Origin of the sequence: Haloarchaeobius baliensis, from assembly GCF_052060055.1 — an archaeon.
Classification (GTDB): domain Archaea; phylum Halobacteriota; class Halobacteria; order Halobacteriales; family Natrialbaceae; genus Haloarchaeobius; species Haloarchaeobius baliensis.
The window spans coordinates 994857-1050561 of the sequence record NZ_JBPPFR010000002.1 but is presented as its reverse complement, the minus strand read 5'-3'; the positions used below and the strand labels follow the sequence as shown (position 1 = coordinate 1050561).

The window sequence follows — 55705 nt, the reverse complement described above, 5'->3', positions numbered from 1 at the left end:
CTGGATGGAGCTCGCGAACATCAGGATGACAGCTGCGAGCAGGATTCCCTTGAACCCGACCATCGTCGCGTCCGTCCCGTCCTTCAGCGAGGGTACGTTGCCCTGGACCCGGTACATGAGGAACGCGACGACGAGCGCCGAGATGGAGGCGATGCCGAGGCGGACGCCACCGATGTTGAGCGACCAGGGGCCCGACGGTGGAACGATGAGCTGCCAACCACCGATTGCGAGCAGTTCGGTACCGCTCTTGCCGGCCACGTAGACCACCGGACTCGCCCGCCAGAACATCGCCCCGAGACCGACGACCATCATCGTCAGGATGGGGACGGCGAAGTTCACCCAGTTCGGGGTCGCACCCTCGTACATCTCGTACCGGTCCATCTCCTCGGAGATCATCGGGTCGTCGTCCTCCCCGATGACGCCGTCGCCGGCCCGGGCGCGTGACTCCTCGTGACCCATGTCCCGGAAGTTGGGGACGACCTGCCAGGCGACCAGTGCCGCGAGGCCGAGGGCGATCCACGAGTAGAACCCCGTGAACAGCGTGTTGAAGAACAGCGGCCAGATCGCCCCGGTCACGGCCTCGCCGTTCACGACGAAGTCGCTCATGCCGGACGGCAGCGAGTCACGCGCTGCGGCGTTCTCCAGGCCGCCGCCGATGAATCCGACCATCGCCGCACCCCAGGTCGAGTAGAACGCGAGCCGGGCCGCCGGCGAGCCCGCGGAGTCGACGTAGTAGGCAAGCTTCGCCCGCGAGACGTTGAACCGGTCGGTCAGCGGGCGCATCATCGAGCCGACCACCAGGCAGTTGAAGTAGTCGTCGATGTGGATGGCGATCCCTGCCAGGAACGCCGCCTTCTCGGCGTCGGCCGAGTCGTCGACGCGCTTGCTCAGTGCCTCCAGCACGCCCCGGATGGCCCCCGCGCGGATCATCAGACCGATGAGCCCGCCGATGGCGAAGATGGCGAGCAGGACGTTCTCGACGTACCAGGGCCCGAACAGCGGCGCCGTGGCGATTATCTCGGGGACGACCTTCAGCCCGAAGAGGAGCCCGAGCACCGCCCCGCCGAGGCTGAGCGTCCACGGCTCGCCATCCTCGGCCTGGGGGTGTATCTCGGCGAGCTCGGGGCCCGCGGCGAGCAGGTCCGCCGGGACGCCGACGGCGCTGGGGTTCAACGCACCGTACACCATACCGGCGACCACCACGCCGACGAAGAGCCCGATCTGTGCGTCGCGAGTGTTCCAGGCCAGGCTGATGGCCACGATCGCCGGGACGACCGACCAGATTCCGGCCTCGATACCAGATACCATAGGCCATAAACTATATCTCCGGTTTAAAAAGTTTCTCCGTCCGATGATCGGTGAGGCGCCAGCACTCACCAGTGAGCACGCGCGACACCGACCAATTAAAGCCAGATTGTGCTAGATACGACGGAGTGATGCTCAGGCCGAGATCGATGCCCACCACAGCACGGGACCGTCACCGACGGAGGGGAGCGACGTGAGGCTCGTCGTCGTCGCGGGCTCGACGCGGACCGCCGCCATCGACGGCATCAGCGCCGCCGGTGCCGACGCCGACGCGCTCCGTCACACGCCGAGTGCCGACCTGGAGATACTGCACTACGGAGGCCCCGTCGAGTCGCCGGTCGTCCCGGTCAGCCCGACCGGCTGTCCAACCCCCGCGGTCGTCACCCGTGCGGTCCGCGACCACGTCGGCTTCGACGTGACCGCGGTCGACGCGGGGCTGGCCCGGCCGACGGGCGCACCGACGATCGACCTCGGTGCGGAGCCGGGGGGTGACATCCGAGACCCGGACCCGGTTCCGGACGCCCCGCGGCTGTTCGAGCGCGCCCGCTCGCTCGCCGCCGGGCTCCCGGACGCCGAAATCGCCGTCGCGGAGACCGTCCCCGGCGGGACGACCACGGCGCTCGGCGTGCTGACAGCGCTCGGCGAGCGTCCCGCGGTCTCCTCCTCGCTGCCGGAGAACCCGCTGGCCCGCAAACGACGCGTCGTCGAAGCGGCCCTCCAGTCGAGCGAGCTCGAGCCGGGCGGCGCGGCCGGCGAGCCGCTCGCGGCGGTCGGTCAGGTCGGGGACCCGGTGCTCGCGGTCGTCGCCGGCCTCGTCGTCGGCGCGACCGAGACGGGGACGAGAGTCCGGCTCGCGGGCGGGACCCAGCTCGCGGCCGCCGCAGCGCTCGCACGCCACGCCGGCGTCGACGCGACACTGTCGCTCGAGACCACGTCGTTCGTCGCCGACGACGACAGCGCGGCGGTCCACGACCTCGCCGACGACCTCGACCTGACGCTGCGGGCGACCGACCCCAGCTTCGAGCAGCGGGACCACCCGGCGACCAACGCCTACGTCGCCGGCGAGGCGAAGGAGGGCGTCGGGATGGGCGGCGCGCTCGCGATGGCGGCCCGCGACGGCGTCTCGATGTCGGCGGTGCGTGAGACAGTGGTCGAGCTCGTCGACGACCTGCTCGCGGCCCGAGCGGCCGGAGAACCACAGCCGTGAAGGGCGTCGTGCTCGCCGGCACCAGTTCGGGTGTCGGCAAGACCGTCGCGACGCTCGCCACCATCCGCGCGCTCCAGCAGGCGGGTCACGAGGTGCAGCCAGCGAAGGCGGGCCCGGACTTCATCGACCCGAGCCACCACGCGCAGGTGGCCGGGACCCCGTCGCGCACGCTCGACACCTGGCTGTCGGGCACAGACGGCTGTCGCCGGAACTACCACCGGGGCGAGGGCGACGTCTGCGTCGTCGAGGGCGTCATGGGGCTGTACGACGGCGACGTCTCGAGCACGGCCGCCGTCGCGGCGGCGCTCGACCTCCCGGTCGTCCTCGTCGTCGACGCCAGCGCGGGGATGGAGAGCGTCGCCGCCACCGCGCTCGGCTTCAGGGCTTACGTGGACGAGGTGGACGTCGACGTCGACGTCGCCGGCGTGCTCGCCCAGCGCGCCCACGGCGGGCGGCACGAACGGGGCATCCGCGACGCGCTCCCCGACGGGCTGGCCTACATCGGCCGAGTCCCACCTCGGGAGGGTCTCGAGATCCCCGACCGCCACCTCGGCCTCCACATGGGTGACGAGGCGCCGGTGGACGAGGACGCGCTCGATTCGGCCGCCGAACACGTCCGGGTTGACCGCCTCCTCGAACTCGCGCGGCCGGCCCGCCGCCCGACGGCGGGGAGCACCGCCGACCCATCGGCCACCGAGGACGACGGTCGCCCGACGGTCGCCGTCGCCCACGACGACGCATTCCGGTTCGTCTATCCCGCGACGCTGGAGCGGCTCCGCGCGCTCGCCGACGTGACGACGTTCGCGCCGGTCGCCGGCGACAGCCTGCCGGACTGCGACGCGGTCTACCTGCCCGGGGGCTACCCGGAGCGCCACGCCGCCACACTCTCGTCCGCCCCCGCGCTCGCGTCGCTCGCGGACCGCGCCGCCGACGGACTGCCGGTACTCGGCGAGTGCGGTGGCCTGATGGCTCTCTCGCGGTCGATCAGGACCGTCGATGGCGACGAGTACCCGATGGCCGGTGTTCTCCCCGCCGACGTCCGACTGCACGACCGCTACCAGGCCCTCGACCACGTCGAGCTCCGGGCGACGGCGGACGGGCCGACCGCGACCACTGACACCAGTCTCCGCGGCCACGAGTTCCACTACTCGTCGGCGACGCCCGACGCCGACGCCCGCTTCGCGTTCGAGCTGCTGCGTGGCGACGGCATCACCGACGGGATGGACGGGCTGACCGAGTACCGGACCGTCGGCACGTACTGCCACTGCCACGCGGCGAGCGGTGCGTTCGACCGGCTGGTCGGCGTCGCTGCCGCCACCGACTGAGGCTGGTCACGCGTCCTCGCCGACGACCTCGTCGAACCGGGCTCCCGCCGTCGAGCGGGGGAGCACCTCGACCCCGCCGAACTCGAACCGGACGCCTCCTCCCGGTGGTTCGACGAGGGTGACGGTCCACCCGTGTGCCGACGCGACCGTGTCGACGATGGCCAGCCCGAACCCGGTGTTGTCCTCGGCGGTCGTGAACCCCGCGTCGAACACACGGCCGGCGATCTCCGGGTCGATGCCACGTCCATCGTCCTCGACGTAGAACCCGTCACCCGTCGGGAGAACCCCGACGCGGACCGTGAGCTGTCCGTCCGCCGTCCCGTGCTCGACGCTGTTTCGGACGAGGTTCTCGAGGAGGTTCCCGAGCAGGCTCTCGTCGGCGACGAACCGCAGGTCGTCCGTGACCTCCAGCGAGGCGCTCCCGACCTCGACGAACGCCCAGGACTCGGTCGCCGTACGTTCGAGCGACACCGTCTCCAGCTCGTCGGTATCGATACCACGGGCCAGGACGAGCGCGTCCGCGATGATGGACGACATCCGTCCGTGTGCCGCCCGGATGTCGTCGAGGTTCGTCAGGTCCCCCGACTCCGCGAGCAGGTCGACGTAGGCGCTCGCCACGTTCAGCGGGTTCCGGAGGTCGTGCGAGAGCACCCGCGCGACGGTCTGGAGCCGTTCGTTCCGGTCGGCGACAGACAGCTCCGCGAGCTTCCGCTCGGTGATGTCGAGGTGCCCGAGGTGAGCGTAGCGGTCCCCGTCCTCGTCGACCACCCCGGTGACGTACATCACGAACCAGCGGGGCGCCTCGGGCGAGTGACAGGGGTACTCGAACTGGTGGACGGTGTCGTCGCCATCGAGAACCGCCACGATGGCGTCACGGACGTCCCCGGTCGCTTCTTCGTCGTCCCCGAGCACGTCGAGGTAGTTCTCGCCGAGACTGTTCGGGTCGCCGGCGAGCCCGTTCTCGAGACCGAACCGCCGCCAGCGCTCGTTCGTGTAGACGACCGTCCCCGACCGGTCCAGAATCGCGACCTCCATCGGCACCGTCTCGACGACGTTCCGCAGTAGTCTGTCGGAGACGTTCATGGTGACTGTAGGCGGTCATCGAGGTTAAACTGACTGCCCGATTTCAGCAGCCAGAAGGCCTGAATTTCGTACTTTTCCGAACAGACGCGTCGAAGGAACCGGGTGTCACGGATGTGGCTCCGTCTCTCGGAGGATTTAACCGTCGCTCCAACGTAATCAGGGTGTGAGTGAACACGAAGAGCGGCGAAACCTGCGGATGCCCAACGACGACGAGCTGTTCGCGACAGTGACAGAGCACCTCGGTGGGAACCACGTGCGCGTCCACTGTCAGGACGGCGAGACACGACTCGGTCGGATCCCGGGCCGGATGAAGTACCGGAACTGGATCGAAGTGGACGACGTCGTCCTCGTCGAGCCGTGGTCCTGGCAGGACGAGAAGGCGAACATCGAGTGGCGCTACACCAGTCAGGACGCCGACCAGCTCCGCGCCGAAGGGCACATCCAGTAGGCTCCGCCGCAGTCCGAGGAAGCGTTTTTCGACCATCTCCCGAGTCCGTGAGTGCCGACGCCGTCCAGTGCGCCGTTCGAGTGTCCGGACGCTGCGTCGGCAGGTCGTCGCCATCCCGGAATCACGTCGCCACGAACGGCCCCTTCGTGACGAACATCCCGTAACTTATGTCAGTAATTATATTTATTATCGCGCGACACCTACTTCTCACGACAATGTTCGAAGAGCTACGACGAGCGAACCGCGACACACGGGTCCAGTACGCACTCATGTTCCTCTTCGGAGCGCTCTGCATCCTCGCCGCGTTCGCACCGCTCGAAGAGATCATCAGACTCACGACGGTCGGGACGCTGTTCGGGTTCACGGCCGGACTCTGGGTGTCACACCTCGTGCAGGTACTCCGGCGTGCCGCCGACGCCAGACGGGTCGGACTGGACCGGGTGGAGCGCTCATGAGCGTGACCGGACCAGCGGACGGACGGTCCGATGCCGCCGACGGGACAGAGTCGACCTTCCTCGACCGGATCGAGTTCCTCACGGGCCGTGACCCGGACCTCGGGTCGTTCCTGCTCGTCGTCGGTATCGTGACCTGTGTGTTCATCGCGCTGTTCCAGCTGGCGCTCCCGGCACCGGTCTCCTATCTGCTCACCGCCGGTGTCGTCTTCGTGACCGTCCTCAGCGCCATCATCGGCGTGGTGCTCGACAGTCTCGGCTACTTCGAGCGGCGGACCGCGCCCGCGGTCGAGGCCGAACCACGGGAGACCACGCGACGACCGTGGGTCCCGGTCGGGAAACCCGCCGCACCGCTGCCGCCGCTGCTCAACTTCGACGCCGAGCTGCGTGCGTACGCAGACCTGTTCGACGGCGAGCTGCCGTCCGCGTTCGACCCGTTCATCAGCGACTACCGCCGGCTGAAGACGAACACCCGGAACCGGGCGACCATCGCGAGCGACCTGCGGGCCGACCTCAACCCCATCGGCGCGCTCTTCGCGATCGGCACCGAGGGCGACCGTATCTACGAGGACATCTCGGAACGGCTCTTCCGGTACATCAGCGAGCGGGGCGACGCCGTCACCGTCGAACGGCTCGTCTTCCACGATGGAGACGGCACCGAGACCGATCTCGCGAGCCTGGCGAACCAGCTCGCCCACGTGGAGCTCACCATCGCCAACGAGGGCGAGGCAGCGGCGGTGGAGGTCGTCGTGGAGTTCTACGACGAGCAGGACGAGCCCGTCTCCAGCAGTGCCTGGAACGTGGGTCTGCTCAGACCCGGCGCGACGAAGGTGTTCGACACCGACGTCTTCGTCCCGGCGGCTGCACGTCGGGCGAGCACGCGTCTCGGCATCTCCGACCCGCGACGGGCAGTGGCGAGCGCCTGATCGCGACGCGGCGTCGTTCGCGGCCGCCGGGCGTTCGAGACCGCCGACCACTCCGCCGACCACTCCACCGTCGCCATCGAACCGGTCCGTCGTCGGGAAGGAGAGAGGCCGTCACAGCGGGACGCTCCGGTCCCCGAGATGCGCGCATTCGTCGAGGCCCCGGCTCCAGAACGGCGACGACGCACCCGCCTGGACGCACCCGCCTGCCTCGACACACCCGCCTGCCTGATATACCCGAGCGAATCTTCTTGCAGTCGGGCCGCCTCTACGGGCGGCATGCAGGTCGGAATCATCGGCACCGGACACGTCGGCCAGGCGCTCGCGACAGGGCTCTCGACCGCCGGCCACGACGTGCTGCTCGGATCACGCACCCCGGAGACGACCGTCTTCGACGGCGCGACGGTCGTCACACAGCGGGCGGCAGCCGAGCAAGGCGATGTCGTCGTGCTCGCGGTCCCCGCCGGCTCCGTCGTCGACGTGGCCGGGGAGCTCGCGGACGCACTCGCCGGCAAGCCGCTCGTCGACGCGACCAACGAGTATCCTAGCAGTCGTTCGGACCGCTCGCTCGGAGAACGGGTGGCCGACGCCGCGCCGGCCGCCCACGTCGTGAAGGCGTTCAACACCATCGGTGCGAACCTGATGACCGATCCGGTGCTCGACGGCGAGGCCGCGACGATGTTCCTCGCGGGCGACGACGACGCGGCCGTCGAGACCGTCGGGTCCGTCGTCGCCGACCTCGGCTTCGAACCGGTCGTCGCCGGCGACCTCGCCGCAGCCGGCCATCTGGAGAACCTCGGTCGCCTCTGGATACATCTCAGCCAGCTCCACGGCCGTGACATCGCGTTCCGATTCCTGCAGGACTGAGCGAGTCCACCGCCTGCTTGCGGTTCGGGACGCGACACACACTTGAACCCCGGTTGACTAGGGGGTGTGTGTTCGACTGTCACGGCCGTCAGGCCGACGCGTCGAACGCGAACACGAGATGAGCGAAGACACGCGGATACAGCAGCTGTACAGACAGGTGATCCCGTCGGTCGTCTCGGTGTACGTCACCTCCGAGCGGGACCGCTCCCGCCAGGGCGGTGCCGGCTCCGGTTTCGTCTACGACGACGACGGCTACGTCATCACCAACCAGCACGTCGTCGGCGAGAGCGACTTCGTCGAACTCCGCTTCCACGACGGGCAGTGGCGTACCGGCGCGGTCGTCGGCACCGACCCCTACACCGACCTTGCGGTCGTCCACGTGACCGACCTCCCGGCCGACGCGGCCCCGCTCCCGATCGCCGGGTCGAACCCCACCCCCGGCGAACACGTCGCCGCCATCGGCAACCCGATGGGTCTCGACGGGACCATCACGGTCGGCTACGTCAGCGGGACGAACCGCTCGAACCCGACGGGATCGGGCTTCGCCCTGCCGGAGACCATCCAGACTGATGCCGCCATCAACCCCGGCAACAGCGGCGGCCCGCTGCTCAGACTCGACGGCACGGTCGTCGGTGTCAACCGCGCCAAGGCAGGCGAGAACATCGGCTTCGCCATCGGCCCGGCCATCGTCCGTCGTGTCGTCCCCGCACTCGTCGCCGACGGCCGGTTCCGCCCGGCCTACCTCAACGTCCGCACGATCGACGTCTCCCCGACGGTCGCCGAGGCCAACGGGCTCGACGCCCCCTCGGGTGTCCTCGTGGTCGACGCGGGTGACACGTCGCCGGACGCTGCCGACGACGAGTTCCGACTCCGTGGCTGCGACGGGTCCGTCCACGTCCGCGGCCGGGAGATACCCACCGGCGGCGACGTCATCGTGGGCATCGACGGCCGACCGGTACGCTCCACGGAGGAACTGACGAGCTACCTCCTCACGCGAGCCGCCCCCGACGAGACGGCCGAACTGACCGTTCGGCGCGAGGGCACAGAACTGACCGCGAGCGTGACCCTCGGCGAGCGGCCCGAACCAGCGTCTCGCGGCTCCTCCCGTGGACGGCGACGGTTCCGCCGCCGCCCCTCGAACGATGGGCACGGCGGCTTCGACATCCCCGTCGGGTAACGGGTCCCGGTCCGGCGTCCAGCCCGCCGCTTCCAGTACACGGGTGGGTCAGGCTGCAGGACGAGCCGACGGACCACTCGAGCCGCTGGTGAGACGGCGGTGAGCGTCGTCGCTCCCCGGACGGTCATCCGGGACGGACATACCTGTCCAAACCGTCACTTCGAGACAGGTCCGACTCGATTATACATGTGCTTTCCCCGAGTATTCGGAGTTATTGAACCTGTTTCACCCCCGTACAACCGACCGTCACGGGTTATTTTCTGCCGGAGGTATCGTCGTTCGTGACCTACAATCCGAATGCAGCCGGGTTACGTATCTTGGTAATTGATTCTGATACTATCTTCACCACTCTCTTCCAAGATTACCATATGATTAATTATGGTTACCACAAAGCATTTCTTTTGGTGATTCGAAAATCGGGTCGCGATGAGCGACAACAGATTCGGACGACGACGCTTCCTCCGATCGACTGCGGCCGCTGCGATCGGTGTCACCGGCATCGCCGCGAGTGGGACCGCAGCAGCAGCACCAGACGCGAGTAACACGGACGAGATCCGGGTGTACTCTTCTGGCAACTACTGGGAGTACCAGATCCACACCGAGGTCGGACGCGACGACCTCGAGAAGGGGAACCGCGCGAACGACCACGACAAGATCCGAGGCTGGGGCGACTACGCCGACGGGAAGATCTACGACGGCGGCGTCGACAACTACTGGATGGACTCCGACGACTGGATCACCCAGATCAACGTCACCTACAAGGACTACGGCTGGCTGCAGATCGACGTCGACTCGACGTCAGCCGGGTACGCGGCGCTCGGGATACGGAGAGACGGGAACCCGGCCTTCCCCGGCTACGACTACACCATCGACATCGAAGGCCAGATCCAACCGCATCACGACTACTTCGACCACGGTCAGGACGAGATCCGGAACGGCGATGCCGGTCCGTTCGTCGGTACCGTCGACCCCGACGATATCGACGGCGTCATCAGAACCGGGCCGCCGACGCACGTGTTCATCGAGGACCCCGACGCCCCCGGCACCGGGTTGACGATGGACCTCCCGCTGTAGGTCTGTCCGTACCTGCATCGACCTGTTCCCGACGCCCGGCCGTCTGATACGCCGAGGACAGGACCCGCCTCCGAGTGACCCGCCGTCCCCGGACACTGCACCCGGAGCATCGGAACTCGCGCGAGATGGTGGCCTTCGGCTTCGAGTTCTCCCGGTCGCGAAGCTCGTCGGCGGTGATACCGAGCTGGTCGGTGCGCACGCAGACCTCCCCCGGATTTGCGCGACGAATCGACAGACTGCGAGGTGGTGCGTTACCAAAGCTATTGAGAACCGATTTGAGGGGTATTCCGAAAACTCGAAATCTTCAGACTTCGACCGCGTAGACGCCTCTACCGAACTTTTTGAGTTGGCTGCAGAACGGGTTACTTTCGAATGGGCGCTGCAGGATTTGAACCCGCGGCAGCTTGGTCCGAAGCCAAGTACTCTGTCCAGGCTGAGCTAAGCGCCCGTATCTACTGGTAAGACGACAGTCCCTTTTAACTCCCGCGATTCGAGAGCGGGGGAAGGTTACTGCGGGGCAGGGATCTCGACGTCGATGACCGTCACGCGGACGACGACGGTGTCGGCCGAGCACCCGTACTCGCCGCTTCCCAGATCGGACCAGCCGTTGTCGACGAGGTAGCGTCCCCAGGCATCCCCGAACGCACTGTCCGAGAACGAGAGGTTGACGCTCTCGGCTGCCGAGCTACTCCCCTGCGCGCTGTAGAGCACCTCCGTCCGTGTCTCCCGCGCCTTGACTAACACGTTGCCGTCCCCGCTCTGCGTGGTCGCATTGTTCGGCGAGAGGACGACGAGGGAGACGACGGCGCGGTCGCCCTGACAGAGGAACGACGGCTCGTCGAACATCGCCGACGCGTCGCCGTCCCGACGGAAGGCGGCACCGTTCTCGTAGCCGATGGTGGTGCCGTCGACGGTGTACAGGAGCGAGCCCGTGGTGGCGGTATCGCTCCAGAGGGTGCCCCCACCCGAATCCTGTGCTTCGAGCGTGAACTCGCTCTCCTGGCTCAGCTGGATGGTGCCGCCGTTGAGACGGAACTCGCCGTTCCGGGCGACCGCTCGCCCCTCCTGTACGTCGTCGAACACCGTCGAGAACGCGTCGAAGGCGCGGGCGGCGTTCGTCTTCTGCTCGGACTCCTGGAAGTCGCTCAGGCTGCTGAAGCCGACACTGTACACCAGCCCGACCGAGGTGATGATGATAGAGAAGACGAGGACGAACGCGAGGACGTCGCTCACGGAGCGGTCGTCACGGAGGTTCATGCGGTCACCTCCGCGACCCGCGGAGCCGACGGCGGTGCCAGCGCGGGTGGCCGCTCGCCACCGATACTGAGCGTCGAGCCGTCGTAGACGATGAAGAAATCACCGCCGCTGGCGCTGCTCTCCGTGATCGGCGTCGTGGCCCTGAACGGCACGATTATCTGCACGTCGGCCTGTGGCGAATCCAGCACGAGGCAGGCCACGTCGGCGTTGCTCTGATACGTCCCGCACTCGGCGGCGGACGTGCCGTACAGCGACACCGCATACCCCGAGCCCGACACCTGTTCGGGGTGGTTGGTCTCCAAGACGATCTGGCCGCTCGCACCGTCGGCCTCGTGGTCGACGTTCGCGATGTCCTCGGCCATCCGGTTCCCGAGCGTCCGCAGCTCCGTCTGGGCGGCACCGGTCTTGCGGTCCTCTAGCAGGCCGCTCGCACCGAGGAGCAGCCCCGCGACGAGGACGGTCGTGATGCCGATGGTCAGGACGTGGGTCAGTGCGATGGAGACACCACGGTCGTCGGTGGGTTGTCGTATCATCGTGTGCTGTTGTAGACGGGGTCGGTCGCTGTTCGTGTGTACGATGCCGACGGCGAGTCGTACTGGACGATGGCCGTGGTCTTCCAGAGGATGTAGCTGTAGTACGGCCCATCGCCCGAGTTCCCGACGCGCGTCCCGAAGCTGTTCGTTTCGAACGCGGTGTCGCTCAGGTACACCTGGTACTGCCCTTCGGCGTTGCCGCCGTCGACGAACCGCACCTGATAGCCGTCCTCCCCGGGCACGGACGCGATGTCGTCGGTGAACTCGAACGTGCACGAGGTCCCTTCGACGGAGCCGTTCACCATGTCGACCTCGATCGTCGGTCCGACGGTGATGTCGTTGCAGGTCGGGCTCGCCTCGGTCTCGTTCGCCCAGTTCGCGGGTGCCGACCCGGACCCCGACCCGACGTAGACGTCGAGAGCGTCGGAATCGTTGACGAACCAGATGACCCGCCAGGCTTCGTTGCCACTGCCGTCGCCGCCACGGGCGCCGATGTGGAACGCGTCCGACGGACTGGTCTCGAGGGTATCCCGCTCCAGCGTCAGGTCGAATCGACCGACGTCTGCGTACGAGCCACCGGTGGGCGTCACGTTCCAGTTCTCCAGATTGCCGCCGTCGTGTGCCCGGAAGTCGTCGTTCGTGGGCTGGAACACCCGCACGCCGTACTCCGAGCTCGATTCGTCGAGCGAGACGTTCACGACGGTCGGCTGCGACCGTGCGTACAGGGACTGCCAGACGGCACTGAGGTTGCTGGCGTTCCCGTTCATGGTCGTCGCGAGGTCCGACTCGCTGCTGTAGTTCCCCTCGTTCATCCGGTAGGCCAGTCCGGCGACGCTCCGGCCACCGGCGTCCCTGACCTGTTCGGCCTGGTTCACGGCGGAGACGGTGCCGGTCGAGTCGACGTTCTCCGCGTACAGGCTCGTGTTGAACACGACGACGATGCCGAGGACGATGAACGCGATCGCGAGTGCGCCCACGAGCACGATCTGTGCACGCGACGGGTCCTCGTCGATGCCTACCATATGATCACCCGGATGACGACCACGTTGTAGATCGGACTGTCCTCGAACTCGTCGGCCTCCGGGATCGGGAAGTAGCCGCTGGCGTAGGCGTCGCCGAGCGTCTCACAGCCAGGGTGGCACCCCGGCCCGAGGAGCCGCTGGTCGTCGTACAGCGTGACGGTGTACGTCGTCGACACGGCCGGCGCGTTCTCCGACCCTCGACTGACCATCGCCACCTGCTCGGTGGCGCTCCCGTTCCGGTAGGAGACGGTGATGCTGTACTCCTGCTCCTGCTCGCCGAAGGTCTCGTTCAGCATCGCGCCGAACTGCGTCCCGTCGGCGTCACACGTGGTGACGTTCGGTGGTGGGTCCACCCCGTAGCCCTGGTCGGCTGACTGCCCCTTCGCGAAGGTCGATTCCGTCGTCGACTCGTTCCAGTACCGGACGTGACAGGAGAGGCTCCCGTCGTCCGCACTGATTATCATGATGTCGTTGGCGGACGTCCGGAGCTGCTCCTGGATGTCGAGGCTCACCGAGCCCGACGTCGTCGGGAGGATGACGACCGACTGGAACGCGAAGAGGATGGCCGTCAGTAGCAGTATCGACCCGATGAACCCCTCGAGCGTGTAGGCCTGTGACCTGTCGTCGTTCATCGTATCACCACACCCGGATCACCAGCAGGCACTGGACGTCGCACTGGCCACCCGAGACGAGGACGACCCTCGTCGTCGATGCGGCCGGCGTCTGTGACCGGTAGTCGTCGCCCGCTACCATCGGGCTCCCACCCAGTTGCAGTACGTCCCTCCCGCCTCCATCGTGAACGTCGATGACCGTGACGTTGAGGTCCGCCGAGGCGCGCAAGCCGAAGTACTCCCGGAGGCTCGCCTCGGACTGGTTGTTCGAGATGAACGCCTGCAGTTGTGTCGCGTTCAACGTCCGCGGCTCGCCGTCGACCGCGAGGTCGCTGATCATCGTCCCGGCGACGCGGTCGGACTTGGCCGTGATGTCGTCGCCGACCGGCGACCCGAACGGGCTCAGTAGCGTCGGCAGGAAGCCGAACGTGAACCCGACCGTCAGCAGGAAGACGCTGATGCCGACAGCGAAGTCCTGTGTCGTCTGTCCCCGGTCAGAGCCGCTCTGAATGGTGGTTCCCGTCGTCTTCATCGTTCTCATGCCACCGCCGCCCACACGACGAGTGCGATCGTCATCAGCACGAGGACGAACTTCAGCCCGCTCATGATGTCGGCATCGCGGATGTACCCCGCGATGAGCCCGGACAGCAGGGCCTGCATCGTCACTGCGTGGAAGAACAGCAGCGAGAGCCGGCCGGTGTTGACGGCGCCGCCAAGGCTGGGACCACCGCTCGAACTGCCCCCGCCGCTGGCGTCGTTCAGTCCGGTCAGCACGTCGAGGAACTGCGTCTTCAGGATGGCCATGACCGCGAGCAGGGTGAGGTAGGTCATCAGGATGATGACGACCTGCATCCGCGTGCGGGACTTGCGCTCGCGCTCGATGTCGTCCTGGTTCTCCGACGCCTGCACGGCCGTCGTCAGCACGTCCGTGATCTGGCTGGAGGCCTCCTGTGCCTTCGAGATGAGCTTCACCGTCCGCGCCATCCGTGGGATGTGGTACTTGTTGTTGAACTCGACGAGCGCGTGCTTCAGACTCATCCCGTAGTTGACCTTCGCGTGCATCGTCTCGAACTCCGTCGCCATCTTCCCGCTCGTGGTCTCGGAGACCGTCCGGAGCGACTCGAGCAGCGTCTGACCGGTGTCGTTCGCGCTGGACAGCTTCCGCAGGTTGTCGGAGATGCTGTTCGTGATGACGCTGCGCGAGCGCACGTTCCACTCCCGGAACACCGCGAGTGGGAGGACGACGACGTACGTCGGCAGGTAGATGTAGACGAAGGTGCCCCAGACGGGGTCCTCGATCATGCCGTCCCACGAGGTCGGCACCGCACCGGCGACCATCGCGACGACGAGGATGACGAGCACCAGTGGCACCGTCAGTGCCATCGTGTAGAGCGGGTTGTCCCGGAAGAAGAGGTGCGGGGCCTTGAGCACCTGCATCGTCTCGTAGGTGCCCTCCTTGTTCTTGATGCGGTCGAACATCGAGTACTCGCCTGTGTACTCCTCGACGAGGCCGAGGTTCAGCAGACCGGCACCCTGCTGGACCGAGAGCCGGTCGTCGGCGTCGGCAGGGCTGAGGAACCCGTCACCGGGCTCGTCCTGCTTGACCGTGGACACGAGCACGAGGAAGCCAGCACCGGTCATCGGGATGAGCCCGTAGACGGTCGCGTAAAGCATCATCGGGTCCGCCTCGCCCAGCATCCGCATGATGACCAGGATGATGATGAGCAGCAGCGGGAACAGCGACAGCGTCATGTACATCTCGCCGAACAGCTCCAGCGTCTCCAGGGTCATCTCCTGTTGCTGTTTGGCGGTCCGCATGTGCTTGTCCTTCTTGTCCTTCAGGAAGTTCTCCATGTCACCGCCGGAGTTGACGATGGAGAGCATGTCCGTGAGGAACTGCGCGACCTCGTCGCTCGGCGTCTCCATCGCCTGGTTCCGGATGGCCGTCCGGTAGTCAGTGTCGAAGTACTCCGTCTCCTGGACGATGGACTGGAACTCCTTGGCCACCTCGCCGTAGGTGTCCTCGGCCTTCGCCATCGCCTCGAGGATCTCGAGCTGGTTCAGGCCACCCACGGACAGCGCGTACATGAACGACACCGCGTCGGTCAGCAGCATGTTGATCTCGCGCTTGCGTGCAGAGGCCCGTGAGTACGGGACCGCGACGAGCGCTCCGAACCCCATCGCGAAGCCGATCGACCCGAGGAACAGCCCGGTCACGACGACCAGCGCGGGCACCTTCACCGCGTTGATGATGTCGACGAGCGTCGCGTTCGGGATGGTCGCACCGAGGATGTTGTCCGTCGGCACGATGCCGGTCATGAACAGCAGGTAGCCGATGGCCGTCCCGAGCGCCCACAGCGCCGCACCGGAGAGCACGCCGATGCCGAGCGAGCGCGAGAGGTACATCTCGACGGTGTCGGCCATCCGGGCCTGCGCGAGCTTCGTCTCCACGTCGGCGACGAAGTCCGAGTTGTCGTCGAACAGCCGCTCGTACAGCGGGTAGAACATGTCCCCGAGCGAGTCGGTGGAGGTGTCGAACCCGCTGCTCTCACCGGCGTCGGTTCGGGTCTGGAGACTCATTCCGCATCACCGTCGCCGCGCTCCTCGTCCCCGGCGTCGCCGAAGACGCTTTCCTCTCCGTCCGCCGCACCGTCATCGTCGTCGTCGGAGCCACCGAAGATGCTCCCGTCGTCCTCCTCGTCGGTGTCGTCGAACATCCCGCCGTCGTCCTCGTCGACCGCCTCGGCGGCGGCGTCGAACATCCCAGCGTCATCCTCGCCCTCGTCGTCGTCGCTGCCGCTGAAGATGCCACCGCTCTCGTCACCGAAGATGGAGTCGACCTCCTCGTCGTCCTCCTCGAAGAACTGCTCGTCGTCACCGCCGAAGAACGCCTCCTCGTCGTCGATGGGAGCCGGCTCGTCGGCTTCGCTCGTGGCAGGACTGTCTGCATCCGCCGACGCATCTGCGGCCTCGTCACCGACGGCCGCTGCGTCGGCGTCGTCGGACTCCGCTTCGACCGACTCTTCGGTCGACGTGTCGGGCGCGTCCGACTCGGGGAGCTCCGGTTCGGTCGCCGCGTCCTCACGCGCACCGGCGTCGAACATCGACTCGCCACCGGAGTCGTCCGCATCCGAGAAGATGGGCTCGTCCTCGGCCTCGTCGAAGGTGGGCCCGGAGTCGTCCGTCGCCTCCGGTTCGCTCTCGCCGAACGCCGCCTCGTCGTCACCGTCGTCGAGCGCCGGGAACTCCGCGCTCACGTCGCTGGCGCTCTCCTCGAGTTCGGGCGTCCCTGTGTCGGTCTCGTCCCCCGCCGCGTCGGCTGCGGACGCCTCGGCCGACTCCGTCTTCGGCTCGTCGGCGGTCGTGGCCTCGTCCGTGGCGCTCGAACCAGCCTCGAGCTCCGGCGTCCCCTCCGGTGCCGGTTCGGGGCCGCCGGCCGCTGCCGTGTCGGCCTGTGCCTCGGCGGTCTCGTCCGAGCTCGAACCCGCACCGAAGCCCGCGTCCTCGCCGAAGTCGAAGCCGTCGCCCTCGTCGCTCAGCCAGGACGGGCCGTCGTCGACCTCCTCGTCCGTGCCGGAGAAGGAGAAGTCCTCGCTGTCGTCGCCACCGAGCTCGAACGGGTCGTCGTCGGCGCCGACGGAGCCGCCGAAGTCGAAGTCGCCGCCATCGCCGGGCTCGGCCTCGATCTCGGCCTCCTCCTCGTCCATGCCGGAGCCGGAGATGGCCGACTGGATGCCCAGCCCGCTGAGTTCCACGTCGCGGTACTCCTCGAAGAGCGACTCCTCGGCGCGCTCGAGGATGTCCTGTGCGAGGTTGTACGTCTCGTCGTCGGGGTCCGGTCGGGGGACGAGCTCCTCGTCCTCCGGGTCGACGTCGATGTAGACCGACTCCATCTCGCGCAGGTCGTCGAGACTCTCCTCCAGCTGCCCGTTCGCGATGAGCGCGAGGATGGTCTCGGGGTCGTTGACGAACGCCTGCACGGTCGCCGCGACCTCGACGTACTTGCTGAGCCCGTTCTTGATGAGGTAGGCGAGGATGACGCGGCGCTGGAACAGCTCGTTCTCCAGCCGCTCGCGGTTCCAGCCGCGGTCGAACTCGATCTCTTCGAGCGTGTTCGACTCGCCCATCTTGAGGAACTCGTCGGTCTCTGCCTGCCACTGGTAGACGTCCTGAACGTTGATCTCGTCGTTCTCGGCGTCGTAGTGGTTGATCTCCGTGATGTTGCGGTTCCGGCGGACCTTGTCGCCGCTGACCCGTGTCTGGGTCTGGATGGACACCAGGTCGAGCGCCGTGAACATCGTCTTCGAGACGTTGATGGGGTCCGTGGTGAACCGCTTCAGGACCTCGCCCACGGAGTCCGCGTGGAACGTGGTGTAGGTGGTGTGACCGGTCGACATGACCTGGAACAGCGTCCGGCCCTCCTCACCACGGATCTCACCCATGACGATGTAGTCGGGGCGCTGGCGCAGTGCGGCCTCCAGCAGGTCGAACTCGTCGACGTCACCCTGGCTGTCCTCGCTGAACGACGGCCGGGTGACGCTGGCGATCCAGTTCCGCTGGGGCAGCTCGACCTCGCGCGTGTCCTCGATGGAGACGATCTTCGAGTTCGAGGGGATGAACAGCGAGATGGCGTTCAGGCTCGTCGTCTTCCCTGACGCAGTACCGCCGGCGAAGATGAGGGACTTGTGGTTCTCGATGCAGAGCCAGAGGAACGCCATCTCGTCGAGCGAGAACGTGTTCCAGTTGATGAGGTCGATGGGGGTGAAGGGGACGTCGTTGAACTGACGGATGGTGTAGTTCGTCCCGTGGTCGGACACCTCGCGCCCGAGCGTGAGCTGGGCACGCGACCCGTCCGGCAGCGTCGCGTCGACCTGCGGCCGCCGCTTCGAGATGCCCTTGCCGGAGCGCTGGGCCAGCTTCACCACGAAGTCGTCGAGCTCGTGGTGGCCGTGGAAGATGTTGGAGATGATCTGCTCGTAGCCACTGTGGTAGACGAAGACGGGCGAGTTGTGGCCGTTGCAGGAGATGTCCTCCACGTTGATGTCGTGCTTGATGGGGTCGATGCGCTCGTACCCGATGAAGTTCCGTTTCAGCAGGTAGAGCAGCTTCTCGACCTGGTACTCGTTGAGGGTGTCCGCGTCCTCGGCGACCACCACGGGCTCGGGCCGTGCCTTGATGCCCTCGAGCTCCTCGGCGGTCGGTTCGTCCCCGCCGGCGTCGATGCTCTCACCCTCCTCGGCAGTATCGAACATCTCGCGGATCTGCTGGACGATACCGCCGCCGCCGGAGGAGCCGCGCCCGCGTGTCTTCCCCGAGAACAGGTCGTACCGCTTCAGCAGTCGCTTCGTCTCGCGGTCGATGACCTCCCGCCGGGCGTCCTCGTCGCCCTCGACGGTGACCTCGTCGTCGGAGTACTTGATGGCGGTCCGGAGCTTGCCGGACATGAACTCCTGGAGGTCGTCCTCGATCTCGTTCATGTACGGCTCGATCGCGTAGTACTTCTTCTCGTTCTCCTTCTCGGAGTGGAAGATGATGACGAACGCGTAGGGTTTGTTCACCCAGTAGCGCTCCTCCTCGCGGAAGTGGAGCTTCTTCTCGCGCGGGACGGCCTTCTCGAGGTCGTACCGGTTGACGACGGTCGTGTTGCCGGCATCGGTCGAGAAGAACTCGTCCTCGTCCTCGTGCGTGACGTTGACGGTGTGCTCCTCGACGAAGTCGTCGAGCTCCTGTGCGAAGTCGTCGGCCTGACTGAGCACGCCCTCCGTGTCCTCGGCCTCGAAGCCGAGGTACTCCTCCTCGTCGAACTCGACCTTCTCGCCGGCCGAATCGGTCGGGATCGAGCCGTCGTCCTCGTAGTGGTACTCCCACTTGAAGTGCTCCCAGGTCCACTCGTCCTTGACCACCGGCGTGGTCTCGGGGTCGCAGTACGCGGCGAACTCCTGCCAGAGCCACTTGCCGTTCGCACCCGCGTAGTCGGTTATCCGCTCCGCCAGTTCGTCCGGATGGTAGCCCAGGTACACCTCGGGGTCGAACTCGACCGTGTCCCACGCGGAACCGTGCGGTGCCGTTGCCACTTCGCCCTCGCTGTTGCCCAATCCGAGGCGCTCGGAGTCCTCCGTCGTCTGTCGGTTGACGCCAGCGTACAGCGTCGAGACTTCGTCCTCGTACCCGTAATCCTGCATGAAGTCCCGCCACGTGTACTCGCCCACTCTGGTGTCCGAGCCCTCGACCGGACGTTCAGGGGGGCCGTCACCCGACGTAGAGGCCGATTCATCAGTCCCCTCGAACTGATTCGCCTCGGAACCGTCGGCATCGTTAACAGCCATTGACTACCCCTTTTCCTACGCGAGCAAAAAACCTTCCACCGATTATCAGATTTGAAACCCAGCGGCCGATCCAGTCAACATCGTTAGTTATTCTCGGGTTACCATGGCGCCCACTTGCGATTATCGGTCAGCTTCGGCAGCTACGTATCCACTTAATTTCTGTTTATAGGACATAAGTACAAATATCGTCTCGATGTATTCACGTCCAGATGGACAGAATTAAGTGATGGATCCGGCCCTGACCGGCGCCACCGAATCGTGAGACGCGGCCGTGTCAGACGTCCACATCTCGCGCCTCCACGCCCTCGTGCGACGCGCGTGCTGTGCCGGTCGTTCCGGTCAACCAACACGTTCAGTCTCCGACGGCGGCGATGCGCGTACGAGACAGGTCTGTCGATGAACTGACCAGAGTCCCGGGAGGGCGCGGCGAGACTCCGGCGAGCGAGACCGACGTGGTAGGCCCGATACGCGGTCGGACGTGCTCGCTCCGCCCTCCCCGGGCATGGTGGGGTTCGAACCACGGTCGGACGTGCTCGCTCCGCTGCGCGCGACCTCCCTGATTCGAACCCACCGCCCGCTGCCGTCACTCGCGTTCGCTCGTGACAGGCAGCGGGCGTGGTGGGATTCGAACCCACGATCTGAAGGTTAGGAACCGTCCGCCCTATCCACTAGGCCACACGCCCTCGATATCTCGTCCGCGAAAAAAGCCGGTTACTTCGAGTCGGATTCGGTCTCCGTCTCGGTCTCGGACTCGGTGTCGATCGGGTCCGGCTCGACCGTCGCGTCCGAGCTGGTGGTGCTGGAACTGCTGGAGCTGCTGGAGCTGCTGTCGACCTTGGCTCCATCGCGGATCTCTTCGAGTTCCTGTTCGACCTCTTCTCGCCCCTTCTGGAATTCGCCCATCGCCTCACCGGTGGAACGTGCGATCTTCGGAATCTTGTTGGCTCCGAAGAGGAGCACGACCACGAGGAAGATGAGCACGACTTCGGGAGCGCCCAGTCCGCCGACGAACAGCGGTGTGGTTGCAAGTGCCATCTCTACGCGATGCTTGCCCGCTGGTAATTATAACCTTTTTGCTCGACCCATGTGTGAAACTGACGTGGAGTCGGTAACCGAACGCCCCTTTTCGGTCCGTTCCCAAGCGCCCTCGATGGTAGACGAAGGCGACGAGGCACCCGATTTCACGGCACCGATGGCAAGCGGCGGCGTCGAACAGGTCACGCTCTCCGAACAGACGCCCCCCGTCGTGCTCGCGTTCTTCCCCGGTGCGTTCACGAGCGTCTGCACGGACGAACTGTGTGCGTTCCGGGACCGGCTCGCGAACTTCGAGGACGTCGGCGCGACCGTCCTGGGCGTGTCGGTCGACCTGCCGTTCGCACTCGACGAGTTCCGCGACCAGAACGACCTCTCGTTCGGGCTGGTGAGCGACTCCGACCGCGAGATAATCGACGCGTACGACGTCCGGATGGACTTCGCGAACCTCGGCGTCCCGGGCGTCGCCAAGCGTTTGGTGTTGGTCGTCGACGGCGACGGAACGGTCGCCTACCGCTGGATCAGCGACGACCCCGGCGTCGAACCGGACTACGATGCGGTCCGCGAGGCGGCCGCTGCAGCCGCGTCCGACCCTGTCGAGGCGGCCGACGACTGAGCGCACCCGTCTGCTTTTGTACTCGGGGAGTCGAGTGCAACGGTATGAGTGACACCCAGGACAACCAGTCTGCGGGCCGTATCTACCGCCCCGGCGAGCCCCACGCCTTCCCCGACGACCGGCTGAACGACGTGCTCGACTTCGTGGAGAACGACCCGGAGATCACGACCTACCTCGAGGCACAGAACGTCAACGCCGTCGACCGGAAGGGGTACAACGACCACGGCTCGAAGCACATCTCCATCGTGCGCCACCGCGCACTCTGTCTCTACGACCTGCTGAAGCAGTCGGGCATCGAGTTCAACGGGGCCAGCCAGCAGGGGCTCGAGGAGGCCGACGAGCCGGTCATCATCGCGCTCGCGGCGACGCTGCACGACATCGGCCACGTCGTCCACCGCGACTCGCACTCCTACTACTCCATCCCGCTGGCGTCGGACGAACTCGACCGCATCCTGCCCGAGTTCTACACGAAGCCGGACGCGGTCCGCGTGAAGGGGGAGGTGCTGCACGCGATCCTCTGTCACCACACCGCGGAGAAACCGTTGACCCGGGAGGCAGGGGTCGTCCGCATCGCCGACGCGCTCGACATGGAGCGTGGCCGTTCGCGCATCCCGTACAAGAAGGGCGGGCGCGGCATCGATACGCTCTCGAGCCAGGCGATCCGGAACGTCTCGCTCCAGATCGGTGACGAGTACCCCGTCCTCGTCGAGATCGAGATGACGAGCGCGGCCGGCGTCTACCAGGTCGACAACCTGCTGAAGGCGAAGCTCCGCGACTCCATGCTCGAGGACCAGATCCGCATCGTCGCCGTGCAGGCCGACGAGACCGACGAGCTTGTCGAGCGCATCGAGCTCTGAGGCGGCGCGACGATCAGGTGACCCGAGCTCGGCGAGCGCGACGTTCTTGTACACCCCTCCGTTAGTGCCGGTATGACACGCGACGACGACCGCGAGTGGCCCGACCCGCCGGGCGTCGGCGAGGACCGAAGCCGCGACCGGGGGCGCCTCCGGTTCCGGCTCGCCAGCTCGGCTGTCGTGGCGGCCGTGCTCGTCGTCGTCTTCTGGGGCTACATCACGGGCTTCCTGCTCGAAGCGCTCTGGCCGCCACAGGAACCGCTGACCCGCTGGGCGACGCTCGTCCTGCTGCAGGTCGGCGGCTTCCTGATCCTCCCGCTGCTCGTGGGTGGACTCGTGGGCGACGCGCTCTACGACAGGCTGCACTGATGAACCGAAACTGACCGAAAGGAAAAGCCGAACCCAAGCCCGCTACCGCCTCAGCCGAGGATGTAGCGCAGCGCCGGGTACTTCTCGATGATCGGTTCGCCACCGAGCTCGTACCGCTCGATGTAGGTGTCCAGGCCGAGGATGCGGCCCGCACCGAACGCCGCGATGGCCAGGAACACGAGCATGTAGGCGAAGTCGCCGTTGATGATGCCGTGTTCGATGCTCCAGTTCCCGAAGTAGAACATGAGCATCATGAGCGCGCCGAAGAACGCCGCGAGGCGGACCAGCGCACCGACGATGAGCCCGAGACCGATGAGGAGCTCACCCCACGGGACGGCGATGTTCACGAAGTCCATGAACAACGGCGAGCCAGCCATGGCCGCGAACATCCCCTCGAGCGGGTTGCCGTTCGCCGCCGCGACGTTCTCGAGGTAGCCGTTCGCCGTCCACCCGCCGGCTGCGACCTTGTCCCAGCCGGCGTGGAGGAACGCGTACCCCATCATCAGCCGGAGCGCGAGGACGAACCACGCACTGAGGCTGTGTGCCTTGCCCTTGACGGTGATGCCACCGAGTTTGCTCTCGAACGTGTTCGCTCCGGCCGATAGTTGATTGGTTGCCATTGTTCTTTCCTCCTACACTCATACAGATGTCCGGACAGGACGTATATACAGGCTGTAGTTCCCGATTCACGAGAACGAGAGACGGGGGCGACTTCGACCCGAAATCGTGCGCACATGGTAGCACGACCCTATCGTGGAATGGAACGTCTTTTACCCGCGCACGAGAGACCACTGAGGTTGCCATGAACGTCACGCAGGTCGTCCTCGCCACGCTCACCGGATTCACGGTCGGTGCGCTGTTCAAGTTCGTCGAGATTCCCATCCCCGCCCCGCCGAACCTCGCGGGCGTGATGGGTATCGTGGGTATCTTCCTCGGGTTCCGGGTGATGGGCGAACTCGGGCTGACGGTCGACGATCTGGTCACCGCACTCGGGCTGTGAGGTCGGTACGGAAGAGCCAACGTGTCTGTTCCGGAGTGATTACTTCCCGCCAGGACGTACGCCGACGTATGTCCAACAGCAGACCACTGCCCATGCCCTGGGCGAGGCTCCTCGTGGCCGTCCTCGTCTTCCTGCTGGTCATCTGGGCGATGTTCTTCTTCCCGACTCCAGAGGGGACGGGCGTCATTCCGTAGCCGACGCTCCACGCGTGCGGTCGACAGCAGGGGTACCGGATCGGAGAATCGCCAGTCAGACCGCAGACCGAACGGCCCTCAGTAGGACCGTTCCTTCGGCTCGTACGTCTTGTTCTCGCCCTCCAGGATGGTCGGACGGTAGAAGATTGTCGGGTCGCCGTCGTTCCAGCCGACGAGGGTGTGCTTCAGCCACTCGTCGTCCTTGCGCTCCTGGTGTTCCGCGCGCCAGTGCGCGCCGCGGAACTCCGTGCGGACGAGCGCGCCGAGCGTGATGGTCTCGGCGACGTCGATGAGGTTGCGCGTCTCGATGGTCATCTGGAGGTCCGTGTTGAACGTCCGCGACGGGTCGTCGACGTAGACGTCCTGGTAGGCCTCGCGGATCTCCCGGATGTCGCGCAGGGCCTGCTTCAGGCCCTCCTCCTCGCGGAAGACGTTGACGTTCTTCGTCATCGTCTTCTGGAGGTCCTCGCGGATCTGGGAGTGCTGGACGCCCTCGTCCTTCTCCATCAGCGTGGAGACACGTTCGCGCTGGGCCTCGACCTCCCGCTCGACGACCGCGTCGGCGTCTGCGGTGACCGCGCCGCCGTCGGCCGCCACACCCGAGGACCCGGTGTCCATACCGACCTCGCCGGGCTGGTACGGCAGTTCGGTCTCGTCGTACTCGATGTCGCCGCGCTCGCCCGTCTCGATCTGGGCCTCGCCGAGGTCGCCACCGGCGGCGTGCGTGCCGGCTCGCGCGCCGAAGACGATGAGTTCGGGCAGGGCGTTGCCGCCGAGGCGGTTCGCACCGTGGACCGAGACGCAGGCCGTCTCGCCCGCGGCGTACAGCCCGTCGATGCAGGTCAGCCCGTTCTCGTCGGTCTCGATGCCGCCCATCTCGTAGTGCTGGCCGGGCTTGACCGGCATCGGCTCCTTGAGCCCGTCGACGCCCTCGAAGTCCTCCGCGAGGTGGAGGATGTTCTCCAGGCGGTCGACGATGCGCTCCTCGCCGAGGTGGCGCATGTCGAGCATGACGTACTCGTCCTCGAAGCCGCGGCCCTCGTTGACCTCTGTCAGCTCCGCGCGCGAGACCACGTCACGCGAGGCGAGCTCGCCGTCGTTGTTCGCGTAGCCGTGCTCGAACATGAACCGCTCGCCGTCGGCGTTGTAGAGGATACCACCCTCGCCGCGGACGCCCTCGGAGATGAGGACGCCGGTGCTCGGCAGCGTCGTCGGGTGGAACTGGACGAACTCCATGTCCTCCATCGGGACGCCGGCGCGGTAGGCCATCGCGTAGCCGTCGCCGGTGCAGGCGACCGCGTTCGTCGTGTGGTCGAACGCCTGCCCGGGGCCGCCGGTCGCGAGGATGACCCCGTCGTTCGCCTTGAAGCCGGCTATCTCGCCGGACTGCACGTCGTAGGCGACGATGCCGTGACAGGAGCGCTCCTCGGGCGTCTCCTCGTCGGTGACGGCGAGGTCCATCACGTACCACTCGTCGTACACCTGGATGCCCCGCTTGACGACCTGCTCGTACATCGTGTGCAGCAGGTGGTGCCCCGTCTCCGCGCCGGCGTAGGTGGTGCGCGGGAACGAGAGCCCGCCGAACGGTCGCTGGGAGACGCGGCCGTCCTCCTCGCGGGAGAACGGCATCCCCCAGTGCTCGATCTGGAAGACCTCCTCGGGGGCGTCCTGTGCCAGCGTCTCGATTGCGGGGGCGTCGCCGAGGTAGTCCGACCCCTTCATCGTGTCGTAGGCGTGCAGTTCCCAGTCGTCGCCGTCCCGCAGGGCCGCGTTGATGCCACCCTCTGCAGCGCCTGTGTGGCTGCGAACGGGGTGGAGTTTCGTGACGATAGCCACGTCCGCTCCTTCTTCCTGGGCCGCGATGGCGGCGCGGAGTCCCGCGCCACCGCCACCGACCACGATGACGTCGTGTTCGTACATTGTTGATTACCAGAACTTGAGGTTGTTCTTGACCGCCTCGCGCTTGAGCTCCTGGATGTGCTCGGTGAGCGGGATGTCCTTCGGGCAGACCTCGGTGCAGGAGAACTGGGTCTGACAGCGCCAGACGCCGTGTTCCTGCTCGAGGATGCGGAGTCGGTGCTCCTTCAGCTCCGCCTCGTCCTCTCGCTCGTCCATGTAGAACCGGTAGGCCTTGTTGATGGCCGCCGGCCCGAGGTACTCGTTGTCGCCCGCGGCGATGTTGCACGAGGACATGCAGGCACCGCACCAGATGCAGCGCGTGGACATCTTGATCTTCTCCCTGTTCTCGCGGCTCTGCCGCTGCTCCTCTTTGGGTACGTCCTCCGACTGGAAGTACGGCTCGACCGCGTGCATCTGGTCGTAGAAGTGCTCCATGTCGACGACGAGGTCCTTCACCACGTCCTGGTGCGGGAGCGGCTCGATGCGTACCGGCTCGGACAGCTCCGAGAGCTGCGTCTTGCAGCAGAGGCGCTGGCGGCCGTTGACGAACATCGCGTCGGAGCCACAGACCGCCTGGCGACACGAGTGCCGGAACGTCAGCGACGAGTCGTAGTGGTCACGCGCGTACATCAGCGCGTCGAGGACCGTCATCCCCTTCTTGTACGGGACGTAGAAGTCGTCGAAGCGGGGCTCCTGCTTGTCCTCGACCTCGGGGTCGTACCGGAACACCTTGAGGTGGACCGACTCGTCGGCCGCCCGGAGCTCGTCCTCCGCCTTCTTCTGGGCGTCGCGGTACTCCCGCTTGGCTGCCTTCTCGGCCATCCGGCGGTCCTGCGCGGACTCGCCGGCCGGTTCCGTCTCGGTCTCAGCTTCGGTCTCGGATTCGGGGACTTGCGTACTCATGCTAGAAACCCGTTCATGTACAGCGCGACTCGCGTACCCTGTGCGACGAGCAGCAGGCCGGCGAGCCCCAGGATGGCCTTGACGGCCGTCTTGGGCGTGCCGGAGATGCCCTGGTTGACCAGCGCGTTGTAGACGCCGTTGACGCCGTGGAACGTCGCCGTCACGAGGAACAGCCACATCGTCGCGAAGTAGCCGACGTCCTGCATCCGCGTCTGCGTGCCCATGAGCGTGATCTCGAACACGTGGTGGTAGAAGTGGAGCAGGAAGAAGTGGAACGCCAGCACGACGACGAGGAACGCCGCCGTCACGCGCTGGAGCAGCCACATGCGTCCGCCGCGTTCGAAGGAGGTGGGTGCGCCTGCCGACATCTCAGGCACCCCCGATTCCCGCCATGAACGTCGGGACGCTCGCGACGACGATTGCGCCGGTCAGCACGAGCGACGCGTAGAACGTCTTGTCCTGCGACTCGAGCCCGATGCCCAGGTCGACCAGCAGCAGGCGGATGCCGTTCAGGATGTGGAAGACGGCGACCGCGAGCAGTCCGACCTCGAGCAGTCGGACGACGAACGTGCTCTCGAGCAGTGTCAGCGTGCTCGAGTAGACGTCGGTGCCTGCGCTGAGTTCGCTGGCCGATGCGTTCTGACTCGCCGAGATGGCGGTGCTCAGGACGGCGATGTGGGTGAACAGGTACCCGATGAGAACCCATCCCGTGAACTTGTGGAATATCCACGCCCACATACCGGCCGAGAACTCCTTCCACCGACTGAAGTCCTCGACGAGCCCGCGATTGTAAGACTGGCTCATACTCTCTGTCGGGTGGTTGGACCGTGGGGGTATAGAAGTTACTTCTTTCGCGGCCGCCTGCCGGTAGTTGCGTCGGTTCCGGGCTGTACTGGGATATCAGGAACGGCCCGCCGGCGGTGACTGCTCGCGCTCGACCGCACGCAGAGTCTTCTGGTCGAGCTCGACGAGGTGACACAGGGGGTTGCCGGGGTAGACAACCGGGTTCTCCAGGACGCCGACGAGGACGCCGGTGAACGGCGCCTCGATGACCGTGTGGTCGGTCTTGAACGGGCTGGTGATGGTGCAGATGCGGTCGCCCTCGTGGACGAGCGAGCCGCAGCCGTAGTGCATGTCGACCATCCCACCCGCGTCGGCGCGGAGCCAGGTCTTCTCGTCGCTCTCCTCGATGACGGTGCGCCAGCCGGGCCAGTGGACCGCCTCGGTGTCGAGCATCCCGTACTCCGCGAGGACGCTCAACACGCCGCCGAGCGCGTCGTCGATGAACTCGCGCTGGAACCGGTGTGCCTCGCCCATCTCGACGGTGATGGTGGGGACGCCGGCCTCGGTGGCCTCGCGTCGGAGCGAGCCGCTCGGGCCCTCGCTGCCGATGATGACGTTCGACGCGAACGCGTGGGCGACGCGGTTCGCGCCCTTGTGACCGGTGTCTGCGCGCACGTGGAGCATGTTCGTCCGGCCCCGCGTCGAGGTGTGGAGGTCGATGCCGAAGTCGCAGGGTTCGACGAAGTTCGTGAAGATGCGATGCGCCATCCGCTTCGCGCTCGTCGACTCCTCGTGCCCCGGGAACGACCGGTTCAGGTCGCGGTCGTAGATGGGAAGGTAGCGCTGCTGCGCGAGGAATCCAGGAACGTTGAGCACCGGCATGCAGACGAGACAGCCGTGGAGGTCGTCGAGCGGCCACTCGTGGGCGACCTCCCGGACCACCTCGATGCCGTTGAGCTCGTCGCCGTGGGCCGCCGCGGAGAGGAAGCCCGTCGGGCCGGAGTGCTCGCCGTTGATGATGGTGACCGGGATGCGGACCGGGTCGCCGAGATACGTCTCGCTGATGCCGTACCTGATGTTCGCGGTCTCACCGGGGTCGACGCGCCCCCCGTTGTAGGTGAAGGGCTCGTTATCCCCCGTCGGGACCGTCTCCGATGCCATACCTCACCTGGGACGCTCACGGGTAAAGAGTGTGTGCGTCCGTCCTCGTCACCGTCACGCCGGGAGAATCGTCGGGTGTGGGACTGCTACGTCGAAAACTATGGGGGAGGGAGTTCGTGTCGCCGCGAAAGTGGACGAACGACCACTCGGTCTGCTCACTGGCGGAGTATTATGTCAGTTCCCGCCCAAGGGGCAGGTATGCAGATCCGGGACGCAACCGCCGACGACTTCGAGGCGCTCAGAGCGGTCGCCGCGGCGTCGCTCCACGACTCCTACCACCACATGCTCGACCCGAAGACCATCGACGTGGCGCTGGAGGAGTGGTACGCGGCCGACCTGCTCGCCCAGCAGCTCGAGGACGACGAGGCCGTCCTCCTCGTCGCCGAGGACGACGCCGGTATCGTCGCCTTCTCCCAGAGCGAGATCGTGGGGAGGACGCCGGCAGACGGTCGCATCCTCTGGCTCCACGTCCACCCGGACCACCGGGGCCACGGCTACGGGTCGCGGCTGCTGACCAAGACGAAGGAGGCACTGGTCGAGCACGGCGCACAGCAGATATCGGGGGCGGTACTGGACGGGAACCGTCACGGCAACGAGTTCTACGAGGCTCACGGCTTCGACCGGGCCGGCGACCGGACCGTCACCGTCGCCGACGAGACGCTGACCGAGAACATCTTCGTCGGGACCGAGGAGGAGCACGTCGAGTGGGAGGCGCTCGACGAGGTCACCATCGGGAACGAGACTGCCTACGTGAACTACGCGGAGGCCCACCGCGGCACGGAGGGGCAGTTCTACGAGGCGTACGTCGACCCGGACCGCGAGCGCCGGTACGGCCTGTTCTGTGGCGCCTGCAACTCCTTCGACACGGCGATGGGGCCGATGGAGGAGGTCGTCTGCAACAGCTGCGGGAACCGCCGGAAGGCGACCCGCTGGGACGCGGCCTACCTCTGACGCCCGTATCCTCCGTGTGTGACCGGCACAGGGCTGCTCGGAACTGGCAACGTTTTTGATGTGGGGTCGAGTGAATCCGCTATGGGTACATCTTCTCCTGTGACCGTGGGGGTTCTCAGTCTCCACAGCAGCAAGGAATCGAAGGCGATCTGCAACGCGATCGAGGAACTCGGACACGACCCCGAGTGGCTCCGTTCGGAGAACACCTCGGTACGAGTCGGACCGGCTGGCGCCACCCTCGAGCCCGACGTCGACGTGGTCGCGAACCGGATGCTCCTCTCGAACACCGAACAGCCGTGCGAGGAGCTCGGCCTGGCGAACACGCTCGCGACGCTGCGACCGATGCTGAACGAGCCGTCGGCGACGCTCCGGGCGACACACAAGATCGCGAGCGCCGCGGCACTCGCGGACAACGATATACAGGTCCCCGAGGCGCTGATGGCGCTCGATACGGACGAGCTGAACGCCCATCGCGACGAGTTCGGCGAGGAGGCGGTGTACAAGACCGCCATCGGGACCCACGGGGGCGGGACCTGGAAGGTCGGGCAGGGCGACCCGGTCAACGCGAAGGTCGGGAACCGCTACGCGTTCCTCCAGAAGCTCATCGAGCGCGACGGCGAGCGCCACCGCGACATCCGCGTCTACGTCGTCGGCGACAAGGTCGTCGGCGCGATGTACCGCTACGCACCCGATAACGACTGGCGGACGAACGTCGCCCTGGGCGGCGACGTGCAGGACGCCACCGACGACCTCCCCACGGAGGTCAAGACGATCGCGAAGCAGTCAGCCTCGGTCGTCGGCCTGGACTACGCTGGCGTGGACATCGTCGAGGGCGACGACGGCTGGTTCGTGCTCGAGGTGAACCCGACGGCCGGCTTCAAGGGGTTGTACAAGGCGACCGACCGCTCGCCGGCACCGTACATCGCGAAGCTCGCCATCGAGCGGGCGGGCGGCGAGGTCGACGACGAGCGCGTCCGCGAGCTCTCCGCGACGCTCGACGACTCGATGCCGGCGTGTGCCCCCGTCAAGTCGACGTCGACGAGCGAGAAACCGGTCGTCGTCGGCTACACCGAGGAGGTCATCGTCTCCGGGACCTCGGGGTCGAAGACGGTCATCGCGAAGTCCGACACGGGCGCGACGCGGACCAGCATCGACACCCGGCTGGCGGCCGACGTGGGCGCAGGCCCGATCAAGTCCGTGATGCGCGTCAAGTCCGGCAGCCTGAAGCAGGGCAAGTCCCGTCCCGTCGTCGACCTCGTGGTCGGCGTCGGCGGTCAGCAGCACACCGTCACCGCGAGCGTCGAGGACCGCTCGCACATGGACTACCCCATCCTCCTCGGTCGCGACATCCTTGGGAACTACCAGGTCGACGTGTCGAAGCGCGTCGACGCCGGTAGCGACAGCGAGGACCGCGAGGAAGAGGAGGAGACGCTGGAGTAGCTACCGGTCGAGTTCCTCACCCGCGAGCCAGCGGCCGAGTAGTTCTTCTCCGCGCACCTGTGCGACACCGGTCACGGTGACGGCGACCGCGAGCGCGGCGGCGATGCCGAGTCCCGGGCCGGCCGCGGCCGGGCCGACGCCGACCGCGAGAAGGGCGGTGGCGCCGAGTCCGGTCAGCCCCATCGCGAGGGAGTACCGTCCCCAGGGCCGCGTGTCCGTCTCGTCGTCTGCCCTGGTCTCGACGTCGAGATAGGCGGCCAGGCCGTCGCAGTCGTCGCCGAGCCGGAGGGCACCCTGCGAGGAGTCGTACTCGACGAGGTCGAGCTCGTGCAGCTTGGGCAGGTGGGTCTGATGGAGGGCGATGTACACCCGTTTCCGCTCGTCCGAGGTCACCTGCTCGACGGGTTTGTCGGTCTCGAGTGCGGCGATGTGACGGGCGACCTCCCCCTTCGTGCTCTGGCCGTCGTCCTGCCGCAACAGGTAGCGGAGCGTCTCCCGTCGGCGGTCGTTGGAGAGCGCCTCGAACAGCTCTCCCTTCGACGGTCCTCCCCCCGCTGGTGGGCGGTTCGAATCGGTCGGAGTGGTCTCTGTCGTGGTTCGCATGGTTCCCCATTCCCTGACAGGTGGGAATGACATGTCTCGGTGAAGGAGCCTCACCACTTAATACTGCGGATTGACCCCTCGATGGTGTATCATTAATCAGGATTGTGTATTCGGTTGCTTGAGGACTCTATAGGCCAGAAACACCATCGGAAACTGATACAACCAATATATCCGCGAACGTATGCATCCACCGGTCGCTCCACGAGCGGGTCAGACGATGGCGCCGACGAGCCAGAGGACCGTCATGCCGACCGCGATGGTCGCGAGCACGTTCTCGGTCCGCCAGGCGACGCCGGCTGCGACGACCGCCGCGACCACCTTTCCGGGTTCGGCGACGAGCGACAGGCTGCTGTCGAGCGAGACGACCGCGGGCACCACGAGCGCGGCGAGCACCGCCGCCGGGACCAGTTCGAGGGTCCGCTCCGCGCGGGCCGGGATGTCGTCGACCCGGCCGAACAGCAGGATGAACGAGAGCCGAAGCCCGAGCGTGATGAGGCCGACCGCGAGCACGATGGCCCACAGCGTCGTCGCGTCGTAGCTCATGGCTCTGCCTCCGTCTCGTCGGCCGGTTCCTCGTCCGGCCAGTCGGTGAACGTGTCGACGAGCACCCCGACGGTCAGGCCGAGCAACGCGGCGACGACGAGCCCGATGTCGAGCGGGAGCGCGGCCGCCGGGATGGCCACGCCGCCGGCGATCACGCCGACGAGCCCGCTGAGCCGGTCCTTCAGCGACGGGACGAGCAGCGCGAGGAACGTCAGCGGCACGGCGAACTCGAGCGAGAGCCCGGGCGGGACGCTGCCACCGACGACGACCCCCACGGCCGTCGAGAGGACCCAGACCCCCCACAGGGCGAACGCCGCGCCGAGGTAGTACCAGCGCCGACGGCGCATCGCCGGATCGTCGTCGCTGAACTCGGTGACGGCGACGGCGTAGGACTGGTCGGTCAGCGCGTACGCCGAGAGCCACTTCCACGGCCGCGAGAAGTCCCGGAAGTACGGCGCGATGGACGCACTGTACATCAGGTACCGCAGGTTGACGACGGCCGCCGTCGCGACGACGACCGCGACGGGGGCGCCGTCGCCGACGAGCTCGATGAGCGCGAGCTGGGACGCGCCGGCGAAGACGACCACCGACATGGCGACGGTCTGTAGCCCGCCGAACCCCGCGTCGAGCGCGCTGATGCCGGTGATGAGCCCGAACGGGACGACTCCCAGCATGAAGGGCCCGATGTCCCGGGCCCCCTCGACCGCGTCGGTCCGTGCGCTCACTCCGGGGTCACCTCGGCCACACGACTGTCGCCTGTCATCGTCGGGGGCACGCAATCGAGACCAATAGGTGGTTCGCTCGCGGGCACCTTCGCCGTCTCCTACCACCGGTTCGGCTGGTACCGGGGAGCCGGTGGCCGACTACAGGCCGCGGCCCTCGACGACGGCGAGGAGCACCGCGGTGCCGGAGTGGGATGTCTCGTCGAAGGTCTCGACGCGAACGCGGACCCGCTCGTCGACGAGGTCGGCCGGGTCGTCGACGCCCGACACGGCGAGGCGCGAATCGCCGATGCGGAGGACCGCATCGCCGTCCTGTACCCCGCTGACGAACGCCGTCACCTCCTCGCCCTGACTGAACGAGGGGGTGCTGGTCCGGAAGCCGATACCGGCGAACACCGAAGAGAGGGAGCTCATACGCGCTCCACCTCCGCTGACTGGCGGTCGTGGACGTACTCGCGACCGTAGCCCGTCCACGCCGCGAAGACGAACACCCCCACGAGGAACCAGCCGTGGAAGACGTACGGCCAGACGGTGACGGGGTTGACGACCATCGACTCGGTGAACCAGGGGATGCTGTCGCTCAGACTCGTCATCGCTCCGTAGCCCGCGAGCAGACCCCCGCCCCAGGGGAAGATGTAGCCGAGGGCCGAGGTGTTCGCGTCGAGGATGTTGGCGCGCCGGTAGCCGTTCAGGTTGAAGCGGCCACCCAGCCGTGCGATGTACGGTGCGATGGCGATCTCTGCGGCGGTGTTGATCGTGATCATACCGTTGACCAGCGCCGTCCCCAGCACCATCGTCAGCTCCGTGCGGCGGACCGTCGTCGCGACGGAGCCGATGAGGAAGTCGAGGATGGCCTCGAAGCCGCCCCCGCGGATCATGATCTCCGCGGCGGCGACGATGAGCAGCGTCAGGACGATGAGCGGGAAGAAGCCGACCGCACCGTCGTACAGTGCCCCGCCCACGGCGACGGGCTCGTCGGGGCCGGCGATGCGGACGATGGGCAGCCACGTGAACTCGGAGGCGAGGCTCGTCTCGGCGGGCGCGACGAACACGACGATGTCGGCCAGCGTGGAGAGCCCGAGCGTCAGGTTCGCCACGATGGCGGTCAGCAGCCCCCACGTGATGGCCTCGACGATGTGGCGACCCCTGATGGCCGTCACGATGACGACGCCCATCGACACCAGGTGGACGAGGCCCGCGGCGTTCGCCTGGTCTGCGAGGCTCGTCCCCGCACCGGTGACCTCGATGCCGGACATCGACAGGCCGGCGAGGACGTACGCCGCGAACGCGAAGACGGCCGCGACGAGCGCGTACTTCAGCCGCGAGGAGACGACGCCCCCGATGTCGGCGTCCTGGGTCACCGCGCTCACGATGGTCGTGTCAGAGACCGGCGCGAGGTTGTCACCGAACACCGCCCCGGAGAGGATGGCGGCGAACAGCAGCGTCGGATTGGCCCCGAGCAGGATACCGGCGGGGAACACGACGGTGGTGAACGTGATGGCCGTCCCGTAGCCGGTCCCGATACCGGTCGCGAGCAGGGCGGCCAGTACGAACGTCAGCGCCGGGAAGAGGTCGCCCGCGACGCCGGTGACGTCTGCGGCCCAGACGAGGCCGTTCACGAACTGACCCGCCCGGAGCACGTTCGCGAACATGCCGGCCCAGAGCCAGGCGACGACGGCGGTCGCGGCCACGCGCTGGGTCATCCCGTCGAAGATCGTGTCCGCGTAGTCCTTCCACGAGCCCTTGACGAGGAACAGTCCGGCGATGAGGCCGGCGAGCATCCCGACGACGAGTCCCTGCGTGTCGCCGACACCGAGGACGCCGCTCTGGAAGATGGCCCAGGCGACGAACACGGTGAGTGGGAGTGCGCTCGTGGCACGCCCACCGTAGAACTCCAGGTCGGGCGGGTCCGATGCATCGGCGGGTTCGGTCGTCTCCGTCTCTACCATCGGGAAGGCGGTGCATCCCACACTCGATAAAACCGCACGAAACCGGCCGATACTTTCCGGTTCGCTGTTGTGTGAACATGTGCCAACGCGCAGGTTGGCACCGTTGGCTGGGTAGCGCGTCCGTATCCGCTCGTCCCGCGGGCAGGGAACGATTGCCGCCCTGGCGTCCTCTCTTCCTGTGGACGGATGTGAGCGCTAATTTTACGGATGCAGTGGCGAGAACTGGCTGTGTTCGGAGACGGGCGTGAACGGATGTCGGGTTTGCACCGGTCGCTCTCCAGGACCCGGTCAGTCCACGGTCCGCCAGAGGTACAGCGACGCGTACGAGCGGTACGGACGCCATCGCTCGGCGGTCTCGACCATCTCGCCGCGGGTCAGCTCGTCACCGTAGAGCGCCGTCATCCCGTTGCGGATGCCGAGGTCCTCGACCGGGAACACGTCGGGGCGCGCGAGACTGAACATGAGCTGCATCTTGGCCGTCCAGACGCCGATGCCCGTGATTTCGGTGAGTTCGTCGACGACCTCCTCGTCGGACAAGGCCTCGAAGGAAGCCGTCGTGTAGTCGTGTTCCTCGAAGGCCTCGGCGACGTTCCGGACGTACCCGACCTTCTGGCCGGACAGGCCCGCATCCCTGAGGGTGGCCTCGTCGGCGGCGAGGATGGCTCCCGGTGCGATCTCGACCGCGTCGTACAGCCGCTCCCGGATGGCGGTCGCTGCAGACGTCGAGACCTGCTGGCTGACGATGGAGCGGACCAGTCGCTCGAACAGGTCCTCGGCAGGCTCCAGCTCCACTGCACCGTGCTCCTCGACGACCGGCCCGAGTTCGGGGTCGGTTCGAAGGTGGTCGAACGCGTCCTGGCTCATCGTCCGATGGCAGGACCCCCAGCGGGATAAGCCATTCACCCGCCCCAAAAGAACTAAGTCCCCAGCGCGAGAATATGTAAGTAGGAAGTAAACTTAATCTATTTGGAAACTCTTATGGAGTAGCGGTAGCTATCCTCTCTCCCGGCAGACACGCACGAAGCAGCCGGATTCGACGAGCCCGAGTACTGCCCCACAGAGTGACAACCACGGAAACATCCAGAACCAGACACTACGATGACAGAGACACACCAGCCGACCATCGACTGGGACGAGTACTGGCGGACGGCCGACGCGGACGATCACGAGAGCGCGACACCGAGCGCGCACCACGTCAGGGAGGCACTCGCCGATCTCGTCGCTGAGACCGACGGTCTCGACTCCTTCGCGGACGTCGGCTGCGGCCCGGGCGTCGTCACGTTCGACGTCGCGGAACGATACCCCGACGCGGACGTCGTCGGTTACGACGCCGCCGAAGCGATCCTCGACGAGAACCGCGAGCGCGCAGCCGACGACGGCCTCGACAACGTGCGCTTCGAGCGCGCGGTCCTCCCAGAGTTCGACCCCGACCGACAGTACGACCTCGTCCTGTGCTACGGGACTCTCGCGTACGTCACCGAGACCGAGCAGGCACTCCAGAACCTCTACGACGCGGTCGCCCCCGACGGCCACCTCGTGCTCGGCTACGTGAACGAGTTCGGCGCGGCGCAGTTCCGCGCCCAGCACGCCGACCTTCAGGACAGCGACGACCCCCGACGCGACCCCGACGAGTACGCCGAGCGCTTCGGGCTCGTCATGGCCGAGGAGAGCACGCTCTCGTTCGACGTCGTCAGGAACGCGCTCGGGACCTGGCCCCACAGCATCTGGGAGATCGCCGCAAAACCCGAGAAGCGGTGGGCCTGGGGCCACGTGCCGCTGGTCTACGTGCCGAAACCGGAGGCGACTGTGCAATGAGGAACGAGCAACGACCCTGCTGACGCGACCCTTCACCGAAGGAGAGCGCACACGAGCCTTCACAGAAATCAGACCGAACGTCCGCACGAGCGAAGCGAGTGCGGTTCCCCGGGCGCGAACGCAGTGAGCACCCGGCCGTTTTCATCCATGTTTTTGCCGCGAGGGTTCGAGCGCAGCGAGAACCCGAGCGGGAAAAAGATGGTCGCTTAGTAACCCTTACCGAGCAGCTCGCGGGCGATGATGTTCTTCTGGATCTCGGTGGTGCCCTCGTAGATCTGGGTGATCTTCGCGTCGCGGTAGAAGCGCTCGACGGGGAAGTCGTTGACGTAGCCGGCGCCGCCGTGGATCTGGACGGCCTCGTTGGCGACGTCGACGGCGACGCGGGAGGCGTACTCCTTGGCCATGGAGGCGAGCTTGGTGATGTCCTCGCCCTGGTCGACGTTCCAGGCGGCCTTGTAGGTCAGCATGCGGGCGGCCTCGGTACGGGTGTGCATGTCGGCGAGCTTGTGCTGGATGGCCTGGAAGTCCGAGATGGGCCGGTCGAACTGCTCGCGCTCCTGGGCGTAGGAGAGTGCGGCCTCGTTCGCGCCCTTGGCGATGCCGACGCCCTGTGCGGCGACAGCGGTGCGGGTCTCGTCGAAGAACTGCATCTGCTGGAGGAAGCCCATGCCGCGGGTACCGATGAGGTTCTCCTCGGGAACGCGCACGTCGTTGAGGATGAGTTCGGCGGTGTCCGACGAGCGGATGCCGAGTTTGCCGGTGATCTTCTCGGCCTCGAAGCCGTCGCGGTCGGACTCGACGACGATCTGGCTGAAGCCGTTGTAGCGGCCCTCGGCGTCGGGGTCGGTCTGGCAGAGGACGACGTAGTAGTCGCCGATGGAGCCGTTCGTGATCCACATCTTGTTGCCGTTGATGACCCACTCGTCGCCGTCCTTCTCGGCCTGCGTGCTCACGGAGGAGACGTCGGAGCCGGTGTCGGGCTCGGAGATGGCCGCGCCCATGATGGCGTCACCGGTCGGGATGGGCTCGAGGAAGCGCTCCTTCTGGTCCTCGGTCCCGAACTCCATGATGGCGTCCGCACCGAAGGAGGCGGATGTCAGGCAGAGACCGATGCCGGGGTCGACGGCGAACAGCTCCTCGGTGATGAGTGCCGATTCGAGGTTGCCGTAGTCGGCGCCGCCGTAGTCGAACGGGATGTGGGCGCCGAGCAGGCCGGCGTCGGCGGCCTTCTCCATGATCTCCCAGGGGTACTTCTCCTCGACGTCGTACTCCTGTGCGACCGGCTTGATCTCGTTCTCCGCGAAGCGGGCGACTTCCTCCTTGATCTGTTTCTGCTCGTCGGACAGCGCGAAATCCATAGTAAACCATTAACGCATTGTTCGTTAAAAAGGTATGTACCCGGTTCTAAACTGGCAAGAAGTTTCTGTGTTCGCTAAGGGAAACCTTGAAACGGGTTCCAATTGAGTTGTGGCCCATGGAGCTGGAAGAAATCAACACCGTCGCAGTTCTCGGTGCGGGCAACATGGGACACGGCATCGCCGAAGTCGCAGCACTCGCGGGCTACGACGTGAAGATGCGCGACATCAAGGACGAGTTCGTCCAGGGCGGCTACGACAAGATCGAGTGGTCGCTCGGCAAGCTCGCCGACAGCGAGCAGATCGGCGAGGACGAGGCCGACGCCGCCCTCGACCGCGTCACGCCGCTGGTCGACCTCGAGGAGACGGTCTCCGACGCCGACGTCGTCATCGAGGCCGTCCCCGAGCGCATGGACGTCAAGGAGGACACCTGGACGGACGTCGAGGCGTACGCGCCCGACCACACCGTCTTCACGACGAACACGTCCTCGCTCTCCATCACGGACCTCTCCGAGTTCACCGACCGTCCGGAGCGCTTCTGCGGGATGCACTTCTTCAACCCGCCGATCCGGATGGACCTCGTCGAGGTCATCTCCGGCGAGCACACCGACACCGAGACGCTGGACATCGTCGAGGACCTCGCCGAGGACTTCGGCAAGACACCGGTCCGCGTCCGCAAGGACGTCCCCGGCTTCATCGTGAACCGCGTCCTCGTCCCGCTGATGAACGAGGCCGCGTGGCTCGTCGACGAGGGCGTCGCGACCATCGAGGAAGTCGACGCGACGACGAAGTTCGACATCGGCCTGCCGATGGGGAGCTTCGAGCTGTCGGACTACGTCGGCATCGACGTCGGCTACCACGTCCTCGACTACATGCACGAGGTCGCGGGCGACCGCTACGAGCCGGCACCGATGATGGTCGAGAAGGTCGAGAACGAGGAGTTCGGCCAGAAGTCCGGGAAGGGGTTCTACGACTACGAGGACGGCGACGGCGCCGACGTCTCGATGGACGACGACCTGTTCAACGAGACCGTCAAGGAGCGCCTGCTCGCCGCGCTCGCGAACGAGGTCGCCTACCTCGTCGGCGACGACGTCGCCTCGCCCGAGGAGATCGACACGGCCGTCAAGCTCGGCGGGCGCTGGCCGAAGGGCCCGGCGAAGTTCTGTGACGAGTACGGCGTCGCGGCGCTCGCGGACGCGCTCGATGCGGCGTACGAGGAGTCCGGTCACCCGCGCTACGAGGCGTTCGACTACCTCGAAACCGTCGTCGAGGAGGGTGGCTTCTACGACCAGGACGAGGGCGACGAGGACGGCGCACCCGACTTCGACACGCTCGAGGTCAGCTACCCCGGCGACATGGTCGGTCAGATCGAGCTCTCTCGGCCCCAGCAGATGAACTCCATCAGCCTCGAACTCATCGAGGAGCTGGACGCCGCCATCGACCTCATGGACGAGGACGAGGACGTGCGCGCCATCCTGCTCACCGGCGCGGGCTCGAAGGCGTTCTCCGCCGGCGCGGACTTCATGAGCATCGCGGGCGGTGGCGCCGACCCGTTCAACGCCGTCGAGCTCTCGAAGTACGGCCAGGAGACGTTCGGTCGCCTCGAGGAGGTCGAGATGCCCGTCGTCGCGGCCATCGACGGCTACTGTCTCGGCGGCGGTATGGAGCTCGCGACCTGCGCCGACGTGCGCGTCGCGACGACGCGCTCCGAGTTCGGCCAGCCCGAGTTCAACCTCGGCCTAATCCCCGGCTGGGGCGGCACCCAGCGTCTCCAGCGCATCGTCGGCATGGGCCGCGCGAAGGAGATCATCCTCACGGCCGAGCGGTTCGAGGCCGAGACGATGGCGGACTACGGCTTCGTGAACGAGGTCTACGAGCCCGACGAGTTCGCCGACGCTGCGGTCGAGTACGCCGAGAAGCTCGCCGGTGGCCCGCCGCTCGCACAGCGGTTCACCAAGCGCGCGATGCTCAAGGGCTGGGACAACCACGAGGCTGGCCTCGAGGTCGAGTCCATGGGCTTCGGCCACGTCGTCGCCAGCGAGGACGTCCACGAGGGGATCAACGCCTTCTTCGGCGACGACGACCCCGAGTTCGAGGGCAAGTAACGGCCCCGGCCGCGGCGGCCCCGTCCGGCTGAGACAGCGTTTTTTCGATACGGCTCCAAGCGGAGGATGTGTACACGGGCAAGACCGAACAGCCGTGCTGCCTCTGCGACGACCCGGACACGGCGGTCAGGCTCGACCTGCCGCCCCGCGCAGTTCCCGAGATGAAGCATGCGGACGCCATCGCCTGGCAGGACATCGTCGGCGAGGTCTCCATCCACTTCTGTGCGAACGACTGGGAACTCGTACGCGACCTCGTCCTCGACATGGGGATGAGCCCGCTGTCGCGGTGCAACGTCGCCCGCGCGTCGTTCGACCTGCGCGAGGACTTCGAGGCGCTCCTGAACGACGTGCGCGACGAGCCCGACCACGGCCCCGTCGAGCGCCGGATGCTCGCGGAGAGCGAGGCGACGCTGTCGGCGGACGAGGCGGAGGACTCCGCACGCGTGCAGGCGAGACTCGTCCAGTGGACGCTCGCGGCAGGCTGACCCGGGGGTGCGCGGACGGCAGGATACGGACCGTCCGGGTCGGAACCGGGGCGAGCCGGAGGGGCAAACCTCAAATCCCCCGCCACGCGAGGTAGGTGTGTGACACTCCTCGACATCATCGACCGGGTCCGGTCGAGCGAGAAGACGCTGACGCTGTTCAACCTCCCGCCAGCGTCGTCGCTGGACACCGAACTCGCGTCGTTCTTCGAGGACATGAACGTCCGTGTCGACGTCGACGAGACGGTCGCCGACGCCCCGACGTTCGCCACGCTGACCGCGCCCGACGAGTTCTACACCGCCGTCGACGGCGAGGAGCTGCAGGCACTGCTCGACGGTCCGACGCCGGGGCCCGACGGCCTGGGCATCGACGACACGGACCACGCCGGACTGCTCTCGCCGCTGAAGGAGACGACGTTCACCTCCTACGACACCGGTCGCATGATGCACGTGACGCGGGAGATCGAGGACCGTGCGTTCCGACACGGGACCGGCGAGCTCCACGTCGGGTTCCAGCAGCTCTCGCGCTTTGCGGCCCAGACCGACGTCTACCGCCGCCTGGCGACGACCGACCTCGACATCCACGTCTACGGCGCACCGGACGCGAGCGTCGAGGTCGACGGGCTGACGGTCCACGCGAACGACGACGAGGAGCTCCAGCGCACCTGGTTCGTCGCGTTCGACGGCGGCGACACGCCCGCCGAGAAGTGCGCGCTCCTCGCCCACGAAGGCGAGATAGAGGGGTTCTACGGCTGCTGGACGTACGACCCGGACGTCGTCGACCGTGTCGTCGAGTACCTCTCCGGGAGGTACGACCGCGTCGCTCCCTGACCCGCCGAAGACGTACATCTCGGGAAGATGTGACAGGGGTACCCCGACGGCTGTTGTTATCTCCGCCAGATTGTATCAGAAGGAAGTAATGTGGGCGCGGCATTTATGAACCATAGACACCATTGACCGAACGTGGCAGAAAACGACGGTCAAGGGGCTGGCGACACATCTGGTGGCCTCGAGGTGCTCGTCGTCGACGACGAGTCGCGACTGGCAGATCTCTTCGCCGCGTGGCTCCAGGCGGACTACAACGTCGAGGCCGCCTACGACGGTGAGTCGGCGCTGGAGCTGATGGCAGACTCGGTCGAGATCGTCCTGCTCGACAGGCGGATGCCGGGCCTCTCTGGCGACGAGGTGTTGGACCGTATCCGCGAGGATGGCTACGACTGTCGAGTCGTGATGGTGACGGCCGTCGACCCGGACTTCGACATCATCGAGATGGGCTTCGACGACTACCTCGTCAAGCCGGTCTCGAAGGACGAACTCCTCGAGGTCGTCGAGAGCGTCACCGGGCGATCCGAGTACGAGACAGACATCCAGGAGTACTACGCGCTCGTCTCGAAGAAGTCCTTGCTCGAGTCCGAGAAATCGGAGCGCGAACTGGAGGACAACGACGAGTACGCCGAGCTCTGTGAGCGCGTGGACGAGCTCCGGGAGCGCGTCGACCAGACTGTCTCCGGGATGAAGGACCACGACGACTTCGTCGGCGCGTTCCAGGACCTCCCCGGCGGCAGCTGATCACGCCGAGTCGACGTCCGAGAACTCGAACCTGGCCCCACCCGCCTGACTCTCGACGACCTGCGTGCTCCAGCCGTGCGCACTCGCGACTTCTCTGACGACCCACAGTCCGATGCCGAGCCCTTCGTCCGAGGTCGTGAAGTCCGAGTCGAACGCGTTCTCTCGCACCTCCTTCGGCATCCCCTCGCCGTCGTCGGCGACGTAGAACCCGACCATCGTCGGCGTCTCCGTCCCGACGTGCTCGACGCCGGTGCCGCCAGCCTCCGGGAACCGGAACCCACCGGTCTCGACGGCGTGGTCCGGCTCCTCGTACAGCAGTCCGACCTCGACGGTCACCGCCTCGCCACCGTGTTCGATGGCGTTCCGGAACAGGTTCTCGAACGCCCGCAGGAGCCGTGAGCGGTCCGCTTCGACGCGGGCGGACCCCTCGATGGAGAGCGTCGCCGCGGGCGTCTCGACGTTCGTCCAGGCCTCGCGGACCAGCGATTCGAGCTCCATCGACTCGGTCTCGGTCACCGTCTGGCCCTGTCTGGCGATGGCGAGCACGTCTGCGACGATGTCCTCCATCCGTTCGAGGCCGTCTGCGACGTGTTCGAGCGAGCTCCGGACGTCGTCCGAGGCGCTCTCCAGCGCCAGTTCCAGGTAGCCCTGCGAGACGCCGAGCGGGTTCCGGAGGTCGTGGCTGACGATGCTCGCGAACGCGTCGAGGCGCTCGTTCTGGCGCTGGAGCTCGCGTTCGCGCTGTTTCCGTTCCGTGATGTCGCGCATGACGCCGACGGTGCCCCGGAACTCCCCGTCGTCGTAGGGCAGCAGTGCGAACTGGACCTCGCAGGGGTAGCTGCGGCCGTCCTTCGTGTGGATGGTCACCTCGGCGGTCTCGCCCTCCATCCGGTCCGCGGCGACCATCTCCTGGATGCGCTTCGCACCGCGCTCGACGTCCGCCTGGTCGAGGACGATGGAGATGTGCTCGCCGAGCAGGCCCTCCCGGCTGTAGCCGGTCATCGACCGCATCGCGTTGTTGACGGTCATGAAGTGGCCGTCGGCGTCGAGTGCGTACATGCCGTCGCCGACGGTCTCGACGAGCCGTTCGTACCGTCTGAGCACCCGCTCCTGCTGGTCGATGCGCCCGCGGATGGCGATGGTGTCGAGGACGTGCGAGACGCTACTCGCGATCTCCCAGAGCGCGCTGACCTCCATCTCGGAGAACCCACCGGGGTCGTCGGAGTAGACGCCGAGGACGCCGTACAGCTCGTCGTCCGAGTACAGCGGCGCGACGACGACGGCGTTGCAGTCGCGTTCGGTCGCGGCCGAGCGCCACGGCACGGCCGCCCGGTGGGCCTCGATGTCGTTGACGACCTGTGGTTCGCGGGTCCGCAGGGCACGCTCGATGACCGTCTGCTGGCCGCCACCGCGGCCGACGGGGAAGGTGACGCTCACCGGCCAGTCGTCGGTCGCGCTCGCGGACACCCACGGGACGACCTGTCCCTCGCGCTTGTCGTACTCGCCGATCCAGGCGAACGTGTAGCGGCCGCCGAGGGTGAGCTGCTCGCAGACGGCCTGCTCGATGTCCATCGGCGAGGAGGCGTCGACGAGCGCGCGCTTCACGTCGCGGACGAGGTCCTCGGGGCGGCTTCCCCCGGGCGGGGCGGCGTCGGTCGGGTTGCGGACGACCGAGTTGGCGACCCAGGCGGCGAACGCGTCGTCGGAGCCGGCGTCGCCGACGCCGTCGAGGAAGTCGACGACCTCCATCACGGCCGCGCCGCTGCCGCGTTCGGCCTCGTACTCGGTGAGCACGAGCAGCGGGATGTCGGGGTGACGCTCGCGGGTCGCCTGGAGCACCGCGGGGGCGGCGTCGATGGTCGCCATGTCGCTGACGATGCAGTCGAGCTCGCCGTCGGCGAGGTGCTCGATGACCCCGGTGAAGCCGGCCGCGGTGAGCACCTCGACGTTCGGGTAGGACCACTGCAGGGGGGCTGCCAGACTGGCGCGCAACTGCGCGTCGTTGCTGATGATGAGAACCCGTTTCGTGGCCGTCATTTGTTGAGTCCTGCTCGCGACCGGTCACGTCTCGCCGGCGTCGGCCGGTCGCGGTTCTGTTGACCTTCTGTTTCGGTGTCGCGATAAAGACGCTTGTGGTTGTCTACCCTGGTCGCGCCGCGGTGCCGGGACGACGACGGCGACTCCGGGAACCAGAACGGCTAACGCCGCCGAGCACGGTGGGCTCCGTATGGCCACTGCCGAGGCGTACACGCTGTGGTTCCACATCGCTGCGGGAGTCCTCGCGCTCCTCGGTGGCTTCGGCGCACTCGTGACCTCGAAGGGGAGCCGTCGCCACCGGCTGTCGGGGCGGATCTACGTCGCGGCGATGACCGCCGTCGTCGCGACGGTCCCCGTGCTGTTCGCGTTCGAGCAGAGCTTCCTGCGGGCGTTCCTCGTGCTCGTCGCCGTCTTCAGCGGCTACCTCGTCTTCTCCGGGTACCGGACGATGACCGGCCGACCCGTCGGCGGCGCGAAGACCGTCGACTGGCTCGGTGCGGTTCTCGTCGTCGCGGCCTGCCTCGCGCTCGGCGGCTGGGGCGTCTCGCTGCTCGTGGCGGGGACGGGGATGGGGCTCGTGCTCTCGGTGTTCGGGGGCATCGGCCTCCTGATGGGCGTCGGCGACATCCGGGCGTTCCGGACCGGCGACACGAGGGACGGCCCCGTCGTCGACCACCTGAGCAGGATGGTCGGCGGCTACATCGCGACGGTCACCGCCGTCGCGGTGGTCAACCTCGCCGGAACGCCCGTCCCGGCGGTCGTCGCGTGGCTCGGGCCGACCGCCCTCGGCGTGCCCCTCATCCTCTACTGGCAGGCGAGGTACGCCGACGTCGGGCCGCTCTCGGGCGTCTTCTGAACCGGGGGGAGGACCGTCGAGACCTACGCCTGCCGGTAGATGAGGTTGCGCTGGATGGCGTTCGCGCCCTCGTAGATGACCGGGATACGGACGTCGCGGTACACACGGGCGATGCGACGCTCGTCGAGCACGGAGCGACCGCCGTGGAGCTGCATCCCCAGCTCGGCGTTCTGGGTCGCGGTCTCGGTCGCCTTCGTCTTCGCCAGCGCGGCCCAGTAGCCGGGGTTCTGTCCCGACGAGACCTTCTCGCAGGCGCGCCAGACGAGCGACCGGGCGGCCTCGAACTCCAGCAGCATGTCGGCGAGGTCGTGCTGGACCGCCTGGAAGTCCGAGATGGAGCGCCCGAACTGCTCGCGGTCGTGCGTGAACTCCCAGGCCTCCTCGATGGCGGCGGCGGCGAGCCCGAGTCCGTGGCCCGCGACGGCGATGCGGCCGTGGTTGAAGAAGTCGGCGAGCATCATGAAGCCGTTCCCCTCGTGGCCGACGAGGTTCTCCTCGGGGATGCGGGCGCCGTCGAAGGTGATGTGGGCCTGCTTGGACGCACGGAAGCCCATCTTCTCGGGGATGTGCTCGGCCTCGTAGCCGTCGACGTCGGTGGGCACGATGAAGATGGAGTGGTTGCCGTAGCGGTTGTCCTCGTCGTCGCCGGTCCGGGCGTAGACGGTGATCCAGTCGGCCTCGACGCCGTTGCCGATCCAGTACTTCTCGCCGTCGAGGACGTACTCGTCGCCGTCCTTCTCGGCCGTCGTCTCGATGCCGGCGAGGTCGCTGCCGGTCTCGGGCTCGGAGACCGCCAGCCCGGAGATCTGTTCGCCCTCGGCGACGGGCCGGAGGAACCGCTCCTTCTGTTCCTCGTTCCCGTACTCGTAGGTCATCTCGCAGCCGAAGCTGGCGAGCTGGAGGGTGAGCGCGATGCCGGCGTCGGCCCGGTAGAACTCCTCGGTCATCGCGAGAATCTCCGGGAGCGAGAGTCCCCGGCCGCCGTACTCCTCGGGGATGTCCTGGGCGACCAGCCCGGCCTCCTGTCCGGCCTCGAGCACCTCCCAGGGGTACTCCCCGCTCTGGTGGTGCGCCTGGGCGTTCGGCTCGATGTGTTCGGCGGCGAACTCGCGCGCCTCGGCCTTGATATCGTGGGCAGTCTCCGGAACGAGACTGTCCTCCAAGAGCTCCATGGGCCGGCTTCGGACCGGACACTCAAATACGGTGCGCCGACGGCCCGCGTACCCCGGGGTCCGGCCGTCCGCCGTCGAGTGACCCGTGACGAGGCGGAGCCTCAGGCCGCCTCGAACTCGACCCGGTAGCCGCGTCCCCCGAAGGCGAACGCGACGCCGTCGGGCACCGTCGGCAGCCCCAGGTTCGCTGCCCCGTTGGCGAGCCGTTCGCGTCGGACGTCGGGCGTCCGGAGCTCGACCCGTCGCAGCTCGTCGTCCTCGACGAGGTAGCCGAGCGTGTCGCGCAGCGCCTCGAACTGGAGCACCTGCGGCAGGACGAGTGAACGGTCGGGCAGAGTCGCGGTGCGCTCGACTACCACGAGCGCGTCCGACGGACCGGAGTCGCCCCTCGCGGTCACCTGGAGGGTGTCACCGCTCCGCGTCGTCGACTCGACCATGCCGGACGGCGCGAGCTCGGGCGCGTCGCCGACGAGGTCCACCAGCGCGGCGAAGATGTCCGTCGACGTCCACGTATTGCCTCGCCAGACGTCGACGCGCGGGTAGGCGACGGCGTACCGCCCCGGCGTCAGGCCGCCGATGGTCGCGGGGTCACCGTAGTCGAGCCGGGGGCGACTGTCGACGTCGAAGGTCGTGGTGTCGGTCTCCCCGGGTCTGACGACCGTCTCGCCGTCCTCGGGCCGGGCAACCAGTGGTGCGACGATCTTCCAGTCGCCGTCGTACCGGTGGAGGAGGGCCCACGCCCCGTCGTGGACCAGCGAGCCCGGACCGTAGTTGGACAGCGTGGCCCGGAGTCGCCCGTTCGTGAGCCCGACCTGCTCCGCGCTCGGGTCGAGGTAGCGACTCGTCTCGGCGTCGGCCTCGTGAAACCAGCGGACGACTCCGTCGTTCGCGGCCAGCGCGGGCGTCGACGGGTCCGTGAACTGCGAGCTCCCCGGCTCGGTCCCGCGGCGGGGGAACACCGAGAGGCCGAGCGTCCAGCCGCCGTCGCCCGCCAGCTCGTACTGACCGGTCGGGAGGCAGACGTCGGCGCCCCGCATCACGACCACACCGTAGAGCCCGCCGACGGTCGCTCCGGGCGGGATGGTCACCGACCGGGTGGTGTCCTCGGCGTCGACGACCGACTGGGAGCGGGTCTTCCAGCAGTCGTTCCACAGGCGGACGCCCTCGGTCGGCTCGGGGCGGGAGACGGGGACGACGTACAGCGGGAGGTCACCGCCGCGGAGCCGATAGCTCGAGACTGGGGGCGTCGCGCCGAACTCGACCGTCCGGTCGGACTCGGCGACGTTCCGGAGACCGATCCAGAGCAGTGCCGGGTGCGACTCGGTCGCCGCCCCGACGAAGCCGGCCTCGGTGGCGAGCCCGTCGGGAACGTCCGTGGCGCGGAGCGAGACGAGCCGTTTGTCGGGACCGACCTCGGTACGGGTGGTCGGCGTCGGCACGACGGTCGGCTCCGCGAAGGGCGACTCGGTCGCCGTCGGGGTCGGTGTCTCGACGTCCAGCGGCGGTCGCGTCGTCCGACCACTGTCGTCTGCGAGGCCGTTACAGCCGGCGATGGAGGCGGTTGCGAGGGTGGAGAGCAGGGCACGGCGGCGCATCGATTCCCGCTACGTGACGCAGGATGAAAGGCGTTGAGTCCACCGGGGCGTGCAGGAACTTATATACCGCCCCCAGCCGAACGTGTCAACAACCAATGAGTCGTGACGGTGGTGCCGACGCGACGGTCTGCCCGTCCTGTGGCACGCGGGCGGACGCCGGTGACCGGTTCTGCTCGGCCTGCGGGACGTCGCTCGCCGCCGACCGGGACGGTGAGTCGACCGGCCCGACGGCCCGAGCGAGGTCGCCCACGCGACCGGGCGACGATGACGACCCGACTGACCGGGGGACCGGCGACGGAGAACCCGGCGAGTCGGAGGAGATGCTGTGGGCGACAGACCCGGCGTCGCCGGCGGCGGTGCCGGACGGGTCTACGGCGGGCGACGCGGACGATTCGGGCGATGCGGGCGCTACGGGCGATGCGGGCGATGCGGGCGACGACGTCGACGTCGGTCGTGGTGGGGCCGCCACCGGCAGTCGTGACGGCGACGATGAGCGACACCCGTCCGACGAAGAGAGGTCGACCCGTGATGGAGAGGACTGGACCGACGCCGCGGACGGCGACGAGGAATCCCTGGAGTCCTGGCAGAAGCGCTGTCCCGAGTGCGGGTCCGTGCTCGTCGCACAGGCGGTCCGCTGCACCGGCTGTGGTGCGTCCCAGCCGGACGTCGCCGGGTCGGCCGACGATGCGGACAGAGCGGCGGAGTCGCCCCACGACACCCGAGCAGCAGACACCGGCTCGGACGGTCCGGAGTCGCCCTCCCGACGGCACGGGGTCAGCGAGAGCAACTATCGCGAGCGCCCCCGACGGGAGCGCCCAGAGGGAGCACGGAACCGCGACGGGCGTCGCACCGGGCCGCGCGAGGACCGTGGCCGAGTGACGGATGCCGGCGGCGGCGAGGTCCAGTACGAACGCGAACGGCGCGCCGAACCGGTCAGCTCCGACCGGGAACCAGCGCGCGAGGCCGCCGGGGGCTACCGCGAGCGGCCCCGACGTGACCAGCATCGGGATGAACCACCACGACGCGAGCCAGCACGGCGGCCGGCGCCGGAGCGCGACCGCAGCGAACGGCTGGCCGAGCGACAGGCCGCACGGCGGGCCGATGCGGACGCCCCGTACGAACCGGCCGCCCCGAGCAGCCGCTGGTGGGCCGGAGTACTCGTCCCCGCGGTACTGACGTTCCTGGGAGCGGCCGTCGGAATCGCAGCGGACCCGACGGCCGTCGCGGCCGGGACGGTCCCCTGGGTCGGCGACGGTGCCGGGCTGCTCGAACTCGGGGTGGTGCTGACGCCGACGCTCGCCCCCTTCGCCCTCTACTTCGACCGGCGGTACGTCGCCCACGAGACCGGACGCAAGCCCTCGGCCGCGTACTACCTCGTCGCAGTGCCGTACCTGAACCTCGTCGTCACCGGGCTCTACCTCTGGTGGCGGCAGCAGTGGCTCGCGTCGGCCTGAGCCTGGGCTCGCGTCCAGGTACTGGTACCAGTTGGCGAGAAGAACTAAACGCGCGACTGACAAGAGTCCTGCATGGTGGGACGATGACAGCAGTCTCGACGGCGGACGGGATCAAGTACGGGTTCAAACTGATGGGCTACCAGCTCCTGGTGGCGCTCGTCGGTGGCGGCATCGCTTTCGTCGGTCTCTTCCTCACGAGTGCCGTCGGTGCCGCAGCCATCGACAACGGGTCTGCCGGCGGTGGCATCGTCGCCCTCCTCCTCGGCGGCGTGTTCGTCCTCGCGGGCGCCGCGGTCTGGCTCGCCGGGATGGCCGGGACGACGTACAAGGTCGTCGCCGACGCGGTCGAGGCCGGGACCCAGAGTGCGTCCACCGGCGTCGGCCGAGCGGCCACCTCGGGAACCCCACAGCGGGCCTCGGGGCGGGAGGCTCGAACCGGTCGGAGCGGTGGACGGTCGGGCGGCACCTCCTCGAACACCGGTGGCACGTCCGCCAGCTCGAACTCCCGGTCCGGAAGCGACCAGTCGGCGAGCGCGGAGCCGTCGGGGAGCCGCCGGTCGCCGTCCGGGTCAGCGTCGAAGTCTGGGTCGGCCTCCACGTCGGGGGCGTCCTCGAAGTCCGGGTCGTCGGTCGAGACGTCCCGACGCGACTCCTCCGGGAATCGGTCCGGCAAGCGAGACTCCTCCGGGAGCCGGTCCGGCAAGCGCGGCTCCGGGGACCGTGGCGGGTCGTCCGGCTCGGGGAACTCGCGGAGCGGCGACCGCCGGCGCCGGAGCGACGAGTAACCGACAGCGGGGCGGGACGGATTCCACCCGCGGCTGGCCGGGAGGACCATCCTTTTGTCCGACCGGACCCCGTCCACGAGCATGTACCTCGCCGATCAGGCGTGGCCGGAGCTCGGCGACTACTTCGCCGAGGAGTCGCTCGCGGTCGTCCCCCTCGGGTCGACGGAGCAGCACGGGCCACACCTCCCCGAGAGCACCGACCACGTGATCGCAGAGCACCTCGCGCGCGAGGCGGCCGACCGCGCCGGCTACCTCTGCACGCCGACGGTGAACGTGGGCGTCAGCATGCACCATCGGCAGTTCCACGGGACGATGTCGGTCGACCCGCCGGCGTTCCGCGACTACGTCGAGAGCATGACGTGCAGCCTCACCCACCACGGCATCGACCGTGTCGTCTACGTCAACGCCCACGGTGGCAACATGCAGCACCTCCGCGAGGTCGGCCGTCGCCTGCGCGACGACCGCACCGCCTTCGCCGTCGAGTGGATGTGGGACGAGTCCATCCCCGACCTCGTCGACGAGCTGTTCGCGCACAACGGCCCCCACGGCGGCCCGAAGGAGACGGCGATGCTGCTGTACCTCGACCCCGAGAACGTCCACGACGACCGGCTCGAGGAGGCCCGCGACGGCGGCCGCGTGAACCTCGAGGACGGGGACCCCACCATCCACGGCGCGCGGAACTACTACGACGCCATCGACAACTCGCCCAACGGCGTCTTCGGCGACCAGACCGACGCGACGGCCGAGAAGGGCGAGCAGCTGTTCGAGGCCGCGACCGAGCAGCTCGTCGCCCTGCTGGAGTGGCTCGACGAGCAGCCGTTCGACGACCTCATGGGCGAACCGCACGTCGACCCGCAGCCGGGCAGTCGGCGGTAGCTCCGCGGCTCCGGGCCGTCTTCTCGCCCAGTGCGCCGGTCCAGAAGCGCGGGGAGTACGCCTGCAGCCCATGTTTCGAAACGAATATCAGTCGCTTGTCGAAAGCGAGGGTATGGACGAACGCGTCAGGGAGCAGGCGGAAGTACTCGTCGAGGACTGTGCCGAGGTCGAGAACGGTGACAACGTCACCATCACGGGACCGCCGGAGGCGGAGGACCTCGCCGTGGCCATCGCCGAACTCCTCGGCGAGAAGGGCGCGCATCCCCAGACGCGCCTCCAGTCGAGTCGCGTCAACCGTGCGTACATGCTCGCCGCGGACCCCGAGGACTTCGACACGCCCTCGCACACGCTGGCTGCCGCCGAGGAGACGGACGCCTTCATCTCCATCCGCGGCTCCGCCAACATGTTCGAACAGAGCGACGTGCCGCCGGAGAAGACCCAGGCACGGAGCCAGCACATGAAGCCCATCCAGGAGACGGTGATGGAGTCGAACTGGGTCGTCACGCAGTACCCCGCGGCGGGCGACGCCCAGAAGGCCGAGATGAGCACCGAGGCGTACGAGGAGTTCGTCTGGGGTGCCATCAACAAGGACTGGGACGAGCAGCACGAGTTCCAGAAGCACATGGTCGAGATCCTCGACCCCGCCGACGAGGTCCGCATCGTCAGCGGCGACACCACCGACATCACGATGTCCGTCGCTGGCAACATCACCATCAACGACACCGCAGAGAACAACATGCCCGGCGGCGAGGTGTTCACCGCGCCCACACCCGACAGCGTCGAGGGCGAGGTGCTGTTCGACAAGCCGCTGATGGCCCAGGGCCGCGAGGTCACGAACGTCTACCTCCGCTTCGAGGAGGGCGAGGTCGTCGAGCACAGCGCCGAGAAGAACGAGGAGGTCCTCTCGGCGGTTCTGGACACCGACGAGGGTGCCCGCCGTCTCGGCGAGCTCGGCATCGGCATGAACCGCGACATCGACCGGTTCACGTACAACATGCTGTTCGACGAGAAGATGGGCGACACCATCCACCTCGCTCTCGGCCGGGCCTACGACAAGAACATCGGCGAGGAGAACGAGGGCAACGACTCCGTCGTCCACCAGGACATGATCGTCGACATGAGCGAGGACTCGTTCATCGAGGTCGACGGCGAGGTCGTGCAGCGCAACGGGACGTTCCGGTTCGAGGACGGGTTCGAAGAGTAGGGAGATCCGGAGTGAGCGCTAGCGAGAATCTCCGAGAGGCGCAGCGACCCGCGAGCGCTGGCTACCCCAGCCGGTAGCTGACCGCGATTCCCTCCCCCACGGGCAGCACGTTCGTCTCGAACTCGGGGTCGGAGCGCACCGTCTCCAGGTAGTCCGCGATGCCCTGCGTGTGCTCGTTCACCTCGCCGGGGTCGTCGCCCTCGACGATGGCGAGCAGCTTCTCGAACTCGATGATGCCGGCTGTCATGGCGTTGTCGGCGACGACGATACCGCCGGGGGCGACCTTCTCGCGGACGGCGTCGAACGCCTCCCGGTAGCGGTGCTTCTGGTGGTCGATCAGCACGCAGTCGAACGCGCCATCGTACCGCTCGATGGCGTCGAGTGCGTCCCCGTGTTCGTAGCGTGCGATGTCGTCCAGCCCGCCGCGACGCAGGAACTCGCGGGCCATGTCCAGTTCCTCCTCGTCGAACTCGGTGAGGACGAGCTCGCCGTCGGCGGGGAGCGCCTGCCCCCACCAGTACGCGGAGTAGCCGAAGCCGGAGCCGAACTCGAAGACGCGCTCGGCGTCGACCATCCGGGCGAACGTGCGGAGCAGGCCGCCGACCTCGGGGCCGACGTGCGGGAAGTCGTGTTCCTCGGCGTAGGCGTCCATCTCGGCGGCGAGGTCGTCGCCTTCCGGTGCGGTCGCGCGGACGAACCGTGCGGTCTCGTCTCGGAGGAGGTCCATGGTGGAGATGCGGGCGTCGGTTCCCTAAACGTTCCTCCGGCCTGCCCGGTTCACGCGTCCCGGATCGCCGCCCGGTCCACCGCGAACCCGTCGACCGGCAGGGTCGTCTCGCCGTCGACCGCCAGGTCGGCCAGCGCCTCGCCGACCGCGCTGGCGAACTTGAAGCCGTGTCCCGAGAAGCCCGCCGCGACGACGACGTTCTCACGCTCGGGGAGGCTGTCGACGACGAAGTCCATGTCCGGCGAGTTGGTGAACATGCACGTCGAGAGCCCCATCGTCGGCCCGTCCGCGGCGGGGAAGTGGTCGCGCAGCAGGCCCCGGAGCGCGTCCTCGTCCTCGCGGGTCGGGTCGGCCACCGAATCGGGGTCGACCGTCTCGTGCAGGTGATGGTACAGCCCGACCTTCACACCCGGGCGGTCGTAGCGCGGGAAGCCGTAGTACTCGGCCCCGTCGTCGCTCTCGGTGACGAACACCGGGAACCGTTCGGGCGTGAAGTCGTCGTCGCGCTCGGGCGGCTGGAACCAGCCGAGCACCTGCCGTTCGGGGACGACCGCACCGTCGAGGTCGGGCAGCAGGTCGGCGGTCCACGCGCCAGCCGCGAGCACGAGGGAGCCGGCGGCGTACTCGCCACGGTCCGTCTCGACGCGGACCCCGCGCTCGCCGGCGTCCCAGTCCGTCACCGTCTCGCGGGCATGGACAGTCGCACCCTCGGCCATGGCGTGTTCGACGTGCGCGCTGACCGCTCGCTCGCAGTCGAGGAACCCGCCGTCGGGCTGGTAGAGCGCGTCGTAGTCCTCGGGCACGCCGTAGCCGGGGAACCGCTCGTTCAGCTCGCGCCCCGTCATCGTCTCGTGGTCGAGCCCGTGGTTCTCGCAGGCCAGCCGCGCGCCGTCGACGAGGTCGCCGTCGGGCGGGGCGGCACAGACCGAGCCCGTCACGTGGAGCAGGTCCCGGCCGGTCGCGGCTTCGAGTTCGCGCCAGTTCTCGTAGGCGCGCTCGACCAGCGGCACGTAGTCGGGGTGCTCGTGGTACGCCTTCCGGATGATGCGCGTCGAGCCGTGCGAGGAGCCGTTGCTGTGCGGGATGTCGAACCGCTCGATGCCCAGCACGTCGACGCCGCGCGTGGCGAGGTGGGCACACGCCGCGCTGCCCATGCCGCCAACCCCGACCACGACGACGTCGTACTCGTCGGTCATGGACTGTCGAACGCACCGCGAGGAGAAAAGACGGTGGGCTACCGGAACCGCCCGACGGGGAACGCCACCTTGTCCGGGTGCTCCTGGAACCGCGCGAGTATCTGCTCGTACAGCGCGTTCTTGGTGCGCTGTATCTGCCGTGGCCGGGTCAGGAACCGGAGCCTGAGTTCGACCCACGTCTCGCCCTGGCTGACGTTCACGGACGGACGGCCCTGCACCTCGAGGTCGACCGGCGTCTCCGCCAGCTGTTCGCGGTAGGTCTCGATGCGTCGCTCCATCTCGTCGCCGAGGTGGTCGTCGGCGACCTCACGCATCACCTGCTTCGCGAAGGCGAGGTCGGTCTCGTAGGACACCTGCATCGACACCTCGCGCCAGACGAACGGGAAGTCGTCGCGCGAGTAGTTGAACACCTCCGAGGTCAGGATGACGTTGTTCGGCACCGTCACCGTCCGCCCGGATGGCTGATGCGAGGAGACGAGGTCACCGTCGACCTCCCACAGCGTCGTCACGAGGAAGTCGACGTCGATGACGTCGCCCTTCGCGTCCTCGATGCGCACCCGGTCGCCCACCTGGTACGGCCGCATCGAGAGGATGTACACCCAGCCGAGCAGTGACGTGAGCGGCTGCTGGAGCGCAACCGTCACCCCGAAGCCGACGATCCCCAGCGAGAACAGGACGCCGAGCCACTGGTCGGTCAGCACGCCCGCGACCGCGACGATGGCCGCGACGACCATGACGAGCCGAACGACGTTCCTGAGGTCGTGCCGGCGGCGCTTGTCGTGGACAAGGCGGCTCATCCCTGCCGAGAGCAGGAGGTAGGTTCCGTAGGTCCCGCTCGCGATGGCCAGCGCGAGCAGCCCCTTCAAAGCCCACGGTTTGAGGGACTCCTGGGACGCCGGCGGGACCCACGCCGTCTCGAGCACGCTCACCGCGACGATGGCCAGCAGGGCGACGACGAACGCGAGGTAGCCGAGGCGTCGCTTCACACCCGGGAGTGGAAACCCGTCGTCAAAACGGTTGTGCTCGGGCGGGTCCCTTCGACGCGTCGAACCAGCCGGCCTTTTTAAGGGTGGCACTCCAATCCCCGGCCATGCAGGAGGTACTCGACCGCGTGGAGAATCTCGTCCACCCGGAGACCCAGGTTCGAGAGCACGGCATCGACCTGACCGTCAGCGCCATCCACGAGGTGACCGGGCCGGGGCGCATCGACTTCGGCGGCGACGAGCTCGCCGAGGCCGACCTCGAGCCCCACGAACTGACCCGTCGGAACCCCGACGACGAGTACCAGTGGTGGCACCTCGACGCCGGGACGTACGTCCTCCAGTACAACGAGCTGGTGACCGGCGACGAGCACGCCCGGCTGCTGCTCCAGCCCCGGAACAAGCTGATGGCCCGCGGGGCGTCGCACCCGACGGTGACCGTGGGCAAGCACCTCCCGCTCGTCCCGCTGACGGTCGGCGGCGCCGGCATCGAGATCAAGGAGAACGCGCGGGTGTCGACGGTGGTCCCGGTCGAGGCGGGGCCGTCGGTCGGTGACGGGGTCGACGACGCCGTCGACGCCGATATCGTCGAGTGAGGCCGCAGCGAGGGGCGGTCGAGCTGTCGCCCGTCAGCGGTCCCGCGCCGCCGACACGACCGCCCGGACCCGCTTCTCGGCGACGGGGTTCGTGGTCCCCCCGTCCTCCTTCAGCGCGGTGCCGACGACCACGCCATCGGCCAGTTCCAGCGTCTCGCCGACGGAATCGGCGGTCACGCCGCTCCCGACGAACAGCGGCGTCCCCGGCACCGCGTCGTCGATAGTCTCGCGGGCGGTCTCCAGGACCCCGCGGTCCGTCGGGTCGCCGGTGC

The 55705-nt window shown here is 67.5% G+C and carries 56 protein-coding genes and 2 tRNA genes (2 of these 58 only partly in view); 26 read left to right on the top strand and 32 right to left on the bottom strand.

What is annotated here, in order from left to right:
• Positions 1-1308, bottom strand: partial view of a Na+/H+ antiporter NhaC family protein gene (locus ACSG06_RS16200; protein WP_440991312.1) — the 5' portion only. 414 nt of this gene lie to the left of the window's left edge; the window shows 1308 of its 1722 coding nt (coding positions 1-1308); its start codon is at positions 1306-1308; the stop codon falls past the left edge of the window.
• A gap of 190 nt (positions 1309-1498) precedes the next feature.
• Between ACSG06_RS16200 and ACSG06_RS16195 the strand changes: the two genes are divergently transcribed.
• Positions 1499-2512, top strand: a complete 1014-nt coding sequence (locus ACSG06_RS16195) for a nicotinate-nucleotide--dimethylbenzimidazole phosphoribosyltransferase (protein WP_440991311.1) — start codon at positions 1499-1501, stop codon at positions 2510-2512.
• Complete coding sequence (locus tag ACSG06_RS16190) at positions 2509-3837, top strand: cobyrinic acid a,c-diamide synthase (protein ID WP_440991310.1); 1329 nt, start codon at positions 2509-2511, stop codon at positions 3835-3837. The genes ACSG06_RS16195 and ACSG06_RS16190 overlap by 4 nt, the downstream gene beginning before the upstream one ends.
• A 6-nt stretch (positions 3838-3843) precedes the next feature.
• Here the strand turns inward: ACSG06_RS16190 and ACSG06_RS16185 are convergent, their stop codons facing one another.
• Positions 3844-4920, bottom strand: a complete 1077-nt coding sequence (locus tag ACSG06_RS16185) for a sensor histidine kinase (RefSeq protein WP_440991309.1) — start codon at positions 4918-4920, stop codon at positions 3844-3846.
• 163 nt (positions 4921-5083) lie between these two features.
• Here ACSG06_RS16185 and ACSG06_RS16180 point away from each other — a divergent pair, with 163 nt between their 5' ends.
• The 6 genes from ACSG06_RS16180 to ACSG06_RS16155 all read left to right on the top strand — a co-directional run bounded on the left by ACSG06_RS16180 (position 5084) and on the right by ACSG06_RS16155 (position 9861).
• On the top strand, positions 5084-5368 hold the full coding sequence (locus ACSG06_RS16180; RefSeq protein WP_440991308.1) for a translation initiation factor eIF-1A: 285 nt from the start codon (positions 5084-5086) through the stop codon (positions 5366-5368).
• A 215-nt stretch (positions 5369-5583) separates the two neighbouring features.
• Complete coding sequence (locus ACSG06_RS16175; protein WP_440991307.1) at positions 5584-5823, top strand: hypothetical protein; 240 nt, start codon at positions 5584-5586, stop codon at positions 5821-5823.
• On the top strand, positions 5820-6746 hold the full coding sequence (locus ACSG06_RS16170; RefSeq protein ID WP_440991306.1) for a hypothetical protein: 927 nt from the start codon (positions 5820-5822) through the stop codon (positions 6744-6746). Before ACSG06_RS16175 ends, ACSG06_RS16170 begins: the two co-directional genes overlap by 4 nt.
• A gap of 276 nt (positions 6747-7022) precedes the next feature.
• Complete coding sequence (locus ACSG06_RS16165) at positions 7023-7610, top strand: NADPH-dependent F420 reductase (protein WP_440991305.1); 588 nt, start codon at positions 7023-7025, stop codon at positions 7608-7610.
• A gap of 118 nt (positions 7611-7728) precedes the next feature.
• A complete protein-coding gene (locus ACSG06_RS16160) occupies positions 7729-8787 on the top strand; it encodes a S1C family serine protease (RefSeq protein WP_440991304.1) in 1059 nt (352 codons plus the stop codon).
• Between the two features lie 426 nt (positions 8788-9213).
• Entirely contained in the window at positions 9214-9861 is a 648-nt protein-coding gene (locus tag ACSG06_RS16155) for a hypothetical protein (RefSeq protein ID WP_440991303.1), read from the top strand.
• A gap of 373 nt (positions 9862-10234) precedes the next feature.
• On the opposite strand, the gene ACSG06_RS16150 is transcribed toward ACSG06_RS16155, so the two are convergent.
• The 10 genes from ACSG06_RS16150 to tatA form a co-directional block, all read right to left on the bottom strand.
• Positions 10235-10309, bottom strand: a tRNA-Arg gene (locus ACSG06_RS16150).
• 59 nt (positions 10310-10368) lie between these two features.
• Positions 10369-11118, bottom strand: coding sequence for a DUF7289 family protein (locus ACSG06_RS16145; RefSeq protein WP_440991302.1), 750 nt, complete (start codon positions 11116-11118; stop codon positions 10369-10371).
• On the bottom strand, positions 11115-11651 hold the full coding sequence (locus tag ACSG06_RS16140) for a DUF7266 family protein (protein ID WP_440991301.1): 537 nt from the start codon (positions 11649-11651) through the stop codon (positions 11115-11117). The genes ACSG06_RS16145 and ACSG06_RS16140 overlap by 4 nt, the downstream gene beginning before the upstream one ends.
• Entirely contained in the window at positions 11648-12673 is a 1026-nt protein-coding gene (locus ACSG06_RS16135; RefSeq protein ID WP_440991300.1) for a DUF7261 family protein, read from the bottom strand. The genes ACSG06_RS16140 and ACSG06_RS16135 overlap by 4 nt, the downstream gene beginning before the upstream one ends.
• Positions 12667-13305: a DUF7288 family protein gene (locus tag ACSG06_RS16130; RefSeq protein WP_440991299.1), complete on the bottom strand. Its 639-nt coding sequence runs from the start codon at positions 13303-13305 to the stop codon at positions 12667-12669. The genes ACSG06_RS16135 and ACSG06_RS16130 overlap by 7 nt, the downstream gene beginning before the upstream one ends.
• A 4-nt stretch (positions 13306-13309) precedes the next feature.
• On the bottom strand, positions 13310-13816 hold the full coding sequence (locus ACSG06_RS16125) for a DUF7287 family protein (RefSeq protein WP_440991298.1): 507 nt from the start codon (positions 13814-13816) through the stop codon (positions 13310-13312).
• A 5-nt stretch (positions 13817-13821) separates the two neighbouring features.
• Positions 13822-15864, bottom strand: a complete 2043-nt coding sequence (locus ACSG06_RS16120) for a type II secretion system F family protein (protein ID WP_440991297.1) — start codon at positions 15862-15864, stop codon at positions 13822-13824.
• Positions 15861-19610 (bottom strand): type II/IV secretion system ATPase subunit, encoded by a 3750-nt coding sequence (locus ACSG06_RS16115; RefSeq protein WP_440991296.1) that lies wholly within the window; start codon positions 19608-19610, stop codon positions 15861-15863. The genes ACSG06_RS16120 and ACSG06_RS16115 overlap by 4 nt, the downstream gene beginning before the upstream one ends.
• 610 nt (positions 19611-20220) lie before the next feature.
• A tRNA-Arg gene (locus tag ACSG06_RS16110) sits at positions 20221-20293 on the bottom strand.
• A 28-nt stretch (positions 20294-20321) separates the two neighbouring features.
• Positions 20322-20645: a twin-arginine translocase TatA/TatE family subunit gene (tatA, locus tag ACSG06_RS16105; protein WP_440991295.1), complete on the bottom strand. Its 324-nt coding sequence runs from the start codon at positions 20643-20645 to the stop codon at positions 20322-20324.
• Between the two features lie 115 nt (positions 20646-20760).
• Between tatA and ACSG06_RS16100 the strand changes: the two genes are divergently transcribed.
• The 3 genes from ACSG06_RS16100 to ACSG06_RS16090 all read left to right on the top strand — a co-directional run bounded on the left by ACSG06_RS16100 (position 20761) and on the right by ACSG06_RS16090 (position 22481).
• Positions 20761-21258 (top strand): redoxin domain-containing protein, encoded by a 498-nt coding sequence (locus ACSG06_RS16100; protein WP_440991294.1) that lies wholly within the window; start codon positions 20761-20763, stop codon positions 21256-21258.
• 44 nt (positions 21259-21302) lie between these two features.
• Positions 21303-22115: an HD domain-containing protein gene (locus ACSG06_RS16095; protein ID WP_440991293.1), complete on the top strand. Its 813-nt coding sequence runs from the start codon at positions 21303-21305 to the stop codon at positions 22113-22115.
• Between the two features lie 72 nt (positions 22116-22187).
• Positions 22188-22481, top strand: coding sequence for a hypothetical protein (locus ACSG06_RS16090; protein WP_440991292.1), 294 nt, complete (start codon positions 22188-22190; stop codon positions 22479-22481).
• Positions 22482-22531: 50 nt separating this feature from the next.
• On the opposite strand, the gene ACSG06_RS16085 is transcribed toward ACSG06_RS16090, so the two are convergent.
• Positions 22532-23101 (bottom strand): DoxX family protein, encoded by a 570-nt coding sequence (locus ACSG06_RS16085; RefSeq protein WP_440991291.1) that lies wholly within the window; start codon positions 23099-23101, stop codon positions 22532-22534.
• 182 nt (positions 23102-23283) lie between these two features.
• Between ACSG06_RS16085 and ACSG06_RS16080 the strand changes: the two genes are divergently transcribed.
• Both ACSG06_RS16080 and ACSG06_RS16075 read left to right on the top strand, forming a co-directional pair.
• On the top strand, positions 23284-23481 hold the full coding sequence (locus ACSG06_RS16080) for a XapX domain-containing protein (protein ID WP_440991290.1): 198 nt from the start codon (positions 23284-23286) through the stop codon (positions 23479-23481).
• A 68-nt stretch (positions 23482-23549) separates the two neighbouring features.
• Positions 23550-23675 carry a hypothetical protein gene (locus tag ACSG06_RS16075; RefSeq protein WP_440991289.1) on the top strand — a complete coding sequence of 42 codons (126 nt, stop codon included), beginning with the start codon at positions 23550-23552 and terminating at the stop codon, positions 23673-23675.
• Between the two features lie 78 nt (positions 23676-23753).
• On the opposite strand, the gene ACSG06_RS16070 is transcribed toward ACSG06_RS16075, so the two are convergent.
• The 5 genes from ACSG06_RS16070 to ACSG06_RS16050 all read right to left on the bottom strand — a co-directional run bounded on the left by ACSG06_RS16070 (position 23754) and on the right by ACSG06_RS16050 (position 28421).
• Complete coding sequence (locus tag ACSG06_RS16070; protein ID WP_440991288.1) at positions 23754-25595, bottom strand: FAD-binding protein; 1842 nt, start codon at positions 25593-25595, stop codon at positions 23754-23756.
• Between the two features lie 6 nt (positions 25596-25601).
• Positions 25602-26477, bottom strand: coding sequence for a succinate dehydrogenase/fumarate reductase iron-sulfur subunit (locus ACSG06_RS16065; RefSeq protein WP_440991287.1), 876 nt, complete (start codon positions 26475-26477; stop codon positions 25602-25604).
• Complete coding sequence (locus tag ACSG06_RS16060; RefSeq protein WP_440991286.1) at positions 26474-26845, bottom strand: succinate dehydrogenase/fumarate reductase transmembrane subunit; 372 nt, start codon at positions 26843-26845, stop codon at positions 26474-26476. The genes ACSG06_RS16065 and ACSG06_RS16060 overlap by 4 nt, the downstream gene beginning before the upstream one ends.
• 1 nt (position 26846) lies before the next feature.
• The gene (gene sdhC, locus ACSG06_RS16055; protein WP_440991285.1) at positions 26847-27281 is read right to left on the bottom strand and encodes a succinate dehydrogenase, cytochrome b556 subunit; all 435 of its coding nucleotides are present in this window, start codon (positions 27279-27281) and stop codon (positions 26847-26849) included.
• A 96-nt stretch (positions 27282-27377) separates the two neighbouring features.
• Positions 27378-28421 carry a succinylglutamate desuccinylase/aspartoacylase family protein gene (locus ACSG06_RS16050; protein WP_440991284.1) on the bottom strand — a complete coding sequence of 348 codons (1044 nt, stop codon included), beginning with the start codon at positions 28419-28421 and terminating at the stop codon, positions 27378-27380.
• A 198-nt stretch (positions 28422-28619) separates the two neighbouring features.
• Here ACSG06_RS16050 and ACSG06_RS16045 point away from each other — a divergent pair, with 198 nt between their 5' ends.
• Together ACSG06_RS16045 and ACSG06_RS16040 are read left to right on the top strand one after the other, a co-directional pair.
• Entirely contained in the window at positions 28620-29372 is a 753-nt protein-coding gene (locus ACSG06_RS16045) for a GNAT family N-acetyltransferase (RefSeq protein WP_440991283.1), read from the top strand.
• A gap of 81 nt (positions 29373-29453) precedes the next feature.
• Positions 29454-30812, top strand: coding sequence for a RimK family alpha-L-glutamate ligase (locus ACSG06_RS16040; protein ID WP_440991282.1), 1359 nt, complete (start codon positions 29454-29456; stop codon positions 30810-30812).
• Here ACSG06_RS16040 and ACSG06_RS16035 read toward each other — a convergent pair whose 3' ends face one another.
• From ACSG06_RS16035 to ACSG06_RS16010, 6 genes are all read right to left on the bottom strand, one after another.
• Positions 30813-31415, bottom strand: coding sequence for a DUF7344 domain-containing protein (locus ACSG06_RS16035; protein WP_440991281.1), 603 nt, complete (start codon positions 31413-31415; stop codon positions 30813-30815).
• 210 nt (positions 31416-31625) lie between these two features.
• Entirely contained in the window at positions 31626-31958 is a 333-nt protein-coding gene (locus ACSG06_RS16030; RefSeq protein WP_440991280.1) for an AzlD domain-containing protein, read from the bottom strand.
• Positions 31955-32632, bottom strand: a complete 678-nt coding sequence (locus ACSG06_RS16025) for an AzlC family ABC transporter permease (RefSeq protein ID WP_440991443.1) — start codon at positions 32630-32632, stop codon at positions 31955-31957. The genes ACSG06_RS16030 and ACSG06_RS16025 overlap by 4 nt, the downstream gene beginning before the upstream one ends.
• A 189-nt stretch (positions 32633-32821) precedes the next feature.
• A complete protein-coding gene (locus tag ACSG06_RS16020; RefSeq protein WP_440991279.1) occupies positions 32822-33094 on the bottom strand; it encodes a DUF7513 family protein in 273 nt (90 codons plus the stop codon).
• The gene (locus ACSG06_RS16015) at positions 33091-34629 is read right to left on the bottom strand and encodes a Na+/H+ antiporter NhaC family protein (RefSeq protein WP_440991278.1); all 1539 of its coding nucleotides are present in this window, start codon (positions 34627-34629) and stop codon (positions 33091-33093) included. The genes ACSG06_RS16020 and ACSG06_RS16015 overlap by 4 nt, the downstream gene beginning before the upstream one ends.
• Positions 34630-34917: 288 nt before the next feature.
• Positions 34918-35493: a DNA-3-methyladenine glycosylase family protein gene (locus tag ACSG06_RS16010; RefSeq protein ID WP_440991277.1), complete on the bottom strand. Its 576-nt coding sequence runs from the start codon at positions 35491-35493 to the stop codon at positions 34918-34920.
• A 234-nt stretch (positions 35494-35727) separates the two neighbouring features.
• On the opposite strand from ACSG06_RS16010, the gene ACSG06_RS16005 reads away from it, so the two are divergent.
• Positions 35728-36444, top strand: coding sequence for a class I SAM-dependent methyltransferase (locus tag ACSG06_RS16005; RefSeq protein WP_440991276.1), 717 nt, complete (start codon positions 35728-35730; stop codon positions 36442-36444).
• A 206-nt stretch (positions 36445-36650) separates the two neighbouring features.
• On the opposite strand, the gene ACSG06_RS16000 is transcribed toward ACSG06_RS16005, so the two are convergent.
• On the bottom strand, positions 36651-37802 hold the full coding sequence (locus ACSG06_RS16000) for an acyl-CoA dehydrogenase family protein (RefSeq protein WP_440991275.1): 1152 nt from the start codon (positions 37800-37802) through the stop codon (positions 36651-36653).
• A gap of 116 nt (positions 37803-37918) precedes the next feature.
• On the opposite strand from ACSG06_RS16000, the gene ACSG06_RS15995 reads away from it, so the two are divergent.
• The 4 genes from ACSG06_RS15995 to ACSG06_RS15980 all read left to right on the top strand — a co-directional run bounded on the left by ACSG06_RS15995 (position 37919) and on the right by ACSG06_RS15980 (position 41955).
• A complete protein-coding gene (locus tag ACSG06_RS15995; protein ID WP_440991274.1) occupies positions 37919-39904 on the top strand; it encodes a 3-hydroxyacyl-CoA dehydrogenase/enoyl-CoA hydratase family protein in 1986 nt (661 codons plus the stop codon).
• Positions 39905-39972: 68 nt separating this feature from the next.
• Complete coding sequence (locus ACSG06_RS15990; protein ID WP_440991273.1) at positions 39973-40389, top strand: DUF7960 family protein; 417 nt, start codon at positions 39973-39975, stop codon at positions 40387-40389.
• Positions 40390-40488: 99 nt separating this feature from the next.
• Complete coding sequence (locus tag ACSG06_RS15985; RefSeq protein ID WP_440991272.1) at positions 40489-41217, top strand: DICT sensory domain-containing protein; 729 nt, start codon at positions 40489-40491, stop codon at positions 41215-41217.
• A 132-nt stretch (positions 41218-41349) separates the two neighbouring features.
• Complete coding sequence (locus ACSG06_RS15980) at positions 41350-41955, top strand: HalX domain-containing protein (RefSeq protein ID WP_440991271.1); 606 nt, start codon at positions 41350-41352, stop codon at positions 41953-41955.
• Here ACSG06_RS15980 and ACSG06_RS15975 read toward each other — a convergent pair whose 3' ends face one another.
• Positions 41956-43992 carry a PAS domain S-box protein gene (locus ACSG06_RS15975; protein WP_440991270.1) on the bottom strand — a complete coding sequence of 679 codons (2037 nt, stop codon included), beginning with the start codon at positions 43990-43992 and terminating at the stop codon, positions 41956-41958. It lies immediately after the preceding gene.
• A gap of 190 nt (positions 43993-44182) precedes the next feature.
• Between ACSG06_RS15975 and ACSG06_RS15970 the strand changes: the two genes are divergently transcribed.
• A complete protein-coding gene (locus ACSG06_RS15970) occupies positions 44183-44848 on the top strand; it encodes a DUF2306 domain-containing protein (protein WP_440991269.1) in 666 nt (221 codons plus the stop codon).
• A gap of 23 nt (positions 44849-44871) precedes the next feature.
• Here the strand turns inward: ACSG06_RS15970 and ACSG06_RS15965 are convergent, their stop codons facing one another.
• Together ACSG06_RS15965 and ACSG06_RS15960 are read right to left on the bottom strand one after the other, a co-directional pair.
• Positions 44872-46020, bottom strand: a complete 1149-nt coding sequence (locus tag ACSG06_RS15965) for an acyl-CoA dehydrogenase family protein (protein ID WP_440991268.1) — start codon at positions 46018-46020, stop codon at positions 44872-44874.
• A 101-nt stretch (positions 46021-46121) separates the two neighbouring features.
• Positions 46122-47615 (bottom strand): hypothetical protein, encoded by a 1494-nt coding sequence (locus ACSG06_RS15960; protein WP_440991267.1) that lies wholly within the window; start codon positions 47613-47615, stop codon positions 46122-46124.
• Between the two features lie 95 nt (positions 47616-47710).
• Here ACSG06_RS15960 and ACSG06_RS15955 point away from each other — a divergent pair, with 95 nt between their 5' ends.
• The 4 genes from ACSG06_RS15955 to ACSG06_RS15940 all read left to right on the top strand — a co-directional run bounded on the left by ACSG06_RS15955 (position 47711) and on the right by ACSG06_RS15940 (position 51934).
• On the top strand, positions 47711-49069 hold the full coding sequence (locus ACSG06_RS15955; RefSeq protein ID WP_440991266.1) for a zinc ribbon domain-containing protein: 1359 nt from the start codon (positions 47711-47713) through the stop codon (positions 49067-49069).
• An 83-nt stretch (positions 49070-49152) separates the two neighbouring features.
• Positions 49153-49854: a hypothetical protein gene (locus tag ACSG06_RS15950; protein ID WP_440991265.1), complete on the top strand. Its 702-nt coding sequence runs from the start codon at positions 49153-49155 to the stop codon at positions 49852-49854.
• An 81-nt stretch (positions 49855-49935) separates the two neighbouring features.
• Complete coding sequence (locus tag ACSG06_RS15945; RefSeq protein ID WP_440991264.1) at positions 49936-50730, top strand: creatininase family protein; 795 nt, start codon at positions 49936-49938, stop codon at positions 50728-50730.
• 112 nt (positions 50731-50842) lie between these two features.
• Complete coding sequence (locus ACSG06_RS15940; RefSeq protein ID WP_440991263.1) at positions 50843-51934, top strand: aminopeptidase; 1092 nt, start codon at positions 50843-50845, stop codon at positions 51932-51934.
• Positions 51935-51995: 61 nt separating this feature from the next.
• Here the strand turns inward: ACSG06_RS15940 and ACSG06_RS15935 are convergent, their stop codons facing one another.
• The 3 genes from ACSG06_RS15935 to ACSG06_RS15925 are packed head-to-tail and all read right to left on the bottom strand — an operon-like array spanning position 51996 to position 54843.
• Entirely contained in the window at positions 51996-52661 is a 666-nt protein-coding gene (locus tag ACSG06_RS15935) for an O-methyltransferase (protein WP_440991262.1), read from the bottom strand.
• Positions 52662-52711: 50 nt separating this feature from the next.
• Complete coding sequence (gene solA, locus ACSG06_RS15930) at positions 52712-53857, bottom strand: N-methyl-L-tryptophan oxidase (protein WP_440991261.1); 1146 nt, start codon at positions 53855-53857, stop codon at positions 52712-52714.
• 38 nt (positions 53858-53895) lie between these two features.
• Positions 53896-54843 carry a mechanosensitive ion channel family protein gene (locus tag ACSG06_RS15925; RefSeq protein WP_440991260.1) on the bottom strand — a complete coding sequence of 316 codons (948 nt, stop codon included), beginning with the start codon at positions 54841-54843 and terminating at the stop codon, positions 53896-53898.
• 104 nt (positions 54844-54947) lie between these two features.
• Here ACSG06_RS15925 and ACSG06_RS15920 point away from each other — a divergent pair, with 104 nt between their 5' ends.
• Positions 54948-55433 carry a dCTP deaminase/dUTPase family protein gene (locus tag ACSG06_RS15920; RefSeq protein WP_440991259.1) on the top strand — a complete coding sequence of 162 codons (486 nt, stop codon included), beginning with the start codon at positions 54948-54950 and terminating at the stop codon, positions 55431-55433.
• Positions 55434-55466: 33 nt separating this feature from the next.
• On the opposite strand, the gene ACSG06_RS15915 is transcribed toward ACSG06_RS15920, so the two are convergent.
• Positions 55467-55705, bottom strand: the 3' end of a protein-coding gene (locus ACSG06_RS15915; protein WP_440991258.1) for a BtpA/SgcQ family protein. The gene runs 571 nt beyond the window's last position; the window shows 239 of its 810 coding nt (coding positions 572-810); its start codon lies beyond the right edge, outside the window — the gene reads right to left on this strand; the stop codon is at positions 55467-55469.

Excerpts from the sequence above, each read along its gene's own strand:
- ACSG06_RS16025 (WP_440991443.1), bottom strand. The coding sequence starts at position 32,632 with ATGCTGGGAGTCGTCCCGTTCGGGCTCATCACCGGCATCAGCGCGCTC.
- ACSG06_RS15940 (WP_440991263.1), top strand. The coding sequence starts at position 50,843 with ATGGACGAACGCGTCAGGGAGCAGGCGGAAGTACTCGTCGAGGACTGT.
- ACSG06_RS16165 (WP_440991305.1), top strand. The coding sequence starts at position 7,023 with ATGCAGGTCGGAATCATCGGCACCGGACACGTCGGCCAGGCGCTCGCG.
- ACSG06_RS16115 (WP_440991296.1), bottom strand. The coding sequence starts at position 19,610 with ATGGCTGTTAACGATGCCGACGGTTCCGAGGCGAATCAGTTCGAGGGG.
- ACSG06_RS16145 (WP_440991302.1), bottom strand. The coding sequence starts at position 11,118 with ATGAACCTCCGTGACGACCGCTCCGTGAGCGACGTCCTCGCGTTCGTC.
- ACSG06_RS16085 (WP_440991291.1), bottom strand. The coding sequence starts at position 23,101 with ATGGCAACCAATCAACTATCGGCCGGAGCGAACACGTTCGAGAGCAAA.
- ACSG06_RS15965 (WP_440991268.1), bottom strand. The coding sequence starts at position 46,020 with ATGGAGCTCTTGGAGGACAGTCTCGTTCCGGAGACTGCCCACGATATC.
- ACSG06_RS16080 (WP_440991290.1), top strand. The coding sequence starts at position 23,284 with ATGAACGTCACGCAGGTCGTCCTCGCCACGCTCACCGGATTCACGGTC.
- ACSG06_RS16185 (WP_440991309.1), bottom strand. The coding sequence starts at position 4,920 with ATGAACGTCTCCGACAGACTACTGCGGAACGTCGTCGAGACGGTGCCG.
- ACSG06_RS15955 (WP_440991266.1), top strand. The coding sequence starts at position 47,711 with ATGAGTCGTGACGGTGGTGCCGACGCGACGGTCTGCCCGTCCTGTGGC.
- solA (WP_440991261.1), bottom strand. The coding sequence starts at position 53,857 with ATGACCGACGAGTACGACGTCGTCGTGGTCGGGGTTGGCGGCATGGGC.
- ACSG06_RS15935 (WP_440991262.1), bottom strand. The coding sequence starts at position 52,661 with ATGGACCTCCTCCGAGACGAGACCGCACGGTTCGTCCGCGCGACCGCA.
- ACSG06_RS16130 (WP_440991299.1), bottom strand. The coding sequence starts at position 13,305 with ATGAACGACGACAGGTCACAGGCCTACACGCTCGAGGGGTTCATCGGG.
- ACSG06_RS16135 (WP_440991300.1), bottom strand. The coding sequence starts at position 12,673 with ATGGTAGGCATCGACGAGGACCCGTCGCGTGCACAGATCGTGCTCGTG.
- ACSG06_RS16175 (WP_440991307.1), top strand. The coding sequence starts at position 5,584 with ATGTTCGAAGAGCTACGACGAGCGAACCGCGACACACGGGTCCAGTAC.
- ACSG06_RS16170 (WP_440991306.1), top strand. The coding sequence starts at position 5,820 with ATGAGCGTGACCGGACCAGCGGACGGACGGTCCGATGCCGCCGACGGG.
- ACSG06_RS16030 (WP_440991280.1), bottom strand. The coding sequence starts at position 31,958 with ATGAGCTACGACGCGACGACGCTGTGGGCCATCGTGCTCGCGGTCGGC.
- ACSG06_RS16140 (WP_440991301.1), bottom strand. The coding sequence starts at position 11,651 with ATGATACGACAACCCACCGACGACCGTGGTGTCTCCATCGCACTGACC.
- ACSG06_RS16125 (WP_440991298.1), bottom strand. The coding sequence starts at position 13,816 with ATGAAGACGACGGGAACCACCATTCAGAGCGGCTCTGACCGGGGACAG.
- sdhC (WP_440991285.1), bottom strand. The coding sequence starts at position 27,281 with ATGAGCCAGTCTTACAATCGCGGGCTCGTCGAGGACTTCAGTCGGTGG.
- ACSG06_RS16070 (WP_440991288.1), bottom strand. The coding sequence starts at position 25,595 with ATGTACGAACACGACGTCATCGTGGTCGGTGGCGGTGGCGCGGGACTC.
- tatA (WP_440991295.1), bottom strand. The coding sequence starts at position 20,645 with ATGGCACTTGCAACCACACCGCTGTTCGTCGGCGGACTGGGCGCTCCC.
- ACSG06_RS15995 (WP_440991274.1), top strand. The coding sequence starts at position 37,919 with ATGGAGCTGGAAGAAATCAACACCGTCGCAGTTCTCGGTGCGGGCAAC.
- ACSG06_RS16090 (WP_440991292.1), top strand. The coding sequence starts at position 22,188 with ATGACACGCGACGACGACCGCGAGTGGCCCGACCCGCCGGGCGTCGGC.
- ACSG06_RS15960 (WP_440991267.1), bottom strand. The coding sequence starts at position 47,615 with ATGCGCCGCCGTGCCCTGCTCTCCACCCTCGCAACCGCCTCCATCGCC.
- ACSG06_RS15950 (WP_440991265.1), top strand. The coding sequence starts at position 49,153 with ATGACAGCAGTCTCGACGGCGGACGGGATCAAGTACGGGTTCAAACTG.
- ACSG06_RS16035 (WP_440991281.1), bottom strand. The coding sequence starts at position 31,415 with ATGCGAACCACGACAGAGACCACTCCGACCGATTCGAACCGCCCACCA.
- ACSG06_RS15975 (WP_440991270.1), bottom strand. The coding sequence starts at position 43,992 with ATGACGGCCACGAAACGGGTTCTCATCATCAGCAACGACGCGCAGTTG.
- ACSG06_RS16060 (WP_440991286.1), bottom strand. The coding sequence starts at position 26,845 with ATGTCGGCAGGCGCACCCACCTCCTTCGAACGCGGCGGACGCATGTGG.
- ACSG06_RS16100 (WP_440991294.1), top strand. The coding sequence starts at position 20,761 with ATGGTAGACGAAGGCGACGAGGCACCCGATTTCACGGCACCGATGGCA.
- ACSG06_RS16015 (WP_440991278.1), bottom strand. The coding sequence starts at position 34,629 with ATGGTAGAGACGGAGACGACCGAACCCGCCGATGCATCGGACCCGCCC.
- ACSG06_RS15945 (WP_440991264.1), top strand. The coding sequence starts at position 49,936 with ATGTACCTCGCCGATCAGGCGTGGCCGGAGCTCGGCGACTACTTCGCC.
- ACSG06_RS16000 (WP_440991275.1), bottom strand. The coding sequence starts at position 37,802 with ATGGATTTCGCGCTGTCCGACGAGCAGAAACAGATCAAGGAGGAAGTC.
- ACSG06_RS16155 (WP_440991303.1), top strand. The coding sequence starts at position 9,214 with ATGAGCGACAACAGATTCGGACGACGACGCTTCCTCCGATCGACTGCG.
- ACSG06_RS15970 (WP_440991269.1), top strand. The coding sequence starts at position 44,183 with ATGGCCACTGCCGAGGCGTACACGCTGTGGTTCCACATCGCTGCGGGA.
- ACSG06_RS16160 (WP_440991304.1), top strand. The coding sequence starts at position 7,729 with ATGAGCGAAGACACGCGGATACAGCAGCTGTACAGACAGGTGATCCCG.
- ACSG06_RS16010 (WP_440991277.1), bottom strand. The coding sequence starts at position 35,493 with ATGAGCCAGGACGCGTTCGACCACCTTCGAACCGACCCCGAACTCGGG.
- ACSG06_RS16075 (WP_440991289.1), top strand. The coding sequence starts at position 23,550 with ATGTCCAACAGCAGACCACTGCCCATGCCCTGGGCGAGGCTCCTCGTG.
- ACSG06_RS16005 (WP_440991276.1), top strand. The coding sequence starts at position 35,728 with ATGACAGAGACACACCAGCCGACCATCGACTGGGACGAGTACTGGCGG.
- ACSG06_RS16040 (WP_440991282.1), top strand. The coding sequence starts at position 29,454 with ATGGGTACATCTTCTCCTGTGACCGTGGGGGTTCTCAGTCTCCACAGC.
- ACSG06_RS16120 (WP_440991297.1), bottom strand. The coding sequence starts at position 15,864 with ATGAGTCTCCAGACCCGAACCGACGCCGGTGAGAGCAGCGGGTTCGAC.
- ACSG06_RS16020 (WP_440991279.1), bottom strand. The coding sequence starts at position 33,094 with ATGAGCTCCCTCTCTTCGGTGTTCGCCGGTATCGGCTTCCGGACCAGC.
- ACSG06_RS15920 (WP_440991259.1), top strand. The coding sequence starts at position 54,948 with ATGCAGGAGGTACTCGACCGCGTGGAGAATCTCGTCCACCCGGAGACC.
- ACSG06_RS16045 (WP_440991283.1), top strand. The coding sequence starts at position 28,620 with ATGCAGATCCGGGACGCAACCGCCGACGACTTCGAGGCGCTCAGAGCG.
- ACSG06_RS16065 (WP_440991287.1), bottom strand. The coding sequence starts at position 26,477 with ATGAGTACGCAAGTCCCCGAATCCGAGACCGAAGCTGAGACCGAGACG.
- ACSG06_RS16095 (WP_440991293.1), top strand. The coding sequence starts at position 21,303 with ATGAGTGACACCCAGGACAACCAGTCTGCGGGCCGTATCTACCGCCCC.
- ACSG06_RS16050 (WP_440991284.1), bottom strand. The coding sequence starts at position 28,421 with ATGGCATCGGAGACGGTCCCGACGGGGGATAACGAGCCCTTCACCTAC.